The organism is Streptomyces sp. NPDC088923, from assembly GCF_044749745.1.
Taxonomy (GTDB): domain Bacteria; phylum Actinomycetota; class Actinomycetes; order Streptomycetales; family Streptomycetaceae; genus Streptomyces.
The window spans coordinates 1,420,429-1,478,099 of the sequence record NZ_JBIVIO010000001.1; the positions used below are offsets into that span (position 1 = coordinate 1,420,429).

40 protein-coding genes and 1 pseudogene (2 of these 41 only partly in view) are annotated in these 57,671 nt (G+C 72.3%); 19 read left to right on the top strand and 22 right to left on the bottom strand.

Going from position 1 to position 57,671, the window contains the following annotated elements; genetic code table 11:
• Nucleotides 1-382 carry the 3' end of a response regulator transcription factor gene (locus ACIP4O_RS06630; RefSeq protein WP_401572281.1) on the top strand. 458 nt of this gene lie to the left of the window's left edge, so the window shows 382 of its 840 coding nt (coding positions 459-840); its start codon lies off the left edge, out of view; it ends in the stop codon at nucleotides 380-382.
• Nucleotides 375-1,487, top strand: a complete 1,113-nt coding sequence (locus ACIP4O_RS06635; RefSeq protein WP_401572283.1) for a sensor histidine kinase — start codon at nucleotides 375-377, stop codon at nucleotides 1,485-1,487. Before ACIP4O_RS06630 ends, ACIP4O_RS06635 begins: the two co-directional genes overlap by 8 nt.
• Nucleotides 1,488-1,493: 6 nt before the next feature.
• On the opposite strand, the gene ACIP4O_RS06640 is transcribed toward ACIP4O_RS06635, so the two are convergent.
• Nucleotides 1,494-2,498 (bottom strand): NAD-dependent epimerase/dehydratase family protein, encoded by a 1,005-nt coding sequence (locus tag ACIP4O_RS06640; protein WP_401572286.1) that lies wholly within the window; start codon nucleotides 2,496-2,498, stop codon nucleotides 1,494-1,496.
• A gap of 249 nt (nucleotides 2,499-2,747) precedes the next feature.
• On the opposite strand from ACIP4O_RS06640, the gene ACIP4O_RS06645 reads away from it, so the two are divergent.
• A complete protein-coding gene (locus tag ACIP4O_RS06645) occupies nucleotides 2,748-4,169 on the top strand; it encodes a S8 family serine peptidase (RefSeq protein ID WP_401572289.1) in 1,422 nt (473 codons plus the stop codon).
• A 115-nt stretch (nucleotides 4,170-4,284) separates the two neighbouring features.
• Entirely contained in the window at nucleotides 4,285-8,157 is a 3,873-nt protein-coding gene (locus ACIP4O_RS06650) for an ABC transporter ATP-binding protein (RefSeq protein WP_401572292.1), read from the top strand.
• Nucleotides 8,158-8,264: 107 nt separating this feature from the next.
• On the opposite strand, the gene ACIP4O_RS06655 is transcribed toward ACIP4O_RS06650, so the two are convergent.
• Entirely contained in the window at nucleotides 8,265-8,972 is a 708-nt protein-coding gene (locus tag ACIP4O_RS06655; RefSeq protein ID WP_401572295.1) for an MBL fold metallo-hydrolase, read from the bottom strand.
• A gap of 113 nt (nucleotides 8,973-9,085) precedes the next feature.
• Here ACIP4O_RS06655 and ACIP4O_RS06660 point away from each other — a divergent pair, with 113 nt between their 5' ends.
• Nucleotides 9,086-9,613: a TetR/AcrR family transcriptional regulator gene (locus tag ACIP4O_RS06660; RefSeq protein WP_401572298.1), complete on the top strand. Its 528-nt coding sequence runs from the start codon at nucleotides 9,086-9,088 to the stop codon at nucleotides 9,611-9,613.
• 162 nt (nucleotides 9,614-9,775) lie between these two features.
• Here ACIP4O_RS06660 and ACIP4O_RS06665 read toward each other — a convergent pair.
• From ACIP4O_RS06665 to ACIP4O_RS06690, 6 genes and pseudogenes are all read right to left on the bottom strand, one after another.
• A pseudogene (locus tag ACIP4O_RS06665) lies at nucleotides 9,776-10,092 on the bottom strand (transposase); the annotation flags it as partial.
• Nucleotides 10,093-10,589: 497 nt separating this feature from the next.
• The gene (locus ACIP4O_RS06670; protein WP_401572301.1) at nucleotides 10,590-10,901 is read right to left on the bottom strand and encodes an RHS repeat-associated core domain-containing protein; all 312 of its coding nucleotides are present in this window, start codon (nucleotides 10,899-10,901) and stop codon (nucleotides 10,590-10,592) included.
• A 1,385-nt stretch (nucleotides 10,902-12,286) separates the two neighbouring features.
• Nucleotides 12,287-12,544: a hypothetical protein gene (locus tag ACIP4O_RS06675; RefSeq protein WP_401572304.1), complete on the bottom strand. Its 258-nt coding sequence runs from the start codon at nucleotides 12,542-12,544 to the stop codon at nucleotides 12,287-12,289.
• Between the two features lie 930 nt (nucleotides 12,545-13,474).
• A complete protein-coding gene (locus ACIP4O_RS06680) occupies nucleotides 13,475-14,596 on the bottom strand; it encodes an RHS repeat-associated core domain-containing protein (protein WP_401572307.1) in 1,122 nt (373 codons plus the stop codon).
• A 418-nt stretch (nucleotides 14,597-15,014) separates the two neighbouring features.
• Complete coding sequence (locus tag ACIP4O_RS06685) at nucleotides 15,015-18,467, bottom strand: RHS repeat-associated core domain-containing protein (RefSeq protein ID WP_401572310.1); 3,453 nt, start codon at nucleotides 18,465-18,467, stop codon at nucleotides 15,015-15,017.
• Nucleotides 18,468-19,630: 1,163 nt separating this feature from the next.
• Nucleotides 19,631-21,235, bottom strand: coding sequence for a hypothetical protein (locus ACIP4O_RS06690; protein ID WP_401572313.1), 1,605 nt, complete (start codon nucleotides 21,233-21,235; stop codon nucleotides 19,631-19,633).
• A 221-nt stretch (nucleotides 21,236-21,456) separates the two neighbouring features.
• Here ACIP4O_RS06690 and ACIP4O_RS06695 point away from each other — a divergent pair, with 221 nt between their 5' ends.
• Nucleotides 21,457-22,911, top strand: coding sequence for an aminopeptidase (locus tag ACIP4O_RS06695; protein WP_401573859.1), 1,455 nt, complete (start codon nucleotides 21,457-21,459; stop codon nucleotides 22,909-22,911).
• A 108-nt stretch (nucleotides 22,912-23,019) separates the two neighbouring features.
• Here the strand turns inward: ACIP4O_RS06695 and ACIP4O_RS06700 are convergent, their stop codons facing one another.
• From ACIP4O_RS06700 to ACIP4O_RS06710, 3 genes are all read right to left on the bottom strand, one after another.
• Entirely contained in the window at nucleotides 23,020-24,900 is a 1,881-nt protein-coding gene (locus tag ACIP4O_RS06700; RefSeq protein WP_401572316.1) for a glycoside hydrolase family 3 protein, read from the bottom strand.
• A gap of 257 nt (nucleotides 24,901-25,157) precedes the next feature.
• Nucleotides 25,158-25,958: a sugar phosphate isomerase/epimerase family protein gene (locus tag ACIP4O_RS06705; protein WP_401572319.1), complete on the bottom strand. Its 801-nt coding sequence runs from the start codon at nucleotides 25,956-25,958 to the stop codon at nucleotides 25,158-25,160.
• Nucleotides 25,959-26,131: 173 nt separating this feature from the next.
• Entirely contained in the window at nucleotides 26,132-27,181 is a 1,050-nt protein-coding gene (locus ACIP4O_RS06710) for a LacI family DNA-binding transcriptional regulator (protein WP_401572322.1), read from the bottom strand.
• A gap of 176 nt (nucleotides 27,182-27,357) precedes the next feature.
• Between ACIP4O_RS06710 and ACIP4O_RS06715 the strand changes: the two genes are divergently transcribed.
• Genes ACIP4O_RS06715 through ACIP4O_RS06725 form a run of 3 tightly spaced genes read left to right on the top strand, consistent with a single transcriptional unit; the run spans nucleotide 27,358 to nucleotide 30,484 of the window.
• Nucleotides 27,358-28,509 (top strand): Gfo/Idh/MocA family protein, encoded by a 1,152-nt coding sequence (locus ACIP4O_RS06715; protein ID WP_401572324.1) that lies wholly within the window; start codon nucleotides 27,358-27,360, stop codon nucleotides 28,507-28,509.
• Nucleotides 28,506-29,660 carry a dihydrodipicolinate synthase family protein gene (locus tag ACIP4O_RS06720; RefSeq protein WP_401572327.1) on the top strand — a complete coding sequence of 385 codons (1,155 nt, stop codon included), beginning with the start codon at nucleotides 28,506-28,508 and terminating at the stop codon, nucleotides 29,658-29,660. The genes ACIP4O_RS06715 and ACIP4O_RS06720 overlap by 4 nt, the downstream gene beginning before the upstream one ends.
• Nucleotides 29,657-30,484 (top strand): sugar phosphate isomerase/epimerase family protein, encoded by an 828-nt coding sequence (locus ACIP4O_RS06725; protein ID WP_401572330.1) that lies wholly within the window; start codon nucleotides 29,657-29,659, stop codon nucleotides 30,482-30,484. The genes ACIP4O_RS06720 and ACIP4O_RS06725 overlap by 4 nt, the downstream gene beginning before the upstream one ends.
• A 263-nt stretch (nucleotides 30,485-30,747) precedes the next feature.
• Here the strand turns inward: ACIP4O_RS06725 and ACIP4O_RS06730 are convergent, their stop codons facing one another.
• The 3 genes from ACIP4O_RS06730 to ACIP4O_RS06740 form a co-directional block, all read right to left on the bottom strand.
• Nucleotides 30,748-31,992 (bottom strand): serine hydrolase domain-containing protein, encoded by a 1,245-nt coding sequence (locus tag ACIP4O_RS06730; RefSeq protein WP_401572332.1) that lies wholly within the window; start codon nucleotides 31,990-31,992, stop codon nucleotides 30,748-30,750.
• A 129-nt stretch (nucleotides 31,993-32,121) separates the two neighbouring features.
• Nucleotides 32,122-32,583 (bottom strand): hypothetical protein, encoded by a 462-nt coding sequence (locus tag ACIP4O_RS06735; protein WP_401572335.1) that lies wholly within the window; start codon nucleotides 32,581-32,583, stop codon nucleotides 32,122-32,124.
• Between the two features lie 189 nt (nucleotides 32,584-32,772).
• Nucleotides 32,773-33,246, bottom strand: a complete 474-nt coding sequence (locus ACIP4O_RS06740) for a GNAT family N-acetyltransferase (RefSeq protein ID WP_401572338.1) — start codon at nucleotides 33,244-33,246, stop codon at nucleotides 32,773-32,775.
• Nucleotides 33,247-33,364: 118 nt separating this feature from the next.
• Here ACIP4O_RS06740 and ACIP4O_RS06745 point away from each other — a divergent pair, with 118 nt between their 5' ends.
• Both ACIP4O_RS06745 and ACIP4O_RS06750 read left to right on the top strand, forming a co-directional pair.
• Nucleotides 33,365-35,680, top strand: coding sequence for an ATP-dependent RecD-like DNA helicase (locus ACIP4O_RS06745; protein WP_401572341.1), 2,316 nt, complete (start codon nucleotides 33,365-33,367; stop codon nucleotides 35,678-35,680).
• A 340-nt stretch (nucleotides 35,681-36,020) separates the two neighbouring features.
• A complete protein-coding gene (locus ACIP4O_RS06750) occupies nucleotides 36,021-37,319 on the top strand; it encodes a citrate synthase (RefSeq protein ID WP_401572344.1) in 1,299 nt (432 codons plus the stop codon).
• A gap of 574 nt (nucleotides 37,320-37,893) precedes the next feature.
• Here the strand turns inward: ACIP4O_RS06750 and ACIP4O_RS06755 are convergent.
• From ACIP4O_RS06755 to ACIP4O_RS06775, 5 genes are all read right to left on the bottom strand, one after another.
• Complete coding sequence (locus tag ACIP4O_RS06755; RefSeq protein WP_401572347.1) at nucleotides 37,894-40,212, bottom strand: heavy metal translocating P-type ATPase; 2,319 nt, start codon at nucleotides 40,210-40,212, stop codon at nucleotides 37,894-37,896.
• A gap of 110 nt (nucleotides 40,213-40,322) precedes the next feature.
• The gene (locus tag ACIP4O_RS06760; protein WP_401572350.1) at nucleotides 40,323-40,550 is read right to left on the bottom strand and encodes a heavy-metal-associated domain-containing protein; all 228 of its coding nucleotides are present in this window, start codon (nucleotides 40,548-40,550) and stop codon (nucleotides 40,323-40,325) included.
• A 138-nt stretch (nucleotides 40,551-40,688) separates the two neighbouring features.
• A complete protein-coding gene (locus ACIP4O_RS06765) occupies nucleotides 40,689-41,633 on the bottom strand; it encodes a PrsW family intramembrane metalloprotease (protein WP_401572353.1) in 945 nt (314 codons plus the stop codon).
• Between the two features lie 407 nt (nucleotides 41,634-42,040).
• Complete coding sequence (locus tag ACIP4O_RS06770; RefSeq protein WP_401572356.1) at nucleotides 42,041-42,895, bottom strand: helix-turn-helix domain-containing protein; 855 nt, start codon at nucleotides 42,893-42,895, stop codon at nucleotides 42,041-42,043.
• A 3-nt stretch (nucleotides 42,896-42,898) separates the two neighbouring features.
• Complete coding sequence (locus ACIP4O_RS06775) at nucleotides 42,899-43,831, bottom strand: sugar phosphate isomerase/epimerase family protein (protein ID WP_401572359.1); 933 nt, start codon at nucleotides 43,829-43,831, stop codon at nucleotides 42,899-42,901.
• Nucleotides 43,832-43,959: 128 nt separating this feature from the next.
• On the opposite strand from ACIP4O_RS06775, the gene iolC reads away from it, so the two are divergent.
• From iolC to mmsA, 4 genes are all read left to right on the top strand, one after another.
• Entirely contained in the window at nucleotides 43,960-44,973 is a 1,014-nt protein-coding gene (gene iolC / locus ACIP4O_RS06780; RefSeq protein WP_401572362.1) for a 5-dehydro-2-deoxygluconokinase, read from the top strand.
• Between the two features lie 149 nt (nucleotides 44,974-45,122).
• Entirely contained in the window at nucleotides 45,123-46,097 is a 975-nt protein-coding gene (iolB, locus tag ACIP4O_RS06785) for a 5-deoxy-glucuronate isomerase (RefSeq protein ID WP_401572365.1), read from the top strand.
• Nucleotides 46,094-48,064 carry a 3D-(3,5/4)-trihydroxycyclohexane-1,2-dione acylhydrolase (decyclizing) gene (gene iolD, locus ACIP4O_RS06790; protein ID WP_401572368.1) on the top strand — a complete coding sequence of 657 codons (1,971 nt, stop codon included), beginning with the start codon at nucleotides 46,094-46,096 and terminating at the stop codon, nucleotides 48,062-48,064. Before iolB ends, iolD begins: the two co-directional genes overlap by 4 nt.
• 93 nt (nucleotides 48,065-48,157) lie before the next feature.
• Nucleotides 48,158-49,657: a CoA-acylating methylmalonate-semialdehyde dehydrogenase gene (gene mmsA, locus ACIP4O_RS06795; protein ID WP_401572371.1), complete on the top strand. Its 1,500-nt coding sequence runs from the start codon at nucleotides 48,158-48,160 to the stop codon at nucleotides 49,655-49,657.
• A gap of 267 nt (nucleotides 49,658-49,924) precedes the next feature.
• Here mmsA and ACIP4O_RS06800 read toward each other — a convergent pair whose 3' ends face one another.
• The gene (locus ACIP4O_RS06800; RefSeq protein WP_361320862.1) at nucleotides 49,925-50,320 is read right to left on the bottom strand and encodes a serine/threonine protein kinase; all 396 of its coding nucleotides are present in this window, start codon (nucleotides 50,318-50,320) and stop codon (nucleotides 49,925-49,927) included.
• 340 nt (nucleotides 50,321-50,660) lie between these two features.
• On the opposite strand from ACIP4O_RS06800, the gene ACIP4O_RS06805 reads away from it, so the two are divergent.
• The 3 genes from ACIP4O_RS06805 (at nucleotide 50,661) to ACIP4O_RS06815 (ending at nucleotide 55,286) form a co-directional block, all read left to right on the top strand.
• Nucleotides 50,661-53,534 (top strand): alpha/beta fold hydrolase, encoded by a 2,874-nt coding sequence (locus ACIP4O_RS06805; RefSeq protein WP_401572375.1) that lies wholly within the window; start codon nucleotides 50,661-50,663, stop codon nucleotides 53,532-53,534.
• A gap of 117 nt (nucleotides 53,535-53,651) precedes the next feature.
• A complete protein-coding gene (locus ACIP4O_RS06810) occupies nucleotides 53,652-54,569 on the top strand; it encodes an ABC transporter permease (protein ID WP_401572378.1) in 918 nt (305 codons plus the stop codon).
• A 126-nt stretch (nucleotides 54,570-54,695) separates the two neighbouring features.
• On the top strand, nucleotides 54,696-55,286 hold the full coding sequence (locus tag ACIP4O_RS06815) for a histidine phosphatase family protein (RefSeq protein ID WP_401572381.1): 591 nt from the start codon (nucleotides 54,696-54,698) through the stop codon (nucleotides 55,284-55,286).
• A 302-nt stretch (nucleotides 55,287-55,588) separates the two neighbouring features.
• Here ACIP4O_RS06815 and ACIP4O_RS06820 read toward each other — a convergent pair whose 3' ends face one another.
• Entirely contained in the window at nucleotides 55,589-56,005 is a 417-nt protein-coding gene (locus ACIP4O_RS06820) for an NUDIX domain-containing protein (protein ID WP_401573861.1), read from the bottom strand.
• A 227-nt stretch (nucleotides 56,006-56,232) separates the two neighbouring features.
• On the opposite strand from ACIP4O_RS06820, the gene ACIP4O_RS06825 reads away from it, so the two are divergent.
• On the top strand, nucleotides 56,233-56,469 hold the full coding sequence (locus tag ACIP4O_RS06825) for a hypothetical protein (RefSeq protein ID WP_007826832.1): 237 nt from the start codon (nucleotides 56,233-56,235) through the stop codon (nucleotides 56,467-56,469).
• Nucleotides 56,470-56,666: 197 nt separating this feature from the next.
• Here ACIP4O_RS06825 and ACIP4O_RS06830 read toward each other — a convergent pair whose 3' ends face one another.
• Nucleotides 56,667-57,671 carry the 3' portion of an FAD-dependent oxidoreductase gene (locus ACIP4O_RS06830; RefSeq protein ID WP_401572385.1) on the bottom strand. 492 nt of this gene lie beyond the right edge of the window, so 1,005 of the gene's 1,497 nt are visible here — the last part of the coding sequence; its start codon lies off the right edge, out of view; the stop codon is at nucleotides 56,667-56,669.

Genomic DNA, 57,671 nt, shown 5'->3' on the forward strand with positions numbered 1-57,671 from the left:
CGCCGCCCGCCTCGCGACCCGCGACGGCGTCCCGCTGTCGCTGACGCTGCGCGAGTTCGACCTGCTGGCCTTCTTCCTGCGCCACCCGGGACGCGCGTACGGCCGCGAGGAGTTGATGAGCGAGGTCTGGGGCTGGGAGTTCGGGGACCTGTCCACCGTGACCGTGCACATCCGCCGGCTCCGCGCGAAGATCGAGGACGACCCGGCCGCGCCGAGGGCGATCCGGACGGTGTGGGGCGTCGGTTACCGCTTCGAGGCGGACGCGAACGGACCGGGCGAGGGGGACGCGAACCTACCGGGCACGAGGGACGCGAACGGACCGGGCGCGGTGGGGGCCGACGGACCGGGCGAGGGCGACAGGGGGGCGGGCCGTCGTGCGTGACACGCTTCTCATCGCCCTCTACGCGCTCATGGGCGCCGCCGGTGCGGGACTGGCCGGGGCGTGCGTGCTGCGGCTGCTGCGCCGCCGCTCGCTGATCACCTCGCTCGCCGTCGTCTCCGGCGTGAGCGTCGTCGCGATGCTCGCGGGAACCCTCACCGTCGCCTGGGCGATGTTCCTCTCCCCGCACGACCTGAGCGTCGTGACCACGGTCGTGGCGATGGCGGCCGTCGTCTCGCTCGCCACCGCGCTCCTCCTCGGCCGCTGGGTCGTCGCGAGCAGCAACGCGCTCGCCCGCGCGACGCGCTCCTTCGGCGACGGCGACGGCTTCCACGCGCCGGACGTGCCCGCCACCGCCGAACTGGAGGCCCTGAGCAGGGAACTCGCCGTCACCGGCGAGAAGCTCGCCGCCTCGGCGGCGCGGGAACGCGGCCTGGAGGCGTCACGGCGGGAACTGGTCGCCTGGATCTCGCACGACCTGCGCACCCCGCTCGCCGGGCTGCGCGCCATGGCGGAGGCGCTGGAGGACGGGGTGGCCGCGGAGCCCGACCGCTACCTGACCCGGATCAGGACGGAGGTGGAGCGGCTCGACGGCATGGTCGGGGACCTCTTCGAACTCTCCCGCATCCACGCCGGTTCGCTGCCCCTGCACCCCGCGCGCATGTCCCTGTACGACCTCGTCGGCGACGCCCTCGCGGGCGTGGACCCGCTCGCCCGCGAGCACGGCGTCCGGCTGGTGGGCGAAGGGGTGGAGGCGGTGCCGGTGGTGGTGGACGGCAAGGAGATGAGCCGGGTGCTCGCCAACCTCCTCGTCAACGCCATCCGCCGTACTCCCTCCGACGGGACCGTCGCCGTCGCCACGGCGCGGCACGAGGACGGCGTGGTGCTCTCCGTCTCGGACGGCTGCGGCGGCATCCCCGACCAGGACATCGGGCGGGTCTTCGACACGGGCTGGCGCGGCGAGCACGCGCGGACCCCGCCCGGCGGGGCGGGACTCGGCCTCGCCATCGTGCGCGGGATCGTGGAGGCGCACCAGGGAAGCGCCACCGTGCGCAACATCCCCGGCGGCTGCCGCTTCGAGGTCACGCTGCCGGCCGCCCCGGCGTAGGACCTCTCAGCGCGTCACCGCCGGCGCCTCGTCCGCGAACTCCCGCATCCCCTCGGCGAAGCCGGTCTCCGGCTTCCAGCCGAGGTCGGCGCGCAGCCGCGAGGAGTCGGCGGTGATGTGCCGGACGTCCCCGAGGCGGTACTCGCCCGTGACGACCGGTTCCGGGCCCCCGCACGCCCCGGCGAGCGCCCGCGCCAGCTCGCCCACCGTGTGCGGGGTCCCGCTGCCCGTGTTGTACGCGGTGAGCGCCCCCGCCTCCGTACCGGCCTCCAGCGCCGCCACGTTGGCCGCCGCCACGTCCCGTACGTGCACGAAGTCGCGCCGCTGGCGCCCGTCCTCGAAGACGCGGGGCGCCCGGCCCGCCGCGAGGGCCGAGCGGAAGAAGGAGGCGACGCCCGCGTACGGGGTGTCGCGGGGCATCCGGGGGCCGTACACGTTGTGGTAGCGCAGCGAGACCGCCGTGCCGCCCGTCGCGCGGGCCCAGGCCGCCGCCAGGTGCTCCTGGGCGAGCTTCGTCGCCGCGTAGACGTTGCGCGGGTCCGCCGGGGCGTCCTCGGCGACGAGCCCCGGCTCCAGCGGGGCCCCGCACGCGGGGCAACACGGCTCGAAGCGGCCCGCGTCGAGAGCGGCGACCGCGCGCGGCCCCGGCCGTACCGTCCCGTGGCGCGGGCACGCGTACGCGCCCTCGCCGTAGACCACCATCGACCCGGCGAGCACGAGCCGGCGGACGCCCCGCCCGGCCATCGCGGCCACGAGCACGGCGGTGCCCAGGTCGTTGCGCCCGACGTACTCGGCCGCGTCCCGCACCCCGTCGCCGAGCCCCACCATGGCCGCCTGGTGGCACACCGCGTCGATCCCCGCGAGCGCCGCCGCGAGGGCGTCCGCGTCGCGCACGTCGTGCGCCGGGTCCTCTCGTACGTCGAAGACGACGGGCTCGTGCCCGCGTGCCGCGAGCGCTTCGACGACGTGGGACCCGATGAACCCGGCACCGCCGGTGACCAGTACACGCATGCGCCCACGCTAGGCGGGCCGCCCCCGCGCGAGGGCGGCCCCGGCCAAGACGTCAGCACCTCGTAAGAACCCCGGCGGCCGCCCCCGCCCTCACCCCGCCGGAGTCCCCCGGGTGGCGCAACGCCCGCCGCCGGGGGAGTGTGATTCCGCGCCCCGACGCCGCCCGGTGCCGTCCCCTTCCGGGCGGGGCCACGGGCGCGCCCCCGTGACGGGGATCGCCGGTTGCCGTACGCCTGGGAGGACCGCCCCGTGCCCCGTACGACTCGCAGCGCCGCCACCCCCGCGCACGGCGATCCCGCCCCCGGGCGCGCCCGCCCCGCCCCCCTGCGTCTCGCCGCCCTCGCCCTCGCGTCCCTCCTCGCCCTCACCGGCTGCCAGACCGTCGCCGGGAGCGAGGCCGCCAAGCGGGCCCGCGCCGCGATGGCCACCACGCCCGAACCAGGGGCCACCGCCACCGCCGAGGCCCGCACGGCGTGCGTGCGCGCGACGGGCACCGGCTGCTACACCTTCACGCAGCTACGGGGGCTGTACGGGACGAGGACGCTCAACGACGGCGGCAACGACGGGGCCGGGACGACCGTCGCCGCGCTCGGCGTCGTCGGCTCCCCGCACCTGGCGGCCGACCTGCGGCACTTCAGCCACGCGCTGGGACTCTCCGCGCCACACCTGAAGGTCGTACGGCACAAGCCCCCGCGCGGCGCGAAGACCGCCCCGTTCGACGAGGACAACGCAGGAATGCTCGCGACCGCGCGCGAGGCCACGCTCGACATGGAGGCCCTGCACGCCATGGCCCCGCGCGCCGCCCTCGTCTTCCACCAGGTGGACCTCCCGGACGTCGACGCGGACGGCGTGCTCGACGCGCGTGCCGCCGAAGCCCTCGCCGCCGCGATGCGCACCGTACTCACCGAGCAGCGCCCCGACGTCCTCTCGCTCAGCTTCGTCATGTCCGAGCGCGGCGACAGCGCGGACCAGGTCGCGAGCATCGCCCGCGAGCTGCGCCCCGTGCTCGCCGAGGCGGCGCGCGCCGGTACCACCGTCGTCGCCGCGAGCGGCGACGACGGCGCCTCGCCCGGTTCGGCGCAGGCCGCCCACCTCGGCGCGAAGCCCGTCCGCGGCGTCGCCTGGCCCGCCTCCGATCCCTCCGTGACCGCCGTCGGCGGCACCCGCGTCACGCTCGACGAGGCGGGGCACCGCCGGGCCGCCGACACCGTGTGGAACGACAGGGGCGGCGCCCCCGGGGGCGGCACCTCGGTGCTCATGCGCAGGCCGCGCTACCAGGACGGGGTACGGGACGTGACCGGCGCCCGGCGCGGCGTCCCCGACGTCTCGCTCAGCGCCTCCGCCGCCGGGTCCACCATGGTCTGGTTCACGCACGCCGGGCGCGGCGCCTGGGTGCCCATGCTCGGCACGAGCCTCGCCGCGCCCCTCTTCGGCGGCATCGTCGCGCTCGCCGCGCAGCGCGCGGGCCACGGCCTCGGCGCGGTCAACCCCGCCCTCTACCGGCTGGGCCGGGACGGCGGCGTACGGGACGTCACGACGGGCGACAACGCCACGGAGGGCACGAGCGGCTACCGGGCGCGGCGCGGCTACGACCTCGCGAGCGGCCTCGGGACGGTGGACGCGGGCAAGCTCGTGCCCGCCCTCGTGCCCGCCCTCGCCAAGCCCGAATGAGCCCCGTACGCCCCCCGCGCGCTCCCTCCGCCGCATTGCGCCGCGTAACGGCGGGATGAAATCCGCAGCTCCGGGTGTTGGCGCCTGCGGCGAGACGGATCACCAGGAGGCATGCGTGGCGGCAGGAGCACAGGCCCGGAACCCGGAGCGGGAACCGGACAGGGAACGGGACCGCGAGCGGGACACCCGTACCGGGGACGGCGCGAGGACACCTGCCCCCGACCCCGCCGCCGGGGGCCCCGGCTGGGCCGGACGCCTCGCCCGGTACGCCTGGCGCTATCGCAAGGACGTGATCCTCTCCCTCGGCGCCTCGCTCGCCGGGATGGCCGTCATGGCGCTCATCCCGCTGCTCACCAAGATCATCATCGACGACGTGATCGGCGGCTCCCGCTCGATGGCCACGTGGGGCGGGCTGCTGCTCGGCGCCGCGGTGGCCGTCTACGTCACCGCGTACCTGCGCCGCTTCTACGGCGGCCGGCTCGCGCTCGACGTGCAGTTCGACCTGCGCCGCGACATGTACCGCACGCTGACCCGCCTCGACGGGCGCCGTCAGGACGAGCTGTCCACCGGTCAGGTCGTCGGGCGCGCCACGAGCGACCTCCAGCTGATCCAGGGCCTGCTGTTCATGCTGCCCATGACGATCGGCAACGTCCTCCTCTTCGTCATGTCGCTCATCATCATGGCGACGCTGTCGATCCCGCTCACGCTCGTCGCCCTCGCCGTCGCCCCCGCCATCTACTTCATCGCCCGCCGCTCCCGCAGCCGCCTCCACCCCGCGACCTGGTACGCGCAGGCGCAGGCCGCCGCCGTCGCGGGCGTCGTGGACGGCGCCGTCTCCGGGGTCCGCGTCGTCAAGGGCTTCGGGCAGGAGGAGCAGGAGACCGGCAAGCTGCGCGAGGTCGGCCGCCGCCTCTTCGCCGGGCGGCTGCGCACCATCCGCCTCAACGCCAAGTACACGCCCGCGCTCCAGGCCGTACCCGCCCTCGGGCAGGTCGCGATGCTCGCGCTCGGCGGCTGGCTCGCGGTGCGCGGCCACATCACGCTCGGCACGTTCGTCGCCTTCTCCTCCTACCTCGCCCAGCTCGTCGGCCCCGTCCGCATGCTCGCCGTCGTCCTCACCGTCGGCCAGCAGGCCCGCGCGGGCGTCGAGCGCGTCCTCCAGCTCATCGACACCGAGCCGACGCTCCAGGACGGCACCCGCGAGCTGGCGGCGGACGCGCCCGCGACCGTCGAGTTCGACGACGTGCGCTTCGGCTACGACGACGAGCGGCCCGTCCTCGACGGCCTCTCGCTCACCGTCGCGCCCGGCGAGACCGTCGCCCTCGTCGGCTCCTCCGGCTCCGGCAAGTCCACGGTCTCCCTCCTCCTCCCGCGCTTCTACGACGTGAGCCACGGCGCCGTCCTCGTCGGCGGCCACGACGTGCGCGAACTGCGCATGTCCTCGCTGCGCGCCGCGATCGGCCTCGTCCCCGAGGACTCCTTCCTCTTCTCCGACACGATCGCCGCGAACATCGCGTACGGGCACCCCGAGGCGAGCCGCGAGCAGATCGAGGCCGCCGCGCGCGCCGCGCGGGCGCACGGCTTCGTCACGGACCTCCCGGACGGCTACGAGACCGTCGTCGGCGAACAGGGACTCACTCTCTCGGGCGGCCAGCGGCAGCGCGTCGCGCTCGCCCGCGCGATCCTCGCCGACCCCCGCCTCCTCGTCCTCGACGACGCCACCTCGGCGATCGACGCGCGCGTCGAGCACGAGATCTTCGAGGCCCTGCGCGGCGTCATGGCCGGCCGTACGACCCTCCTCATCGCCCACCGCCGCTCCACGCTCGCCCTCGCCGACCGCATCGCGGTCCTGGACGGCGGGCGGATAGCCGCCGTCGGCACGTACGAGGAACTGGAGCGCGAATCGGCGCTCTTCCGCCGCCTCCTCACCGACCCCGAGGAACTCGGCGGGGTCTCGCCCGGCCACGTCCTGCCGCACGACCGGCCCGAGGACGAGTCCGTCCGCGCCGAACTCGACGCCGAGTACGACGCCGAGCGCGGCATCACCCCCCAGCTGTGGACCGGCGACCGCACCCCGCGCGACACCGCCCTCGACGGCATGCCCGCGACGCCCGAACTCCTCGCGCAGGTCGACGCGCTGCCCGCCGCGAAGGACATCCCCGACATCGACGAGGCACGCGCCATCGCACCCGAGGACGCCTACGGGCTGCGCCGCCTGCTGCGCGGCTTCGGCCGCCCCCTGACGCTCAGCCTCCTGCTGGTCGCGGTCGACGCGGGCCTCGGCCTCGCGCTGCCCGTGCTCATCCGGCACGGCATCGACGACGGCGTCAACCGCATGGCGCTCGGCGCCGTGTGGCTCTCCGCCCTCCTCGGTCTCGGCGCGGTCCTCCTCCAGTGGGGCGCGCAGTTCGGCGAGAACCGCCTGACGGGCCGCACCGGGGAGCGGATGCTCTACTCGCTGCGCCTGAAGATCTTCGCGCACCTCCAGCGGCTCGGGCTCGACTACTACGAGCGCGAGCTGACCGGCCGCATCATGACCCGCATGACGACGGACGTCGACGCCCTGTCGTCCTTCCTCCAGACAGGGCTCGTCACCGCCTTCGTCTCCGTCGTCACCTTCTTCGGGATCATGGCGGCACTCCTCGTCATCGACGTCGAACTCGCCCTGCTCGTCTTCGCGACGCTGCCCGTCCTGATCGTCTCGACGTACTTCTTCCGCAAGCGCAGCGTGCGCGCCTACAAGCTCGCCCGCGAGCGGATCTCGACGGTCAACTCCGAGCTCCAGGAGATGGTCGCGGGGCTGCGCATCGTGCAGGCCTTCCGGCGCGAGGAGTCGGGCTACGAGAAGTTCTCGCGCGACGCGCGGGCGTACCGGCAGGCGCGGGTACGGGGCCAGTGGCTCATCTCCGTCTACTTCCCCTTCGTCCAGCTCCTCTCCACCGCCGCGACCGTCCTCGTCCTCTCCGTCGGCGCGCACCGCGTCGACGCGGGCACCCTCACGACCGGCGCGCTCGTCGCCTACCTCCTCTACATCGATCTGTTCTTCTCACCGATCCAGCAGCTCTCGCAGGTCTTCGACGGCTACCAGCAGGCGAGCGTCTCGCTCGGCCGCGTGCAGGAACTCCTCGTCGAGCCCACCTCGACGGGGCAGGCCGCCCGCCCGCTCCCGGTCGGCGAGCGGCTGCGGGGCGAGATCTCCTTCCGGAACGTCGACTTCGCGTACGGGGACGAGACGGCGCTCCACGACGTGGACCTCACCCTGCCCGCGGGCCAGACCGTGGCCTTCGTGGGGGAGACGGGGGCGGGCAAGTCGACGCTCGTCAAGCTCGTCGCCCGCTTCTACGACCCGACCTCGGGGCGCGTCACGGTCGACGGCACCGACCTGCGGGAGCTGGACCTCGCCCAGTACCGGCACCGGCTCGGTGTCGTGCCGCAGGAGGCGTACCTCTTCGCGGGCTCGATCCGCGACGCGATCGCCTACGGGCGGCCCGAGGCGAGCGACGCGGAAGTCGAGGCGGCGGCCCGCGCGGTCGGCGCCCACGACATGATCGCCTCGCTCGACGGCGGCTACCTCCACGAGGTCGCGGAGCGGGGCCGCAACCTCTCGGCGGGCCAGCGGCAGCTGATCGCGCTGGCGAGGGCGGAACTGGTGGACCCGGACATCCTGCTCCTGGACGAGGCCACGGCGGCCCTCGACCTCGCGAGCGAGGCCCAGGTGACCCGCGCCACGGAACGCCTCGCGGGCCGCCGCACGACGCTCGTGGTCGCCCACCGCCTGACGACGGCCGCCCGCGCGGACCGCGTCGTGGTCATGGACCAGGGCCGCGTCGCCGAGGACGGCACCCACGCCGATCTGCTGGCACTGAACGGCAAGTACGCGAGGCTGTGGCGGACGTTCCTGGGCGAGACGGTCTCCCCGGAGGGGGAGGCTTCGCGGGACGGGTTCCGGGACGGCGGGCCGGAGGCGGTGGGGGCGCGGGTGGTGTGAGAGGGGCGGGGGTGGTGTGAGGGGGGCGGGGGTGGCGTGAGGGGGCGCGGGCGGGGTGGCGGGACGGCGCTCGCTCCGGCCCCGGGTGCCGCGTACCGCCCGGGGCCTCACGCCTTCTCGATCCGCTCCACCAGCTCCGCCGGGCTCGCGTGCCAGGGGGTGCCGTGGCCCGGGAGGACCCAGGAGGCGGCGAGGGGGGCGAGGCGGGAGAGGGAGGCGTGGGCCTCGGCGGGGTCGTCCGTGAAGGGGGCCGGCTGGGGGCCCGTGCGGCCGGTGAGGACGTGGCGGGTGGTGAGGGCGTCGCCGACGAACACCGCGTCCGCGAGGGGGACGTGGACGGCGACGCTGCCGGGGGAGTGGCCCGGCATGCCGACGATCACGGGGCCGCCCGGGAGGTCGAGGACATCGCCGTCGTGGACCTCGGTGACCTCGGAGACGTACTTCGGTCGCAGGCCGTTCTTGCGGAGCGAGTAGCCGAGGAAACCGAGCATGGCGCCGGGCCGCATCGGGCCCGCCGGGGTCTTCGGCTTCTCACCGGTACGGGTGCGGTGGGCGTCCGCCTCGTGCACGTACACCGGGACGCCGTGCTCGGCGCGCAGCCGTTCGGCGAAACCGATGTGGTCCGAGTCGCCGTGGGTCAGGACGAGGCCCCGGATGTCGTCGGCGGTCTTGCCGATCGCGCGCAGCTCACGCTGGAGGTCGTTCCAGTGCCCGGGGAGCCCGGCGTCCACGAGCGTGATGCCTTCGGGGGTGTCGATGAGGTACGAGGCGACGATGTCGTTGCCGAGGCGGTGGAGGTGCGGGGCGAGCTGCATGGCGTACTCCCGGGGACCGGTCGATGGCTAATTGGTTTAGCTTTCACGGCTAAGGTACATAGCTATGATGGCTACAGTCAATAGCCTTCGCTGTCGCTCCCGAAAGGTGGATCATGCCGAGCCCCGAGAAGACCTCCTTCGCCGTCATCGTCGCGGCAGGCCGTGAACTCCTGGAATCCGAGGGCCCCGAGGGCCTCACGATGCAGAAGGTCGCGACCCGCGTCGGTGTCCGCGCCCCGTCCCTCTACAAGCACGTGGCCAACCGCGCGGCACTCCTGGACGCCGTGGCGGAGGCCACGGTCGAGGACCTGGCCGACCGCATCGCCCGCACCGACGGCACCCTCCCCGCCATCGCCCGCTGCTACCGCGCCTTCTCCACCGCCCACCCGGAAGCGTTCCGCCTCGTGATGCACTCCACCCACGCCCCCCGCCCCGCCCTCGCCCGCGCCGCCCAGCCCCTCATCGACGCGACCGCCGTCCTCACGGGCCCCGAGGAATCCCTGGACGCGGCCCGCTTCGTCACGGCCTGGCTCACGGGCTTCATCGGCATGGAACTGAGCGGCTCCTTCCGCCTGGGAGGCGACGTGGACAGGGCCTTCGCGTACGGGCTGGAGGCGTTGTACGAGGGGCTGGCGCGGTGAGGGGGAGGGACGCGCTCTTGGACGGGCTCTGATGCCGTCGACGATGCAGTACGCCTCGTACCCGTTCGTCGTGCGCAGGGAGAGGGGCTGGCCGGTGGTGGGGTCGTGGTCGATGCAGGCCGTCCCGTCCTTCAGCGTGACCTCGGGCGGGGCTTCGGGGCTCACTTCGCCCCCCGAGCGCCATAGGCGGCTGCCCGGCGCAGGGTCTCCCGCTCCGTCTGCCACTTCCTCTCCGCCTTCAGCAGCCGATGGTTCTCGGCCCGCAGCCGGGCCAGCTCCTCGGCCGGGCTGAGCGCGGTGCCATCCGGCGGCCCGGGCGCAGGCCGGCCGGCGTCCTTGCGGACCCACGCGCGCAGCGTCTCCCCGGTGATCCCGAGATCCGCGGCCACCGCCGCGTATGTCCGCTTACCGCCTGACGCGCGATACAGCGCGACAGCATCCTTCCGGAACTCCTCCGGATACGGAGACTTCCTTCCCACCTGGGCATCCCTCCCTGGACCATCAAGATCCAACGTCAGGGTGTCCACTCCAAAGGTCAGCCAGATCGCAACCCACAAGAGGACGGAAGGTGTTCCTGTGGCCGCCTCGGATCACAGCTCATCGTCGTGGCGCGAGCGCCACCGCAGGAAATGCTCGATGCCGAGAGCCACTATCCCGCACCCCCCTGCCCACAGGACAAGAAGGAGCGCGTCATGAGGCGTGTCCCACTTCACTGAATCCGGAGCGAATGGATACGACACCAGGAATACCAGTAATCCGAGAAATGGCCCTCGGATACTCACCGATCCTTTCGGATCACCCTGACGCCTCGTCATTAAGTGCACCTCCCGCGCCCGCCAATGCTCCACCGAAACCGCCAACGGCTGTCCCTGCTATGCACCCGGCCTCAAGGTTACGCTGTCCGCGATCGCACCTGTGACCGCGAAGCTCATTAAATTATGGACAACCTTCTTGAGGCCGCTCCATAAACTCATGCCTAGCTGGTCCACGTTGCTAATGGGGTCGCCACCCGCGTATGCGTAGAGTTTCCGCGGGCGGGGTCGGCGAGGAAGCTGAGTTTGCCCTGGGTGGTGAAGCGGCCGGTGGTGGGGTCGTACCAGCGCTGGCCGAACTTCACGTAGCCCGTCGTCTTGTCGTAGGTGCCACCCACGAAGCGGTAGGGGTTCTGAACGCCCGCCGTGCCGGTTTCCTTCGTTGTCTGGACGGTGCCGTAGGGGTCGTAGTCGTAGATCGTGGACTGCACGGTGGACTGGTTGATGAACTGGACCGGGTTCCCGATGCCGTCCACGATCTAGTACGCCTCGTACCCGTTGGTCGTCCGGAGCGAGAGGGGCTGGCCGGTGGTGGGGTCGTGGTCGATGTACGCCGTCCCCTCCTTCAACTGCACTTGCTCGATGACGGGCATGCCGTACTGGTCGGGGGCACCGTGGACGTAACCGGTCTTCTCGCCCTCGTCGCTGGTCTGGGAGACGAGCTCTCGTTGGCGTCTGTGCCGGCGTAACTACCTGGCGGGCGAGCGCACCAGCCGTCCCACTGCGGCCGAGCGGTGCGAGGAGGCGGAGGTCTGGCCCGACCGCTTGACGACCCAGACGAGGCCGCGCACCGCTCTGCTGGGCCCCGTGCCATGCACCTGCCGCCGCAAATGCCGGATTTCGCAGGAGGCCCTCGGGCCGACCCCTCGTTGTTAGGAGTCGGGCCGAGGCTGCGGAGTGGTGCATGCCCGCGCTACTGCGTTTTCGGGCGAGAAATCCATCGGCTCATCGATTTGTCTTATTCTTTCCTATTTTTTGAATCGCTTCACAAGGTAAGCTGCGGCGGCCACCACGATGAGCACCAGGATTATGCCGATTACCCACCCGGGGGTATTCGAACTGTTTGAGTTCACTGCCGCTAGACCGTACACTTCTTCGTTCACCACGTATGCTCCACATTCGCGCTGCATTCAGGAGGGTAAAGTTGACCTCACTGGAAAAACAGAAAAACAGCCCCGACGCACATTAGTATGGCGATTCCCCGATAAGACCAGGACAGGAAAGTAAAGGGTACTTCACTCTGCTTGCGCCCGGTCATAGATTCAAAGATTCGGGAATTTATCTTCGCGAATTTTTTAGCGCCGCGCGCGGCGATAAATCCAATAGCGAAGATGACTATCCCGCCGATCATATTGCTGGACAAGTTGATCCATCTTTCATATTATTTTTCTGACGTTTGAGGTCACGCTGCGGGAGGCCAGCGAATGGCCTCCCGCAGCGACTTTCAGGCAGGGCGTGCGTGCTGGCGACTAGAAAAGCCAGCGGTGCCCGAATTCGAGACCTGGGGAGCTCAGTCCAGCGCCCCCGCCCCATGAAAAGCCCCCTGTATCCGACAAATCCAGCTCCGCGTCACCCAAGACTGCATTGACATTCCCATACCACCCTGAATCGACGCTACCGCTGTTGAGGTCCACGCTGAATCCTCCGCCGAATCCACAGCACCCCGCCTGGAAGTACCCTCCGCCATCACTCTCATCGTGGTTCTGCGCATAACCGCCCCCGATGCAGCCGAGAAAACAAACCTCTGCGCCAATCGACCATGAATAGTCCTGACCGGCGGGGATCGATGTTGTTAACAGGGTTGTCGCCTGCGTATGCGTAACGGTTTCCGCGGGCGGCGTTGGCGAGGAAGCTGTACCGGTCAGGGGCCGACGATCAGCCACAGAACGAGGATCGCGTCGAGCTGGGGGTCGTGGCGGTAGACGAGGGTGATGCCCCGCCGGCCAGTCTGCTCGGGGAGCAGGTCGACGCCGTAGGACTGGCTGCGCGGGTCCGCGTCCGGCAGGCGGCGCGCGCGACCCGGGACCGGGTCCTCCTCCAGAGCGGCCCGGATCGACTCCACGGCCGCGCGCTCCCTCGTCGTCAGGTCGCCGAGCACTTTGTCGGCGCTGTACGTCACCTCCGGTCTCCCTTGCCTATCTTCCCGCCCAGCTCGAAGGCGACATCGCGAGTGGAGCGGGTAGCGTCCGAACAGCCCAACTCACTCGGAGATCTTCCTCACCAAACTCTTCGCATCATTTAGCCGAAGAGGTGACGCCAGCAATCTCTGGCCATTCATGAAACCTCGCCCAGGTCTGGTGATCCTGACCGCCCCCTGTTCGTAAGAGGCTTCGCACCCACTCCTATCAGCCTCCCAGGCGACACCATCAATAAAGCCAAATGTTCGAGAATATTCGAACACTATAACTCGTCGATCCGTTAGGAGTATGCCATATCCGGCCAGCAGAAAATGGAAGGGAATCCGATGATGTGGAATTCGAGTGTGCAGTGTTAACTCTACCGATTCTTCTTTGCAGAGAAAGCGATCCACGCCACGGAAACGCCAGTTCATTCGGTCCTCGTTTCCAGGCCAGGGGCGTCGGACCGGCCGCTCACCACTGCCCACAGGAAGTCTGCAGAGATGGTGGAGGGGGCTCTTGACCCCCGCCATGACCGCAAGCACGATGCTCGCACGAATCACAGTCGCATCATGAGCTCTTGTCGCGCTGGATGACCCTGAATATGAGATACAGCAATGGGCCAACGATGACAGCGAAGACGATCAGTGCTGTTACGTGCGAAATCCCTGCCAGGTCGACAAGGATTCCGGCTGCACTGAAGAGAACCGCTACAACGATCAGGGTTAGGAGTAGATTTCTGTTCATTTTCCCCTCTGGTGTAATTTGGCTTCGGGGCGGCATTTAATGCCGCCCCGAAGTCGACCGATCAAATCGCGAACGCTCGGATGAGCCCTAGCTTCCTAGCGCTTCTCCTACGAGAAGTCCTACATCGAATGCAATCCCCGCAACGCCACCTGCGACGGTCCCCACACCAGTTCCGACTACCGGGACTACAGAATCTGCAAAACCACCAGCAATTCCGCCGAACGTTGCAGTCGAGCCAACGAACCCGACATCAGATTTGAAGTCATCGAGCGAATACTGGCCGTGGGATCGCTGTTGTTGATGGGGTCGCCGCCCGCATAGGCGTAGCGATTTCCGCGCGCCGGGTCACCGAGGAAGCTGAGTTTGTCCTGGGTGGTGAAGCGGCCGGTGGTGGGGCCGTACCAGCGTTGGCCGAACTTCACGTAGCCGGTGGTTTTGTCGTAGGTGCCGACGACGAAGCGGTAGGGGTTCTGGGTGCCAGCGGTGCCGGTTTCCTTTGTCGTCTGGACGGTGCCGTAGGGGTCGTAGTCGTAGATCGTGGACTGGACCGTGGACTGGTTGATGAACTGGACCGGGTTTCCGATGCCGTCGACGATGTAGTACGCCTCGTACCCGTTCGTCGTGCGCAGGGCGAGGGGCTGGCCGGTGGTGGGGTCGTGGTCGATGTGCGCCGTCCCCTCCTTCAACTGCACTTGCTCGATGACGGGCATGCCGTACTGGTCGGGGGCACCGTAGACGTAGCTGGTCTTCTCGCCCTCGTCGCTGGTCTGGGAGACCAGTTCGTTGGCGTCCTCGCCGGCGTAGGTGTATCTGCTGGTGCCCGTGCTGGTCTTGGCGCTGACCATGCGGTTGGTGCCGTCGTAGGTGACGATGGAGAGCTTGGCGGCCTTGGTCTGGTTGCCCTGGGCGTCGTACGTGTAGCCGTCGCTGGTGATCTGGTTAGCGGTGTCGAAGGCCAGGGACTGATCCGCGCTGCCGTCGGAAGAAGTCTTGCGGTTGCCGCGGGCGTCGTACGTGTAGGTGTACGTCTTGCCACCCCCGTCCGTCGCGACCTTCGTCAGCCGGTTCGCCTTGTCGTACGTGTACTTGGTGGTCTTGCCGCTCAGGTTGTCCTTACTCCACTGGATCAGGTCGGTGTTGTCGGCCTTGTCGGTCGAGCAGGATGAGGTGGAGCCGAGGCTGCGGCAGTAGGTGGCGTCGAACTGGCGGGTGGTGTCGGTGGCGGGTCGAATAGCAGCGCCCAGGGACCATCCCGAAAGGGAAAGGGCACCCTCTCCTTTACGGAGCAGGGTGCCCTTCTCTCGCAACTCGAGTGCTTCCAGGAGTTAGCGCCTGCGCTTTTCCATCCAGCGCTCTGCGGAATGATCAATTCCAAGAGCCAACACGCCACACGCCATCGCCCACAGAACCAGCAGAAGGATAGGCGCCCCCCAATCGAATCCCACCCTATTGGGCGCAAACGGATACGTGAGGAAGAAGAGTGCGAGCGCCATGAGGAGCGCGCGGATAGAAGTCACCGGCATCTCTCCTTAGCAAACGAAGGCTATTTCTCCCGTCTCTCCGGCTTACTCCTGTAGAGGCGCACGAGTTCACCACCTATCAGTGCCGACATCAGGCCGCTCACCACTGCCCACAAGACGTCTGCGGAGATGAGCGAGAAAATCAACACCGCGAGGAAAATAATACCTGCGAGAGCGAGGAGAGCTATCCGTGCTTTCGCGTCCATCAGAGTAGATCCCAAATCGGTGTCGCCATCTTCTTCCAGAAACTGGAACTCGCACCCACGCCCCGCATTGGTTTCGGGCATTCATCCCAGACGTTCCAAGTCGAGACGGATGAAGCCACTCCACCCCCGGCAGCTGCAAGGCCGCTGCTGGAGGCCAGAGCCAAGCCGCCGGCCACCGCAATAGCTGATGCTTTTACGCAACTTTTAGTGCTAAGACCCGTGGGGTCCGACGCGTTCACCGGGTTGCTACCCGCGTAAGCGTACCGATTTCCTTCGCCGGGATTGGCGAGGAAGCTGAGTTTGTCTTGTGTGGTGAAGCGGCCAGTGGTGGGGTCGTACCAGCGTTGGCCGTATTTCACGTAGCCGGTGGTTTTGTCGTAGGTGCCGCCGACGAAGCGGTAGGGGTTCTGGACTCCTGCGGTGCCGGTTTCCTTTGTCGTCTGGACGGTGCCGTAGGGGTCGTAGTCGTAGATCGTGGACTGGACCGTGGACTGGTTGATGAACTGCACCGGGTTTCCGATGCCGTCGACGATGTAGTACGCCTCGTACCCGTTGGTTGTCCGGAGGGAGAGGGGCTGGCCGGTGGTGGGGTCGTGGTCGATGTACGCCGTTCCCTCCTTCAGCTTGACCTGTTCGATGACGGGCATGCCGTACTGGTCGGGGGCGCCGTAGACGTAAGTGGTCTTCTCGCCCTCGTCGCTGGTCTGGGAGACGAGTTCGGTGGCGTCCTGCCCGGCGTAGGTGTAGCTGCTGGTGCCCTTGGTGGTCTTGGCGCCGGTCATGCGGTTGGCGGCGTCGTAGGTGACCGTGGACAGCTTGGCGGTCTTGGTCTGGTTGCCCTGGGCGTCGTAGGTGTAGCCGTCGCTGGTGATCTGGTTGGCAGCGTCGAAGGCCAGGGACAGGTCGGTGCTGCCGTCGGAGGAGGATTTGCGGTTGCCGCGGGCGTCGTACGTGTAGGTGTACGTCGTGCCACCCCCGTCCGTCGCGACCTTCGTCAGGCGATTCGCCTTGTCGTACGTGTACTTGGTGGTCTTGCCGCTCAGGTTGTCCTTACTCCACTGGATGAGGCCGGTGTTGTCGGCCTTGTCGGTGGAGCAGGATGAGGTGGAGCCGAGGCTGCGGCAGTAGGTGGCGTCGAACTGGCGGGTGGTGTCGGTCGCGGGGCCCTGGTCGGCCCAGACGCGGCTGATGCGGCCGGACTTGTCGTAGTCCTGGTGCACGTGCGCCTTGAAGATCGTCTTCGCGTCGTTGGTGCCGTAGTACGTGTCCGTGCGACGACCGCGATCGTCGTAGCTGAACCCGATCTTCGTCTTCGTCGACGGGGCGTCCGTGATCGCCTGGGTGAGCTTGTCCGCCTGGTCGTACGTGTATTGGGTGGTGCCGCGCGCGTCGGTGGTGGTGAGGCGGTTGCCGTTCTTGTCGTACGTGTACGACAGCGTGCCCCCGCCCGAGGTCGCGGTCCGCGAGGTCATCGCGCCGAGGTCGTCGTACCCGTAGGTGACCGTCCCGGTCCCATCGGTGCGCGTCTTGGTCCGCCCGAAGGCGTCGTAGGTGTAGGTGACGTCCGGAGTCGAGTCGCTGTAGTCGACCTTCGCCACGCGGTCGGCGTCGTCGTACGTGGTCGTGGTCGTGATGCCCCGGCCGTCCGTCGCGGTGGCCAGGCGCCCCCATGCGTCGTAGGTGTACGACTGCGACTTGAGCGAGCCGCCGGCCGGGTCGACCTTCGTCAGTTGCTTGTCGCTGTTGTACGTGTACGAGGTATCGGTGTTGTTGCCGGGGTCGGTGCTGGTCTTGACGGTGCCGTCGTCGTTGTAGTCGACCTTCGCCTCGGCCGCCTCCGCGTTCGACGAGGAGGCCAGGTTCCCGGCGCCGTTGTAGGAGTAGGCGGACTTGTTCGACTGGCCGTCCGTCGACTCCGAGGGCGAGTACTTCGAGCCCGCTGCCGTGTTCCCGTACGCGGCGGAGAACGTGGAGCCGTCCGCCCCCTCGGACTTGGTGAGCGATTCGCCGTCGTTGGCGCCGAAAGTGTTCGTCGTCGTGCCCGCGCTCGCGCCCGAACCGTCCGTCGAGGAGGCGGTGTCGAAGTTCGCCGTGTACGTCTTCGAGCGCTCCCGGCCCTCCGCGTCCGTCGCCTTCGCCACCCGCGCCGAGTGGTTGTCGGTCAGCTCGTAGGTCGTGTGCGGGACAGCCGTGATGTCCTTGGACTGGTCCGTGTTCGGGGAGGCCATCAGCGTCTTGTCCGGGTCCCCGTACGACAGGCGGGTCACCGAATCTCCGGGCGAGCCGGGGGCCTTGTTCTCCTGGGTGATCTTCGTGGTGCCGATCGCGCCGACCTCGAAGCGCGTCACCCCGCCCCCCGGGTTGGTGACCGAGGTCAACTTGTGGCCGCTGTACGTGAAACTCGTCGTACGCCCCAGGGTGTCCTTGATCGAGACGAGGTCGCCGGTGCCGTCGACGGTGTAGGTGACGGAGCGCTTCTTGCCGCCGGAGGCGGTCTGCGCCAGCGTCGTGACCCGCCCGTTGGCCGAGGCGTACACGGCTGTGCGCTGCGTCTTCGAGCCGCGGGTGGTGACGATCGTGTCGGGCAGGTCGCCGTTCCACGAGAGCGTGGTGGCGTTGTCGTTGCGGTCGGTGATCTTCGTCAGCTTGCCCGTGCTGGTGAAGGTCTGCTTCGACTGGGAGCCGTGGTCGGTGAGGGTGTAGGTGCCGTCGTCGTTCTTCTTCAGGTCGGCCTTGAAGCCGCCCGGCGTCGTGAACCCGCTGCCGGACTTCACGAACAGGCCGGTGATCCCGCCCTGCCCGTAGTAGGTGACCGAGCCGTCCCCACGGACCTTTAGCTCGACCTCGTACGGAGTCAGCCGCCACCCGTAGCCCAGCGGTGACTTCGCCGACGTCGCGTCCGTGCCGATCGCCGCACTGTTGTACGCCGCGCCCAGGCCCACGTCACCGCTGATACCGGGCAGGCTCAGCCCGGAAGCGTTGACCAGGAGATTGCCGGAGCCGACATCGACCTGCGCGGCCGTCGAGTCCCCGGTCGAGAACTGCAAGCGCGTCGCACCGGGGCGCTCCCCCGCGCCCGCCATCGGGCTCACCCGGGCGGACTGGAGCGGGGAGAGGTCCGAGCAGTCGTCGTCGACGCACGCCTTGACCTGCCACTGGAACTGCGTCCCGATCCGCATGTCCGGCAGCTTCAGCCGCGCCACCTCACCCGAACCGACCGTCACCTCCTTCCCGTCCGCGAGGTCGTTGTCACCATTGGCCGCGTAGGTGCCGGCGTAGAACTTCGCCGTCACCTTCCCGCTCCCCGACGGCGCCACCACCTTCGCCGTCACATACGGCGTCACACTCTCCGTCAGCGCCACCAACTGCGACGGCATGTCAGGAGCCGCCGCGTACGCCGCCGGCATCCCCCACACCGCCACCGCCGACACCACAGCCGTCGCGATCCCCACCTGAACCGAGCGTCTACGGACGCCGGATGAAGACATGCGTGTCCCCCACATGAACGAAGCGCACCGCGCTGGTGCGCTCACGCATCGTCAGCCCGAGAGCTTCACGAAAGGAACACCTTTCCGATAATTCCCACACACGGTGACCCTGCGCACGCAGCGTGTTCCCATGAATTACGAAGGTTGTCGGGCGGCAAATAAAGGGCCTAGCGGGTCATCCGCCTTGCATTGCAAGGCAGATGCGGCCTGCGGGAAGGATGGGAAGGTGCGGCTGCATCGGGAGACATGAGTCACAGGAATATTCACCGGGATAAAGGCAAGAAGTGCCCACCTTTGTCGCCCGCGCGCCCGTACGCCGTCGCCCCCGGGGCTTCGCCGACGCGGCGGCTTGATGCCCTGGCGAGCGCGGTATCCCGGTGCCTGGACGGTCTGGCCGTTCGCGGCGACGGCTGGGGGCATACGAGGCCGCGTGCCCGAACCCTTCGGGGGCGCGTTCGCTGATCGCCCGAACGCGAGATGTTCCGTGGCGTGTACGCGGCTGCCGGGGACAGGCCCGGAGTCGCCGCTTCTGGGCACGCGCACCGCGTAGATCTCGACGTCGATGGCCTCGTCGGCGAGGCGCTCCAGTGCTCCCGTACGGGAGCATGCGCGGCGGTGGCGAGCACGGCGCCGACGCCCCGCCAGCGCCCGCTCGTGTGTAGGGTCACCGACGGTTTGGGAGCGTCCTTTTTGCAGGTCAGCGGCCCCGGCCAGAGGTTACGACAGAGCATGGGGCCCAGCGTGGGGTGGAGCGGGGCACTTCGACATAGCCGTCGACGACGTCGGTCCCTCGCTCGGGTACGACCCGCCCGTAGTCGGTGCCGTCGATCGTGAGGTGCAGGCGAGGCGAACCCGGAGGCCCGGGGGGAGCCGGTATCCGGTCGCGGCGTGCTTGTCCCCGTCGAGGCGCAGCGACCAGACGCGCAGTCCGTTCGAGGCGCCGTCAGCATCTTCTCGTGCGTCTCCTGCACGGCTCCCGCCGGGTACGGGAGGGCATCGCGCACGGTGCCGTTCCCGCAGTGCGCCACCGTGGAGGCTGACGAGCAGGCCGACCGTGGCGGCCACCGAGACGAGGAGCGCTTCTGCCCCAGGCTCCTTCCAGTGCCGATGTGTCTCCGCCGTGATGCTCAGCTCCTCGGCGCCACCCACGCCCGCAAACCCGTCCCCGGCAGTGGCAGCGGGTGCCAGGTGCGGGCGTAGGGCGGGGGGGTGGCGTGTGCGGCGGTGATGGCCGCGACCGGGATCTGGGTGGTGCGGGTGTGGAGGGCGGCGTGGGTGAGGTTCTTGTTGTTGCCTGCCAGGTTGCCCGAGGCGCAGCCGGCCGCGTAGGAGATCGGCGGGGTCTGGGCGCCGGTGATCAGGCACGGGGGACGGATGCCGGCCCGGTGCAGGTGGGCCGCCACCGTTTCGTAGCGGTGGGTCGTGTGGCGGGCGCCCATGAGGTTGCGCCAGAAGCCGGTGGTCTGCGAGGCCCCGTACAGCGCGAGCCCCGCGCACAGCGCCACGAGGTACGGGCGGCGGCCCCGTGCCGCGTCGAGGGCGGTCGTCGCGAGGGGCGGCGCGAGGAGCGCGTAGGCGGGGAGGAAGAAGCGGGGGGCCGAGTAGCCGAGGGTCAGGAGGTACGGGAGGCTCAGCGCGAGCGCGCAGGCGAGCGGGAGCCATACCGTGATCCGTCGCGCCGTCCGCCCCGTGCCGTACCGCCCCCGTACCGCGCACACCAGTGCCAGTGCCGGCAGGAGCAGCCACCACCAGGTGAGCCACGGCTGGTACGGGGCGATGTCGCACGGGCGGCACAGCAGCGGCCCGTTGACGCTGAGCCAGGCGTCGCCGCCCGCCCAGCGCAGCCCCATCTCGCCCTGCACGTCGCTGGAGACCCGTAGGCGTTCCCCGATCCCGCCCCAGCGCCCGTACGCCTCCACGACCCACGGCACCGCGCCCGCCACGACACCGCCGGCCACCGCCGCCATGGGCGCGGCCCGCCGCAACGGCCGGTGCAGCAGACACGCGAGCCCGAGCGGCAACGCGAGCCAGCACCCGTCCGGCAGGCGGAGCAGAGTCACCCCGGCGACCGCGAGAGCGACCCCGCACCAGGCCCGGACGGAGGGCGCCGCGCCGGGCCCGCGCCCCTCAAGGGCCCCCTCGGGCGCCCCGGTCCGAGCCCCATCCGAAGCCCCGCCCGCCACCTCCGCCCCCGCACCGACCACCCCCGCACCGACCACCCCCGCACCGACCACCCCCGCACCGGCCGCCTTCGCCCCCCGCAGCAGCCACCCCGTCGCCGCCACCGCTCCCAGCGCCACCCACAGGTTCGGCATCGCCTGGGGCCCGTACAGCAGCGCCGTCCACAGGGAGGCGAACAAACCCGCCGCCAGTGCGCAGCGCCCCGCGCCCAGCAGGGGGCGCCACGCCGCGAAGGCGCCGTACAGGCAGGCCGTCGACAGCAGTGCCAGCCAGAGGTGGACCGCGTGCGGGTTGTTCGTCAGCCAGGTCAGGGGGGCCGTCAGGTAGGTCACGCCGCGCGAGCGCGGGGCCGAGAAGTAGGCGGCGGGGTGGTGGGGGTCGGTCTGGGACACGTAGACGGACTCGTCCCAGCCGAGGCCCAGCCAGGGGACCACGGCGGCCAGTTGGACGAGTCCGTAGGCCAGTGCCACGAGCGCCAGCGCCGAGGGGGAACGGCGCGCGGCGGCACGAGGTGACGAGGCGACGGTGGCGAGGGCGGTGGGGGTGCTCATCGCCGACACCTTCACCTACGGCGGGAAGCGTACGAAACGTGACGCGCCGGTCATATCATCTCGCCCCCGCCCGGCCGCGACCATCTGGCCGCCCGTCACCTCATCCGCTACGTTCCAGCACACGAGCCGACAACCCGTCACCCGGTCACCCGGGGCCCCGGTCACCCACCGGCGGCCCCCGGCCCCCACCCGGACAAAGGAGCCCCGTGCGCGCACAGACGCTGAGAGCCCTCCTCGCGACCCTCGTCGCAGGCACCCTCACCGCCGGCATAGCAGGTACGGCCACGGCGGCACCCCGGCCCGCCGCCCTCGCGAGCCCCGGGAGCGCGAGCGCCGCCCCCGCGACCTCGCCGGGCGGGGGCCCCGCCGCCCCCGACACCCGCGACATCAAGGAACGCCTCCTCTCGATCCCCGGCATGAGCCTGATCGAGGAGAAGCCCGTCAGCGGCTACCGCTACTTCGTGCTCGCCTACCGCCAGCCGGTCGACCACCGCCACCCCTCGCGCGGCAGCTTCACGCAGCGCCTCACCGTCCTGCACAAGGACACGAGCCGCCCCACCGTCATGTACACGAGCGGCTACGACGTCTCCACCAGCGCGAGCCGCTCCGAGCCGACCCGGCTCGTCGACGGCAACCAGGTCTCCGTCGAGTACCGGTACTTCACGCCCTCGCGCCCCCAGCCCGCCGACTGGTCCAAGCTCGACATCTGGCAGGCCGCGAGCGACCAGCACCGCGTCTACCGGGCCCTCAAGAAGGTCTACGGGCGGAACTGGCTCGCCACCGGCGGCTCCAAGGGCGGCATGACCGCCACGTACTACGAGCGCTACTACCCGCGCGACATGGACGGCGTCGTCGCCTACGTCGCGCCCAACGACGTGAACAACGCCGAGGACTCCGCCTACGACCGCTTCTTCGAGCAGGTCGGCACGGCCGAGTGCCGCGACGCGCTCGACGCCGTGCAGCGCGAGGCCCTGATCCGCCGCAAGCCGCTGGAGAAGAAGTACGCGGAGCAGGCGAAGAGCGAGGGCTGGTCCTTCGACACGGTCGGCACGCTCGACAAGGCGTACGAGGCCGTCGTCCTCGACCTCGTGTGGGGCTTCTGGCAGTACTCGGGGGAGGCGGACTGCGCCGACGTGCCCGACGCGAGGACCGTGAGCGACGAGGACCTGTACGCCTACGTCGACGCGATCTCCGGCTGGTCCTTCTACACCGACCAGGGGCTCGCCCCGTACACGCCGTACTACTACCAGGCCGGTACGCAGCTCGGCGCCCCCACCATCTCCCTCCCGCACCTCAAGGGCCTGACCCGCTACGGCTACCAGCCGCCGCGCAACTTCGTGCCCCGCGAGATCCCGATGCGCTTCGACCGGCGCGCGATCCCGGACGTCGACCACTGGGTGCGCCACCACGCGCGGCACATGCTCTTCGTCTACGGCGAGAACGACCCCTGGGGCGCGGAGCGCTTCCGGGTCGGCGAGGGCTCGCGGGACGCGTACGTCATGACCGCGCCCGGCGCCAACCACGGCGCGAACATCGCGGGCCTCGTACCCGGCGCACGCGAACTCGCCACGGCGCGCGTGCTCGACTGGGCGGGCGTGGACCCGGCCACGCAGGCGGCGGCTCCGCTCGCGCGGCTCGACAAGGCCCCGGCCGAGGAGCCCAGGCTGCGGCCGTAGGACCCTGGGCACGCTACGAGTAGGGGGCGGGGCGTCACGCGCCCCGCCCCTACCGGCCCGCACCCGGCCCCGCCCCCGGCCCGACCGCAGTCAGCCGCCCGCCGGACCTCACTCGTACGAGAGCCCCCGTCCCACCGCGTACAGCGTCCGCTCCGGCGCGTCGGCGCGCGTCACCGGCACCGGGAGCCGTCCGTGCGGCCGCGCACGCCCCGTCAGGACCCGTGCCGCCGCGCCCACCTCCACGTCGCTCCACCCGTACGCCGCGAGCAGCGCGCGCACGCCGTCCGGCAGGTGCGCCGCGTCGTACGGGTTGCGCAGCGCGACCGCGACGACGGGCACGCCCGTCGCGACGAGCGCGGCGAGCAGGGAGCGCTGTTCGGGGTCCGTGTCCAGGCCGTACGTCGCGACGACGACGGTGTGCGCGCGGCGCGCGGCGGCGACGGCCGCGTCACGCGTCGCGGCCTCGGGCGCGGGGCCCGTCGCGCGGCGCGTGACGCGGAAGCCCTCCGCTTCCAGGGCGCGCGCGAGGACGCGCGTCGCGGGCCCGTCGCTGCCCGAGGCCGAGGCCGGATCGACGCCGAGGACGAGCAGGCGGCCCGCGTCGGCGCGCAGCGGCAGCGTCCCGTCGTTGACGACGAGGGTCGTGCCCCGCTCCGCGAGCCGGTCGGCGAGCGCGCGGTGCGCGGGGGTGCCGACGCGCCGCTCGACGGCCGCCTCGTCCACGTACGGCCGCGCGAGCAGCCCGCGCCGCCGCTTCAGCGCGAGGACGCGCAGTACCGAGGCGTCGACACGGTCCTCGGTCAGCTCGCCCGAGCGCAGTGCGGCGAGCACGGCGCGGTGCGCGAGGCCGAGGTCGGGCGGGTCGAGGAGGAGATCGACGCCCGCGCGGAGCGCGAGGACGGGCACGCGGTCGTCGCCGTACTTCGTCCGCACGCCCTCCATGCGCAGCGAGTCGGTCGTGACGACCCCCTCGTAACCGAGTTCGCCGCGCAGGACGCCCGTGACGACGGCGTGCGAGAGCGTGGCCGGGTCGCCGCTCGGGTCGAGCGCGGGGAAGGCGAGGTGACCCGTCATCACGACATCCGCCCCGGCGGCGATCGCGGCGCGGAACGGGGGCGCGTCCAGCGTGTCCCACTGTGCGCGCGTGTGGGAGATCGTGGGGAAGCCGACGTGCGAGTCGGTCGCGGTGTCGCCGTGCCCGGGGAAGTGCTTGACGGCGGCGGAGATCCCGGCGTCCTCCTGGTAGCCGCGCACCTGCGCCGCGACGAGGCGTGCGACGGCCCGCGGGTCGGAGCCGAAGGAGCGCACGCCGATGACGGGGTTCGCGGGATTGACGTTGACGTCCGCGTCGGGCGCCCAGTCCTGCCGCACCCCGAGCGCCGCCAGCTCCAGGCCCGCGAGCGCGGCGGCCTCGCGCGCGCCCACGCTCGTACCGCCCGCGCCCAGCGCGGCGGCGCCGAGCCCCATCGCGCCGGGCAGTTGCGTGGCCGGAGGGCCGATCCGCTGGACGGCCCCGTGCTCCTGGTCGATCGAGACGAGCAGCGGTACGGGGACCCGCAGCCCGAGCCCGGCGCGCTGCACCTCGTTCGAGAGCGCGGCGACCTGCCGGGGCGAGCGGATGTTGCCCGCCCAGCCGAAGTAGAGGACGCCGCCGAGGTGGTAGCGGGCGATCATCTCGGCGGCCGTCGCGACCCCGATGTCCTCGCGGTTCGCCTGCGCGTCGGCGGCCGAGGGCGCGGTCGCCGAGTCCCCGTGGAAGCGCATGACGAAGAGCTGGCCGACCTTCTCCTCGGGCGTCATACGGGAGAGGAGCCGCTGGTCGGCGAGGGGATCGACCGGGTAGGCGGTGGCCGGGGCGGTACGGCTGCGACCGGCGTGCGCCGCCCACGCCGCGGGACCCCCGAGCGCCCCCGCCGCCGTCCCGAACACCCCGGCCGCGATCACGGCCCGCCGCCCGGGCAGCCCCCCGCCCGTCGTCTCCTGCGCCATACCGCCACTCCCGTCCTCGGGACCGGTCCGGGTCGGAGCGGCCCACGGGGCGCCCGTCCGATGATCCGAAGAGCGCCATGCTCACTCGGGCATAGCGAGCACCGGGCGAGGGGGCAAGGCGCCGGGCGGGGGTGGGGCCGGACGGGGGAGGGGACGCACCCTGAGCGGGGGCAGGGAGCGCGGGGGCGGGAGAGCGTACGGGGCGACGACGCGGGCCCGGGGCCGCAGGGGGGCGCGGGCGTCCGCAGGGCCCCCGCTCACGCCGCCTCGTTCAGCAGCCTCCGCAGGTACTCCGCGCCCGGGCCGAGCAGCGGCGCGAGCTCGGCGGCGTCCGCGTACCAGCGCTTCTCGTACTCCCAGCACAGCCACCCGTCCCAGCCCTCGCGCGTGAGCACCTCCACGACCTCGGCGAGCGGCAGCACCCCGGCGCCGAGCAGCAGCGGCGTCGTGTCCTCGCGCGAGGCGATGTCCTTGACCTGCACGTATCCGAGGTACGGGGCGAGCGCGAGGTAGGACTCCTCGGGCTGCTCGCCGCCGAGCCACGTGTGCATGGTGTCCCACAGGGCGCCCGTCGACTTGTGGCCGACCGTGCCGAGGACGCGGGTGGCCGCCGCGCCCGTGCGGTGCGAGTCGTGGGTCTCCAGGAGGATGCGGACGCCGAGCGCCGCCGCGTGCTCGGCGGCGAGCCCGAGCCGCCGCTCGGCGATCGCGTCGGCCTCCGCCTCGCTCTGCTCCGTACCCCCGCCGGGGAAGACCCGGACGAAGCCCGCGCCGAGGTCGTGGGCGAGTTCGAGGAGCGCGCGCGTCTCGGTGAGGTACGGCTCGTCGTCGCCGGGCCCGGCGATCTTCACGTAACCGGCGACGCCGAGCACCTCGATCCCGGCCTCGGCGAACCGCTGCCGAGCGGCGGCGCGTTCGGGGGCCGTGCTGCTGAGGTTGAGCGGCTCCTCGGGGTGGGCGCGCAGCTCCACGCCGTGGTAGCCGTGCGTGGCGGCGAGGCGTACGACCTCGGGGAGGGGCAGCCCGGGGACACCGAGGGTGGAGAACGCCAGTTTCATGCCTTGAGCTCCTTCGTCGCTTCTGCCGTGGCCCCGGCGGGCCGTCCTGTCGCACAGCCTGACCGCAGGCGGCGCGCGTATTCCTGCTGGCGCGCCGAAGCTCTCACGGGTGCGGGTGCGGGTGCGGGTGCGCGGGCGGGAACGGGGGTACGTGCTCCCGCCGCCTCCCGCCGCTACTTCGCCCGCCCCGTCGACCCCCGTACCACCAGTTCCCCCGCCACCAGCTCCTCGCCACCCGCCGGTACCGCGTCCCGCCCCGTCGCGATCCGCCCCGCCCGCGCCCCCGTTCCCTGGAGCGGCAACCGCACCGTCGTGAGCGCCGGGAGCGCGTCCGCGCTGAAGGGGAGGTCGTCGAAGCCCGTCACGGACACGTCCTCGGGGACCCGCAGTCCCCGCTCCCGCAGGGCCGCGCAGGCGCCGAGCGCCACGGTGTCGTTGGCCGCGACGATCGCGGTCAGGTCCGGTACGCGAGTGAGGAGTTCCCCCACCGCGCGGTGCCCCGAGGCCCTGTCGTACGCCCCGTGCGCGGTCGCGCCCGGCAGCTCCTCGACCCCCGCCTCGGCGAGCGCCGCCCGGTGGCCTTCGAGCCGGTGCCGGGTCGTCGTGCGCTCGGGCGGTCCCGCCACGCAGCCGATGCGACGGTGGCCCAGCGCGATCAGATGGGCGGTCAACTCGCGTGCCCCGGACCGGTTGTCGAAGGTCAGCGCGGTGACGCCGGGGCCCGCGTCGGGCAGCGGGGGCCGCCCCAGCAGGATCACCCGCGTCCCCGCCGCGCCGAGCTTGCGCAGCTTGTCGGCGACGGCCGCGCTGTGCCCGGGGTCCTCGGTCGCGCCCCCGGTGAGCACGACGGCGGCGGCGCGCTGCCGCTGGAGCAGCGTCAGGTACGTGAGTTCGCGCTCCGGCGCGCCCCCGGTCCCGCACACCACCGCGAGCCGCTCCCCGCCCGCACGCCCCCCGGGCCCCCCGATCTGCGACTGCACCGCGCTCGCGATGATGCCGAAGAAGGGGTCGGCGATGTCGTTGACGAGCACCCCGACGAGGTCCGAGGTCGCGGCGGCGAGCGAACTCGCGGGCCCGTTCAGTACGTAGTCCAGTTCGTCCACGGCCCGCAGCACCCGTTCCCGGGTGCCCTCGGCGACCGGGTAGTTGCCGTTGAGCACCCGGGAGACGGTGGCGGGAGACACCCCCGCACGGGAAGCCACATCCGAGAGCGTCACGGTCATCTCGTCCTCCGGGACCGGTCGGGCCGGCGAGGAAGCCGGCGGGCGGGGGTCTTGTCGTCCCCGTTGCGCAGAGGCTAGCGTCTCCCTCCGTAGAAAGCGCTTACCAAAGCGCGTCCGGCGACCGCCGCGCGCGCTGACTCAGGCGCGTCCGGCGACCGCCGCGAGAAGGGACCCCCGTGGAACGCAAGACGGTGCACATCGCCATGAACGGTGTGACGGGGCGGATGGGCCACCGCCAGCACCTCGTCCGCTCGATCCTCGCGCTGCGCGAGGAGGGCGGGCTCGACCTCGGCGACGGGAGGGTCCTGTGGCCCGAACCCGTCCTCGTGGGCCGCCGCGAGCACGCCCTGCGCGCCCTCGCCGAGCGGTACGGCCTGAGCCGCTGGTCGACCGACCTCGACGCGGTGCTCGCCGATCCGGCGATCGACATCTACTTCGACGCGCAGCTCACCTCGGCACGCGAGGAGGCCCTGAAGAAGGCCATCGCGGCGGGCAAGCACATCTACACCGAGAAGCCCACGGCGACCGGGCTCGAAGAGGCGCTCGACCTCGCCCGCCGCGCCGAGGCGGCCGGCATCAGGCACGGCGTCGTGCAGGACAAGCTCTTCCTCCCGGGCCTGCTCAAGCTCAAGCGCCTCATCGACGGCGGCTTCTTCGGCCGCGTCCTGTCGGTGCGCGGCGAGTTCGGCTACTGGGTCTTCGAGGGCGACTGGCAGGAGGCGCAGCGCCCCAGCTGGAACTACCGCACGGAGGACGGCGGCGGCATCGTCACGGACATGTTCCCCCACTGGGAGTACGTGCTCCACGAGCTGTTCGGCCGCGTCCGCAGCGTCCAGGCGCTCACCGCGACGCACTTGCCCGAGCGCTGGGACGAGCGCGGCAAGCCGTACGAGGCCACGGCCGACGACGCCGCGTACGGGATCTTCCAGCTCGAAGGCGGCGCGGTCGCGCAGATCAACTCCTCGTGGGCGGTACGGGTCAACCGCGACGAACTCGTCGAGTTCCAGGTCGACGGGACCGAGGGCTCGGCGGTCGCGGGGCTGCGCGGGTGCCGTGTCCAGCACCGCTCCTCGACCCCGAAGCCGGTGTGGAACCCGGACCTGCCCGCCACGGAGGTCTTCCGCGAGCAGTGGCAGGAGGTCCCGGACAACGGCGAGTTCGGCAACGGCTTCAAGGCGCAGTGGGAGCTCTTCCTCCGCCACGTCTACGCGGACGCCCCCTACCACTGGGACCTCCTCGCGGGCGCGCGCGGCGTCCAGCTCGCCGAGCTGGGGCTCAAGTCCTCGGCCGAGGGCCGCCGCGTCGACGTACCGGAGATCGCGCTGTGAGGCTCCGACTCCCCGCCGGGGACGGCTCGTCGTACGCGTACGAGCCCACGTGCGCCGCCCCGCCTGCCGTGGACGCGGGCGGGCCGCTCACGTCCCGTACGGTCTTCTCCGCCGCCCACGTCGTCGCGGACCCGTACGCGGACATCAGCGCCGACGACCCGGCGGCCGTGGACTGGGACGCGACCCTCGCCTTCCGCCGCCACCTGTGGCGGCAAGGGCTCGGGGTCGCCGAGGCGATGGACACGGCGCAGCGCGGCATGGGCCTGGACTGGCCGGGCGCGGCCGAGCTGATCCGCCGCTCGGCCGCCGAGGCGCGGGCGGTCGGCGGCCGGATCGCCGCCGGGGCGGGCACCGACCAGCTCACGGCGGGCACGCTCGGTGAGATCCGCGCGGCGTACGAGGAGCAGCTCGCGCTCGTCGAGGACGCGGGCGCGCAGGCGATCCTCATGGCCTCGCGCGCCCTCGCGGCGACCGCGCGCGGGCCCGAGGACTACCTCACGCTCTACGGACACCTGCTGCGCCAGGCCCGCGAGCCGGTGATCCTGCACTGGCTCGGCCCCATGTTCGACCCGGCGCTCACGGGCTACTGGGGCTCGGCGGACCTGGACGCGGCGACGGAGACCTTCCTCCAGGTCGTCGCGGCGCACCCGGACAAGGTCGACGGCATCAAGATCTCGCTGCTCGACGCGGACCGCGAGATCGCCGTGCGCCGCCGCCTCCCGGCGGGCGTCCGCTGCTACACGGGTGACGACTTCCACTACCCGGAACTCATCGCGGGCGATGAACAGGGCTTCAGCCACGCCCTTCTGGGCATCTTCGACCCCCTCGCCCCGCTCGCCGCGCGCGCGGTCCGCGCCCTGGACACGGGCGACGTGCGCGGCTTCCGCGAAGTACTCGACCCGACGGTGGAGTTGTCCCGCCACCTCTTCCAGCGGCCGACCCGCTTCTACAAGACGGGCGTCGTGTTCCTCGCCTGGCTCGCGGGCCACCAGGAGCACTTCGCGATGGTCGGGGGACACCAGTCCTCGCGCTCCCTGCCGCACCTCGCCCGCGCCTACGAACTCGCCGACTCCATCGGCCTGTTCCCGGACCCGGAGCGCGCCGCCCGGCGGATGCGCGCGCTCCTCGACGTGTACGGAGTGCCCCAGTGACAGCGCACGCGCGTTTCAGCATCAACCAGCAGACGGTGAAGCAGCTTCCGCTTCCCGAACTCGTCTCCGCCTGCGCGGACTTGGGAGTACGGAACGTCGGGCTGTGGCGGGAGCCGGTGCGGGCGTACGGGCTTGAGGCGAGCGCGGCGCTCGTGCGCGACGCGGGCCTCACGGTTACGACGCTGTGCCGGGGCGGCTTCCTCACGGCGAGCGAACAGGGCGCGCGACGGGCCGCGTTGGCCGACAACCGCCGGGCGATCGACGAGGCGGCGGCCCTCGGCACGCGGGTCCTGGTCCTCGTCTGCGGCGGACTCCCGGAGGGCGAGCGCGATCTGCGGGCGGCCCGGGAGCGCGTGGCCGACGCGCTCGCCGAACTGGCCCCGTACGCCGGTGCCTCGGGGATCAGGCTCGCGATCGAGCCACTGCACCCGATGTTCGCCTCGGACCGCTGCGTCGTCTCGACGCTCACGCAGGCACTCGACCTCGCCGAACGCTTTCCGGCCGAGCAGGTCGGCGTGTGCGTCGACACGTACCACATCTGGTGGGACGACCGGGCCCCCGCGGCCCTGGACCGCGCGGGCGCGGGAGGCCGCGTCGCGGCCTTCCAGCTCGCCGACTGGATCACCCCGCTCCCCGCCGGGGTCCTCAACGGGCGGGGCCAGCTCGGGGACGGCGCCATCGACCTGGCGTGGTGGCGCGAGCGCGCCGACGCGAACGGCTACGAGGGCCCGATCGAGGTCGAACTCTTCAACGAAGAGCTGTGGGCCGGGGACGGCAGGAAGCTCCTCGCGACGACGGCGGAACGGTTCGCGCGGTACGTGTGAGCGGGGCGCGACCCGCCCCCCGGGGCCGCCGCCAGAAAAACCTTCAGAGGTCGTACAACCCTCCGCCCCAGTGCCAGGTCATACGTGGTGTCGCCAGGGATGGGGGGGAAACCCGGGGGGGATTCCCGAGGGGGGAAGCCCTGGGCGACGGGGGGAAACCGGAAGGGCCCGGCCGCTGCGGCGGACGGGCCCTTCCGGTTTCGGGCGGGCGGTTCCACGGGGGCAGTGGCGGCCTGACGGGGCTCTGATCCCCCGAGGCCGGGTCAGCGCCTGCCGTCCTCCTCGCCCGGAAGCCGCCCGAAGGCCGCGCCCCCGAGCCCGAGCACGCGCTTGTTGACGCCCTGCGCCTTCGCGTCCGTGCTGTTGACGCTGTAGACGAGGGTGCGGGAGAGGTCCTGCGTGGCCATGAACCCGGCGGAGTACCCGTAGCGGGCCCCCGTCTTGCCCCACACGTCGATCCCGTCGACGACGGCGTGGCTCAGGCCGGCGCTGTAGGCGGCGGGTTCGCCGGACCCGGGCTTCGCGGGGTCCACCGTCCCGTACATGCGGACCTCGTCGCCCGGCAGCGCGAACATCTCCGCCAGCGCGGGCCCCGTGACGACCTGGCCCCGGAAGAGCGCGGAGACGAAGCGCTCCAGGTCGGCGGTGGTGGACACGAGGTCGCCGGCCGCCCACGAGTGCGTCTGGTCCCAGTCGCTCACGTCCCGCAACTCGGTGCCCCCGCCCGGCAGCGCGTAGAGCTGGTAGCCGTGGTTGTGGGGGCCCTTGATCGTGGCACCGGTGCCGGGGAAGTACGTGTCGCGCAGGCCGAGGGGGCGCAGGACGCGGCGGGTGGCCTCGTCCTCGAAGCGGTGGCCCGTGACGCGTTCGACGAGGAGGCCGAGGACCGTGTAGTTGATGTTGAGGTAGTGCTGCGCGGTGCCGGGCGCGAACTCGGGCGGCTCGGCCGTCGCGGCGCGGACCATGGCCTCGGGCGTGGTGCGGTCGAAGCGGTGCGCGTAGACCTCCTCGGGGGTCCGGGGCTCGCCGGGCGCCGCCGGTATGCCGCTGGTGTGGTTGAGCAACTGCCGTACGGTGACGTCCTGGTAGGCGGGTGGGACGAGGCCGGGCAGGTAGGAGCGGGCGGAGCGGTCGAGCAAGATCCGCTTCTCGTCGACGAGTTGCAGGACGACGGCGGCGGTGAACGTCTTCGTCGTCGACCCGGCCCGGAACCGCGCCCCCGCGTCGGCGTTCCGCCCGCTCGCGACATCGTGCACCCCCGTCGTCCCGCGCCACCTTCCGTCCCCGCCGACGCGCACGAGTGCGGCGGTGGCATCACCGGCGGGCAGCCCCGCGACGGCGTCCCGCAACGCGGCGGCCCGCACATTGGAGATCCCGTCCCCGGCGCGCGCGGTCACCCCCGTACCCCCGTGGGCGGCGAAGGCGGGAGCGGCGGCGACGGCGCCACCGAGCGACAGCGACAGCACCAGGGCACCGGAGACGACGAGACGACGCGAGAACCTGGACACGAGAGCAACCCCCTGCTGGGAAAACGGTGTTGAGGGAGATCCTGCCGCCCTCACCCAGCCCGGGAATCGTCCTCGCGCCCCACCGCGCCCCGGAGATCCCTCAGGGTTCCCGTCAGGGTTTACCCCTAGTCACCCGCTGCTGGAGGACGCGGCCACGGCGGTCCGCTGGCGTCGCTGGAGCGTGAGCACGACCAGGCCCACGAAGACCTGGAGCGGCACCGGCACCTCGCCCAGGTCGGCGGTCACGCCGCCACGCAAGCCCCTGCTCTGAAACTCGCCCAGGACGCGCTCGCCCGCGACGAGTTGACGCTTCCCGCGCAGGAACGACGGCCGCCCCAGCTCGTACGCGCCGCCCTCGCCGGTGACGAGCCAGCGCACGCCGGAGCGGTGCGCCTCGGCGCGTACCGTGCCGCCCGCGAGCATCTCGAAGGAGCGCCCCCAGCCCCCGGACCTGAACTCGAAGGTCTCGCCCGCCAGTTCGACCTGCCCACCGGACCTCCAGAGGCGGGAGGACCAGTGGGCGACGGTCACTCCGTCCACCAGCACCTCGTAGCCCCGCCCGAAGGCGCTCTCCGGCTTGATCTCCAGCATGTGCGCTCCTCGGCCGACTCGTGGACGGATCATCCGCGGCCCGGGACCGGGGCGTCGCGAACAGCTCTATCCTGCCCAGGAAAGGCCGCTGAATACGGGAGGCGGCCACGGCCTGACCGCGAAGACGACGGCCGACGCCGAGCCGTGCCAGGCCGGCATCTCCGCTAAGCCCTCAAGGTCTCAAGGCCCTCAAGGCGCCAAGTACCGTGCCCCCGCCGCCCGTTCCCCGGCCCCGAACTCGTGCACGAGCTCCCCGCCGCGCCGCCACCCCAGCCGCTCGTACAGGCGCATCGCCGCCCGGTCCTTCCCCAGGACCTCCAGTTCAAGCCCGCGACCGCGCTCCCGCGCGAACCTCTCCGCCGCCCGGACGAGCGCCTCCCCGGCCCCGCCACGCCGCACCTCCCGCACGACGAAGAGGCGTACGAGCACGAGCGCCCCGCCGGCCTCGACCACGGCGACGTGCCCGGCGACCTCCCCGTCCACGACGGCGACCCACGCCGCCGCCAGCCCCTCCGGCAGCAACCACCCCACCGGGTCGGCGACCCCCTCCACGGGATACCCGTCGCTCGCGTGGACGCGTACGAGAGCGGTCCCCGCCGACGGCAGGTCCTCGGGCAGACGGGGGCGGACGGTCACAGGGCGCGCGGCGGGTCGTTCGTTCACGTACGTATGGTGCCGCCCGCCCCCGGAACCTCCCGCCCCGCCCCCGGAACCTCCCGCCCCGCCCCCGGAACCTCCCGCCCCGCCCCCTCGCGTCAGCCCGCAGCGATACCGTCCCCCCATGGCCCCCCGCACTCCCGGCGACCAGGCCCGCGCCGCCGCATCGCCGCTCGCCGTTCTCGAAGCCACCCTCGAACGCGTCACCTTCGCCAGCGAGGAGAACGGCTTCACCGTCGCCCGCGTGGACACCGGGCGGGGCGGCGGCGAACTGCTCACCGTGGTCGGGGCGCTGCTCGGCGCGCAGCCGGGGGAGGCGCTGCGGATGCGGGGGCGGTGGGGCTCGCACCCGAGGCACGGGAAGCAGTTCGTCGTCGAGAACTACACGACGGTCCTGCCCGCCACGATCCAGGGCATCAGGCGGTACCTCGGGTCCGGGCTCGTCAAGGGCATCGGGCCCGTCTTCGCCGACCGGATCACCCGCCACTTCGGGACGGACACGCTCGACGTCATCGAGAGCGCGCCGAAGCGGCTCATCGAGGTGCGGGGGCTCGGGCCCAAGCGCGTCGCGAAGATCATCGCCGCGTGGGAGGAGCAGAAGGCGATCAAGGAGGTCATGGTCTTCCTCCAGAGCGTCGAGGTGTCCACGTCGATCGCGGTGCGCATCTACAAGAAGTACGGGGACGACTCGATCGAGGTCGTGAAGGCGGAGCCGTACCGGCTCGCCGCCGACGTGTGGGGCATCGGCTTCCTCACGGCCGACCGCATCGCCCGCGCGGTCGGCATCCCCGAGGACAGCCCGGAGCGCGTCAAGGCGGGGCTCCAGTACGCCCTTTCGCAGGCGACGGACCAGGGCCACTGCTACCTGCCCGAGGAGCGGCTCATCAGCGACGCGGTGAAGCTGCTCGGCGTGGACACGGGGCTCGTGATCGAGTGCCTGGGGGAGCTGGCCGAGGACCCGGAAGGGGTCGTGCGGGAGCGGCTCACGGACCCGGACGGGCAGCCGGTGACGGGCGTGTACCTCGTCCCCTTCCACCGCGCCGAACTCTCCCTCGCCGGTCAGGTCCGCCGTCTGCTCGGCGCCCCGGACGACCGGCTCGCGGGCTTCCAGGACGTGGACTGGGGCGCGGCACTCGGGTGGCTCGCGAAGAAGACCGGCACCACGCTGGCCCCCGAGCAGGAGGCCGCCGTGCGGCTCGCGCTGACCCGCAAGGTCGCCGTCCTCACCGGCGGACCGGGCTGCGGGAAGTCGTTCACGGTGCGGTCCGTGGTCGAACTGGCCCGCGCGCGGCGCGCGAAGGTCGTGCTCGCGGCGCCGACGGGCCGCGCGGCGAAGCGGCTCGCGGAGCTGACGGGGGCCGAGGCGTCGACGGTGCACCGGCTGCTCGAACTGAAGCCGGGCGGGGACGCGGCGTACGACAGGGACCGGCCGCTCGACGCGGACCTCGTCGTCGTGGACGAGGCGTCGATGCTGGACCTGCTGCTCGCGAACAAGCTGGTCAAGGCGGTCGCACCGGGCGCGCACCTGCTGCTCGTGGGCGACGTGGACCAGTTGCCCTCGGTGGGCGCGGGGGAGGTGCTGCGGGACCTGCTGAGCGAGGGCGGCCCCGTCCCCGCAGTCCGCCTGACGCGGATCTTCCGGCAGGCGCGGGAGTCCGGCGTCGTGACGAACGCGCACCGGATCAACGAGGGTCAGCACCCGCTCACGCAGGGCCTGAAGGACTTCTTCCTGTTCGCGGAGGAGGACACGGAGGCGGCGGGGCGCCTGACGGTGGACGTCGTGGCGCGTCGCATCCCCGCGCGCTTCGGCCTCGATCCCCGTACCGACGTGCAGGTCCTCGCACCGATGCACCGGGGCCCGGCGGGCGCGGGCACGCTCAACGCGCTGCTCCAGCAGGCGCTGACACCGCCGGGCCCGCGCACCGAGGAGAAGCGCTTCGGCGGGCGGGTCTTCCGGGTGGGTGACAAGGTCACGCAGATCCGCAACAACTACGAGAAGGGCGAGAACGGCGTCTTCAACGGCACGGTCGGCGTCGTGACCGGGCTCGACACGGTGGAGCAGCGGCTGACGGTCCGCACGGACGAGGACGAGGACGTGGTGTACGAGTTCGACGAGCTGGACGAACTCGCGCACGCCTACGCGATGACGATCCACCGCTCGCAGGGCAGCGAGTACCCGGCCGTCGTCGTGCCCCTCACGACGAGCGCGTGGACGATGCTGCAACGCAACCTGCTGTATACGGCCGTCACGCGCGCGAAACGCCTCGTCGTCCTCGTCGGCTCCCGCCGCGCCCTCGGCCAGGCGGTCCGTACGGTCTCGGCGGGCCGCCGCCACACGGGCCTCGCAGGCCGCCTCCGGGCCCCCGGGGTCCCCGGGCAGCGGGAGGGGACGGCCGGGGGAGCGGCCGCCGAATCTCCCGCGTCTCACTCGTCCCGGTGAATTTCTTACGGATCGGGCCACCGCCCACCGCACGTACCCCGCGAGTCGGCCGGGTCCTCACCCGATGGCGTCCTCCGGACACGTCTCGTACTCGCCGGTACCCCCGGTGTGTCACCTGCGGGTGACGTAGGGAAAAATGATCGATCAAAACGGTGGGAAACGTCACCCTGCCCTTCCGCAACCGGTGGGGAGGCGGCAGGATGGCAAGGCTGTCGACGGCACTCAGTGCCGCCAATAGGGCCAATGGTCGGCCCCGAGTGCACTTTCCTCGTCCAAATGGGGGAAGGTAGACACAGTCAGGGCACCTCGAAGAAGAGGCACTACGTCGGTGAGGGATGACGTGAGCGAGAAACGCGACAACGCGGTAGTACTCAAGTACGGCGATGACGAGTACACCTACCCGGTGGTCGAGAGCACCGTCGGTGACAACGGCTTCGACATCGGGAAGCTGCGCGCCCAGACCGGTCTGGTGACCCTGGACAGCGGGTACGGGAACACCGCCGCGTACAAGTCCGCCGTCACCTACCTCGACGGTGAGCAGGGGATCCTCCGCTATCGCGGGTACCCCATCGAGCAGCTGGCCGAGAGCAGCAGCTTCCTGGAGGTCGCGTACCTCCTCATCAACGGTGAGCTGCCCAAGGTCGACGAGCTCTCGACCTTCAAGAACGACGTCACGCAGCACACCCTGCTGCACGAGGACGTCAAGCGGTTCTTCGACGGCTTCCCGCGCGACGCCCACCCGATGGCCATGCTGTCCTCGGTCGTCAGCGCGCTGTCCACGTTCTACCAGGACAGCCACAACCCGTTCGACGAGGAGCAGCGGAACCTCTCCACGATCCGCCTCCTCGCCAAGCTTCCGACGATCGCCGCCTACGCGTACAAGAAGTCCGTGGGCCAGCCGTTCGTCTACCCGCGCAACGACCTCGGCTACGTCGAGAACTTCCTGCGCATGACCTTCTCGGTCCCCGCGCAGGACTACGAGCTCGACCCGGTCGTCGTCTCGGCGCTCGACAAGCTGCTCATCCTGCACGCCGACCACGAGCAGAACTGCTCGACCTCGACGGTCCGCCTCGTCGGCTCCTCGCAGGCCAACATGTTCGCCTCGATCTCGGCGGGCATCAACGCGCTGTGGGGCCCGCTGCACGGCGGAGCCAACCAGAGCGTCCTGGAGATGCTGGAAGGCATCCAGGCCAACGGCTCCGACGTCGACACCTTCATCCGCAAGGTGAAGAACAAGGAAGACGGCGTGAAGCTCATGGGCTTCGGGCACCGCGTCTACAAGAACTTCGACCCCCGGGCGAAGATCATCAAGGCGGCGGCGCACGACGTCCTCTCGGCGCTCGGCAAGAGCGACGAGCTGCTGGACATCGCGCTGAAGCTCGAAGAGCACGCGCTCGCCGACGACTACTTCGTCGAGCGGAAGCTCTACCCGAACGTGGACTTCTACACCGGTCTGATCTACCGGGCGATGGGCTTCCCCACCGAGATGTTCACGGTCCTCTTCGCGCTCGGCCGCCTCCCCGGCTGGATCGCCCAGTGGACCGAGATGATCAAGGAGCCCGGCTCCCGCATCGGCCGCCCCCGCCAGATCTACACGGGCTACGTCAACCGCGACTTCGTCCCGGTCGAGGGCCGCTGACCCGCCCGCAGCCATGCCAGAGGGCCCCGTCCGCACGGACGGGGCCCTCTGGTCGCAGAACGTCCAGCCAAAAATCCAGCCCGTCCGGCGTTTGAGGACACCGCGCGAAGCGCGAAAAGCCCGCGCGGCCAGGCGCACCCCCTCCAGCCGCCCGCGCCAAGCGACCCGCGCCAAGCGACCCGCGCCAAGCGAAAGGCGCCCCCCCGCCAGTCCCCCCACGGGCTGACGGTCGGGGCGCCTTCCTGTGCCCCGGGATCGGATTCCCCCCACGGGATCCGGCCGGGCGTTCAGGTGGTGCCGCGGTTCGCCGGGACGCGTACGCGCGGGAGGGCCGCTCAAGCTCCCCGGCCGCACGTCGTCCCGGCCTTCGCTGCGGGGAACATCCCCCAAGACGTTCCCTGCCGCCGGCCGACGCCCCCCAAGACGTCTCCCGGCATGGTGTGAGACCTCCGAACCAGGCACATGGTTACCCATGGAACGATGTGATCTGCGTCACGGCGCCCTGGCCTGCGCGTCCTGAACCGCGCTGAGCCCGGACGGAGTGTCCGGGCTCAGCGTAAGGGGCTTGCGGGGGCTATGTGAAGGTCCTGAGGCGAAGACTGTTCGAGACGACGAAGACCGACGAGAAGGCCATCGCCGCCCCCGCGATCATCGGGTTGAGCAGTCCGGCCGCCGCGAGCGGAATCGCCGCCACGTTGTAGCCGAACGCCCAGAAGAGATTGCCCCTGATGATCCCGAGCGTGCGCCGCGAGAGCCGGATCGCGTCGCCGGCCACCCGCAGGTCGCCCCGCACGAGCGTGAGGTCCCCCGCCTCGATGGCCGCGTCCGTCCCCGTACCCATCGCGAGTCCCAGATCGGCGGTCGCGAGCGCCGCCGCGTCGTTGACCCCGTCACCGACCATCGCGACCGTGCGCCCGCTCTCCTGGAGCCTGCGCACCTCGGCCGCCTTGTCCTGCGGCAGGACCTCCGCGACGACCTCGTCGATGCCGACCTCGCGGGCCACGGCCTCGGCGACCGCCCGGTTGTCCCCGGTGAGCAGGACGGGGCGCAGGCCCAGGTCCCGCAGCTCCCGTACCGCCTGCGCGCTCGACTCCTTCACCGCGTCCGCGGCGGCGAGCAGCCCCCGTACCCGCCCGTCCCACGCGACGAGCACCGCCGTCGCGCCGTCCGCCTCGGCCGCCGCCTTCGCGCGCGTCAGCTCCTCGGGCACGGGGAGCCCGTCGAGCAGCGCGCCGCGGCCGACCCGTACCTCCAGGCCCTCGACCGTTCCCCGCACCCCGAGCCCCGCCTCGTTCGCGAAGGCGCTCACCGCGGGGAGCGTGCCGAGGCGCCCCTCGGCGCCCTCCGCGAGCGCGCGGGCCACCGGGTGCTCCGAGGCGTGCTCGACCGCGCCCGCGAGGCGCAGGAGGTCCTTCTCGTCCGTGTCCTCGGCCGCGACGACCGTGCGCAGTTTCATGCGGCCCGTCGTCACCGTGCCGGTCTTGTCGAGCACGACCGTGTCCACGCGCCGCGTCGACTCCAGGACCTCTGGTCCCTTGATGAGGATGCCGAGCTGGGCGCCGCGGCCCGTGCCGACCAGCAGGGCCGTCGGGGTCGCGAGGCCGAGCGCGCAGGGGCACGCGATGATCAGGACCGCCACGGCCGCCGTGAACGCGGCCGTCACGTCGTCCGTCGCGAGCAGCCAGCCGACCAGCGTGCCGAGCGCGATGACGAGCACGACGGGCACGAAGATCCCCGAGACACGGTCCGCGAGCCGCTGGACCCGGGCCTTCCCGTTCTGCGCGTCCTCCACGAGCCGAGCCATGCGCGCGAGCTGGGTGTCCGCGCCGACGCGCGTCGCCTCGACGACGAGCCGGCCCGAGACGTTGACCGTCGCCCCGGTGACCGCGTCACCCGGGCCGACGTCCACGGGCAGCGACTCGCCCGTCAGCATCGAGGCGTCCAGCGCCGAGGCCCCCTCGGTCACCGTGCCGTCCGTCGCGACCTTCTCGCCGGGCCGTACGACGAAGCGGTCCCCGACGCGCAGCGAGCCCACCGGCACCCGCACCTCACGACCGCCCCGCAGGACGCCCACGTCCTTCGCGCCCAGTTCGAGCAGCGCCCGCAGGGCCGCGCCCGCGCTCCGCTTCGAGCGCGCCTCCAGGTAGCGCCCGAGCAGCAGGAAGCCGATGACGCCCGCGGCCACTTCCAGGTAGATCGTCGACGTGCCCCGGTCCGGGTCCACCGTCAGGTCGAAGCCGTGCCGCATGTGCGGCATCCCCGCGTCGCCGAGGAAGAGCGCCCACAGCGACCAGCCGAAGGCGGCGAGCGTGCCGATCGAGACGAGCGTGTCCATCGTCGCCGCGCCGTGCCGCAGATTCGTCCATGTGGCGCGGTGGAAGGGCCAGCCGCCCCACACCACGACCGGCGCGGCGAGGGTGAGCGAGAGCCACTGCCAGTTGTCGAACTGGAGCGGCGGGACCATCGCGAGCAGGACGACGGGGAGCGCGAGGACGACGGAGACGAGGAGGCGGTGGCGGAGGTCGGCGAGGCGGGAATCGGCGGGGGACCGCTCCTGCGGGGCCGCGTCCGCTTCCGGTCCGGGTTCTGGCTCGGGCTCGGGCTCGGGGGGCAGGATGGGCTCCGCCGTGTACCCCGTCCGCACGACCGTCGCGATGAGGTCGTCGACGCCCGTTCCCTCGGGGTAGCTGACCTTCGCCTTCTCGGTCGCGTAGTTGACGGAGGCGGACACGCCCTCCATGCGGTTGAGCTTCTTCTCGATCCTGGCCGCGCAGGCGGCGCACGTCATCCCGCCCACGGCCAGCTCGACCTGGGTGGGCTCGGCGGCGGACGCGGCATCGGTCCCGGTCCTCGCTATGCCCGCCTCCTGCTTGTCCTGGAGCGGCGTGCTCACGTCGGGGACCTCCCTGGGGTAGTACGGGTACGGGGTAGGGGTATGTGGGGCGCCCGGCGTGGCGCGGGGTCGCCCCCGCGCCAGGCGGGCCGGCGCTCCCGGCGGGGGGCTCAGACGGTGCCGGTCAGCTCGTACCCCGCCTCGTCCACGGCGGCCCGGACCGCGGCCTCGTCGAGCGGGGCCGTCGAGACGACGGTGACCTCGCCGTTCGCCGCCGAGGCGCGCACCTCGGCGACCCCGGGAAGCTCGGTCAGCTCGGCGCTCACCGCGCCCTCGCAGTGGCCGCAGGACATGCCGCTGACCTTGTACGTGGTGGTGACGGCTGTGTCGGTCGTCATGGCGTTCTCCTCTTCGTGGGCCGCGTTCCGGGGGACATGCCTGGGGGTGCGCGGGGACGGCTGGGGTGCGTGGTACGCCGGGCGTACCGTGACGGGAGGGTCCTGAGGGATTCCCGGCAGGATGACCACTGTATACCCCTAGGGGGTATGATTCCAAGTGGGGTCGCGGCGGGTCATCGCCCGCCCCCAGGCCAGTGCGAGGGCTGTGATCAGGGCGAGTCCCACGACCGTGAAGAGCGTGTAGTAGTGGCGCTGCTCGCTCGTCGCGTCCACCAGGAAGTCACGCGTCGACGCCGAGCCCCGTACCGGCTCCCCCGTCACCTTCTCGGTCAGCCACAGCGCGATCCCGTGCACCGAGTCCCACAGCGCGTGCAGCGCCGAGACGCCGAGGTACGCGACGGGGACGGCGAGGCTGAGCCGGTAGCGGCCGTCCGGGCCGCGGTGCGCGAGCAGGACGGCGCCCGCCAGCGCCGTCCACAGGCCGTGCCCGAAGGGGGCGAGCACCGCGCGCAGGATCTCCGTCTGGAGCAGCGCCCGCAGATCGATGCCGTCGAAGGACAGCGCGGCGTTGAACGCGTACCCCGAGGTTTCGAACGCCGCGAAACCGAAGCCGACGGCGCCGCCGAGCACCGCGCCCGCGCGCGCCCCGTACAGCCAGTGCGACTTCCGTACGAGCCAGGCCAGCAGGAGCAGCTTCACGGCCTCCTCGATGAGCCCGACCGCCGCGTACACCCGCACGGAGGGATGGAGCAGGAAGTACTCCGCGAGCGAGGAGCCGAGCACGCCGAGCACCCCGCCGGAGACGAAACAGCTCAGCAGCGGGTGCAGACCGAGCCCCTCGCCGTGCCGCTCGTACGCCCACAGCGCGAAGGTCACCGGGATGAGGAAACTGCCGAGCAGGATCAGCGTCGGCAACAGCGTCGTGTTCCCCGTCACGTACGTGACCCCGGCCGTCAGCCCCCACAGCACGGCCCCGATCCACAGCCAGTGCCGCCACAGCCCCGGCCGGATGCCCGTCTCGGGTCCCTCCGCGGGAGCGGGCACGGGGCGCGGCGGGGGCGGCGGGGCGGACGGGGTGGACACGGTGGGGGGCTCCGGGCGGGATACGGGAGTGATGCGGCCGTTCACCTTAAAACCGCCCCGACGCCGCCGAAGCGGACGCCGCGCCGAGGCCCCCCGGGACGTGGTCCGGCCCGCGCCCGCTCCATGTGGCACCGCCCGGACCCACGAGTCGCTGCCCGGCCCAGCACCCCCGACATGGCAGGGCCCGGACCGCCCCCCAGCGGTCCGGGCCCCGCGTGATCCTCCCCGGCGTTCCCCCGGGCGGGGAGCGGATCGCTCGCGGGGCACGACGCTGTCATGCCAGGCCGGGGGCGGTCTTGGAAAAACCCGCAGCGCGCTCCCGACGCGCCGCGGGCACCCCCTGCCCGCCCCCGGAGGCGCCCCCTGCCCGCACCCGGAGGCGTCCCCCGCCCCGCGCCCCGGGCGCCTCAGAGCAGCAGACTCGTCACCGCCCCGCCCAACCGGTCCGCCTCTCCGTCCTCGCCCGCCGCGCCTCCCGCGGCCGCCACCGCCGCCCGCGCCGCCGTGAAGGCCCCGGGGGTCCGGCCCGTCATCGCGCGGAACTCGCCGCTCAGGTGCGCCTGGTCGTAGAAGCCGCACAGCGCCGCCGTCTCCGCCTGGCTCAGCCCCGAGGTCAGCAGCCGCACCGTGCGCTGGAGCCGTACGATCCGCGCCGCCTCCTTCGGCGTGAGGCCGATCTGCTCGCGGAAGCGGCTCTGCACCTGCCGCTCGCTCCACCCCACCTCCCGCGCGAGCCGCCGCACCGGCACCCGGCCCCCGCTGCGCTCCAGGAGCCGCCACGCGTACTCGACGCGCGGCGACCACGCGGGACCCGCTTCCAGCCACGCCGTGAGGGCCCGGTCGAGCAGCGCGAACCGCGCCCGCCAGCCGGGCAGTTCCTCCAGCGCCTCGGCGAGCCGCGGCCACCGCTCCCCGCCGGGCAACGCCCCCGGGTCCGTGCAGCGCCGCGCCAGCGTGTGCTGCTCGACGCCGAGCAGCCGGAACGCCGCCCACGGCGTCAGCAGGACCTCGATCCCCGCGCCCGCGCCCAGGTGCTCGCCCACGGCGGGCAGCGTCGTGAGGCCCCCGATCAGCGAGACGAGCGTCGTCGTCTCCTGCCCCGGCCCGCTGACCCGCACCGGCGCACCGAAACCGAGCACCAGCGTCACCGCGCCCACCGGCACCTCAAGGCGCGGGCGCGGAACAGCCAGCCGATAACCGTGGTAGCGCAGCACACCCGGGCGCAGGCGGGGATGGGGGAGCGCCGCCGCACCGGCCCGCACGGCTCAGGCCCCGCAGGAGCGCAGGAAGGACCGCGTGCGCGCGGCGACCGGGAGCGGGCGCTCCGGCGGGCAGGGGTACATGTCCTGCTCGACGATCGCGAAGAGGTCCACGCCGAGGCGCTGCGCGGCCGCGAGCACCGGTTCGAGCGCCGGAACGCCGGTCGGCGGCTCGCACATGACCCCGCGTGCGACGGCGGGCCCGAAGGGCAGGTCCTCCGCCCGCACCCGCGCGAGCACCGCCGGGTCGACCTGCTTGAGGTGCAGGTAGCCGACGCGGTCGCCGTACGTCTCGATGAGCTTGACGCTGTCGCCGCCGCAGTACGCGTAGTGCCCCGTGTCCAGGCACAGCGAGACGAGGTCGGGATCGGTCGCGTCGAGGAGCCGCGCGACATCGGCCTCGCCCGCGACGTGGGTGTCCGCGTGCGGGTGGACGACGACGCGGAGCCCGTACCGCTCCCGCACCTCGTGCGCGAGCCGCTCCGTCTGCCGCGCGAGGTCGTGCCACTGCGCCGCCGTCAGCTCGCGGTCCTCCAGGACCTCGCCCGTCTTGTCGTCGCGCCAGAACGCCGGGATCACGACGAGGTGCCCCGCGCCGCTCGCCCGCGCGAGCGAGGCGACCCGCGCGACCTGCCGCCACGTGTCCTCCCACACGGCCGGACCACGGTGCAGCCCGGTGAAGACGGTGCCGGCCGAGACCTTCAGCCCGCGCCGCGCGGTCTCCTCGGCGAGCCGGCGCGGATCGGTCGGCAGGTACCCGTACGGCCCCAGCTCGATCCACTCGTACCCGGCCCGCGCCACCTCGTCGAGGAAGCGCCGCCAGGGCACCTGGAGCGGGTCCTCGGGGAACCAGACGCCCCAGGAATCGGGCGCCGAACCGACGCGGATACGGGAGAGCGGGGACGCCGGGGACTGCGGAGGCTGCGGGACCGGGGGCATCACTCCACGATCAGGAAGGCGGGAGTGGGTGTCAACCAGCGGTGACCGGCCAGGAGAGGGGCGAAGGCCCGGTTGACACAGGTCGGACGGGCTTTCAGGCTGATATCCCGTACCGCCCGGAGGCGCGCATGGCCGCAGGACAGCACCCGTACGAGGACCGCACGGGTACGCGCCCGGACGCGCCGCCCCCGCCCCTCGACGTCCTCACCATCGGCCGCACCGGCGTCGATCTCTACCCGCTCGAATCGGGTGTGCCGCTCGCGCGCGTCGAGCGGTTCGGGAAGTTCCTCGGCGGTTCGGCGACCAACGTCGCCGTCGCGGCGGCCAGGCTCGGGCTGCGGGCCGCCGTCATCACCCGTACCGGCGCCGACCCCTTCGGGACCTTCGTCCGGGACGAACTGCGCGCCCTCGGCGTCGGGACCTCGTACGTCTCCGAGGTCCCGGGACTCCTTACGCCCGTCACCTTCTGCGAACTGCACCCGCCCGACGACTTCCCGCTGCTCTTCTACCGCCTCCCCAAGGCCCCCGACCTGGAGATCCGCGCCGAGGAACTGGATCACGAGGCGGTCCGGGGCGCGCGGGTCTTCTGGACGACGGGGACGGGGCTGTGCGCCGAACCGAGCCGTGCGGCGACGCTCGGGGCGCTCGCCGAGCGGCACAGGGCGGCGCCCGGCGCGCTCACCGTCTTCGACCTCGACTGGCGGCCCATGTTCTGGGAGAGCCGCGCCGAGGCCCGCCCCGCCTACGCGCGGGCACTGCGGCACGCGAGCGTCGCGGTCGGGAACCTGACGGAGTGCGAGGTGGCGACGGGCGCGACGACGCCGCGCGCCTGCGCGGAGGCGCTGCTCGAAGCGGGCGTCACCCTCGCGGTCGTGAAGCAGGGCCCAGCCGGGGTGCTCGCCGCGCACCGGGACGGCACGGTCGTCGAGGTCGCGCCGCTCCCGGTGCAGGTCGTCAACGGGCTCGGCGCGGGCGACGCCTTCGGCGGGGCGCTGTGCGAAGGGCTCCTCGCGGGCCGCCCCCTCGCCGAGACGATCCGCTTCGCGAACGCGGCGGGGGCGATCGTGGCGGGCCGCCTGGAGTGCTCGACCGCGATGCCGTACCCGCACGAGGTGCGGGAGGCGCTCGCGGCGGCGGGGTGAGGCGGGGGCGGGTCGGGGGTCGCGTACGGGGTGATGCTTCGCACGGGGTGACGCCCCGTCCGTACCGCTCACCGATGCGCGCCGCCGGGTAGGAGAGCAGAGTGGGAGCGGCGGGACGGCCGACGAAGCGGTGAGAGGGAGCGAGCGCGATGGATGGCAGTGAGAGCCGTACGGGGGCACCCCGGCGTTCCGGCGAGGACGCACGCGTACCCGCGCCGCCGCCCCCGCCGCGCCCCCTCCTGACCTCCCCCCACATCCGCGCGGGCACGGCCGTGACCATCCCCTTCGCCCTCGACGTCTCGCCCGCCCGGACCCCTCTCCTGCGGCACACGGCGCTCCGCGTGATCGAGTTGCCGCCCGGGGCGCGGCACGTGCTGGTCACGGGGGAGTACGAATGGCTCGTCGTGCCGCTCGCGGGCGGCGGTACGGTGCGCGTGGACGGGGAGGAGTTCGCGCTGCGCGGGCGATCCTCCGTCTTCGGCGCGGTGAGTGACTTCGCGTACCTCCCGAGGGACGCGCGCGCCGAGATCTCCTCCGGCGCGGGAGGCCGTTTCGCTTTGGCAGGAGCGACCTGCGGGCGCAGACTCCCCGCCCGCTACGGCCCCGCGCCGGAGGTCCCCGTCGAGCTGCGCGGGGCCGGGCGGGCCGGGCGGCAGGTCAACAACCTCGCGCAGGCCGGGGGCTTCGCGTGCGACCGGCTCATGGTCGTCGAGGTCCTCACCCCGGCGGGGAACTGGTCCTCGTACCCGCCGCACAAGCACGACGAGGCGGTCCCCGGGCGGGAGAGCGAGCTGGAGGAGATCTACTACTTCGAACTCTCGGACCCGCACGGCCCGGGCGACGCCTACGGCCTCCAGCGCGTCAGCGCCTCGCGCGCGGGCGGCACCGAGGTCCTCGCCGAGGTGCGCCCGGGGGACGTCGTGCTCATCCCCGACGGCTGGCACGGCCCCTCGGTCGCGCCCCCGGAGCGCCACCTGTACTACCTCAACGTCATGGCGGGTCCCGGCCCGTCCCGCGAGTGGCTGATCACGGACCACCCTGCGCACGAGGGCGTACGGGACACGTGGGCGGGCATCGCGCAGGACCCCCGCCTGCCCCTGACCTCCGCCGAGGAGCGCGCATGAGCGACGAGCAGGGACCCGCGCCCGCCTCCCCGTTGCCCCCGCAACCGCCCCAGAAGACGCGTCGCCTCACGGTCGCGCAGGCCCTCCTCGTCTTCCTCAGCCGCCAGTACAGCGAGCGCGACGGCGAGCGGCAGCGCTTCGTGCAGGGCCTGTGGGGCATCTTCGGGCACGGCAACGTGGCCGGATTCGGGCAGGCGGTCGTCGAGTACGGCGCCGTGGACGGCCCGTACGCGATGCCGTTCCACCAGGGCCGCAACGAGCAGGCGATGGTGCACGCCGCGAGCGGCTTCGCGCGCCACCGCAGGCGCCTCGCCACGCACGCCGTCACGACGTCGATCGGCCCCGGCGCGACCAACCTCGTCACGGGCGCCGCGCTCGCGACCGTCAACCGGCTGCCCGTCCTCCTCCTTCCGGGCGACTACTTCGCGACCCACCCCGCCGACCCGGTGCTCCAGCAGCTCGAACACCCGGTCTCGGCCGACATCACTGTCAACGACGCGCTCCGGCCCGTCTCGCGGTTCTTCGCCCGCATCCACCGCCCCGAGGCCCTGATCCCGGCCGCGCTGGAGGCGCTGCGCGTCCTCACCGACCCCGCCGAGACCGGCGCGGTGACGCTCGCGCTGCCGCAGGACGTCCAGGCGGAGGCGTACGACTGGCCCGAGGAGTTCCTCGCCGAGCGCACGTGGCACATCCGCAGGCCCCCGCCCGACCCCGCCGCGCTCGACGAGGCGGTCACGGCGATCCGCGCCGCGCGCCGCCCCCTGCTCGTCGCGGGCGGCGGCGTCCGCTACAGCGCGGCCGAGGACGCGCTGCGCGCGCTCGCCGACGCGACCGGCATCCCCGTCGCCTCCACCCAGGCGGGCAAGGGCGCGCTGCGCCACGACCACCCCGCCGACGTCGGCGGCATCGGCCACACGGGCACCGCGACGGCCGACGAACTCGCCCGCGCCGCCGACCTCGTCCTCGGCGTCGGCACCCGGTGGAGCGACTTCACGACCGCGTCCGCGACGCTCTTCGAGGGCGGCGCGCGCACGGGCGGTGACGGGGTGCGCTTCGTCAACCTGAACATCACCTCCTTCGACGGCCACAAACAGGGCGCGATCCCGCTCGTCGCCGACGCGCGCGCGGGACTCGAAGCGCTCACGGAGCGGCTGGCGGGCTGGCGGGTCGACGAGGCCGAGATCGCGCAGTACACGCTCGACAAGGCGCTGTGGGAGGAACGCGTCGAGGGCTACACGCAGCCGGAGGACGGCATCGCCGACCTCGTACGCCCCAACCAGGCGCACGTCGTCGGCGCGCTGCAAGCCGTGGTCGGCGACGAGGACGTGGTCATCAACGCGGCCGGTTCGCTCCCCGGCGACCTGCACAAACTCTGGCGCACGCGCGGCCCGCTCCAGTACCACGTCGAGTACGGGTACTCCTGCATGGGCTACGAGATCCCCGCCGCGCTCGGCGTGTGCCTCGCGCAGCCGGGGGTCCCCGTGTGGGCGCTTGTCGGGGACGGCACGTACCTCATGCTCCCCGGCGAACTCGTCACGGCGGTGCAGGAGAACCTGCCGCTCACCCTCGTGATCCTCCAGAACCACGGCTACGCGTCGATCGGCGGCCTCTCGCGCGCGGTCGGCGCCGACGGCTTCGCGACCGCGTACCGCTACCGCACCGCCGACGGCGCCTACAACGGCGCCCCGCTCCCCGTCGACCTCGCCGCGAACGCCGCGAGCCTCGGGCTGCGCGTGCTGCGCGCCCGGACCGTCCGCGAGGTGCGCGAGGCGCTCGCCGAGGCGCGCGAGACGGACCGTCCCACATGTGTCTACGTCGAGACCGAAACGACCGACACAGTGTCCGGCGCGCCCCCCGCGCAGGCGTGGTGGGATGTGCCCGTGGCCGAGACGACGACCCACCCGTCGACGGTGCGGGCCCGCAAGGAGTACGAGCGGCACAGCGCGGAGCGGCGCAGGCACTTGTAGCGATGCGTACGGGAGGTCCGGGCCGGGAAGTCCCCGCGGGCACGGCCACGGAGCGACCACCGACCGATCGCGTACGCGCAGAAGGGTGACCTCATGAAGACCGTCCACCACTGGATCGACGGGAAGACCGTCGAGGGCACATCGGGCGAGAGCGGGCCCGTCACCGACCCCGCGACGGGGGCCGTCACCACGCGCGTCGACTTCGCCTCGGTCGCCGAGGTGGACGCGGCCGTCGCCGCCGCGCGCACCGCCTGGGCGACGTGGGGCACCTCCTCGCTCGCGCGGCGCACCGGCATCCTCTTCCGCTACCGCGCCCTGCTCGACGCGCACCGCGAGGAGATCGCGCGCCTCGTCACGGCCGAGCACGGCAAGGTCCACGACGACGCGCTCGGCGAGGTCGCGCGCGGCCTGGAGATCGTCGACCTCGCCTGCGGCATCACGACCCAGCTCAAGGGCGAACTGTCCACGCAGGTCTCGCACCGCGTGGACGTCGCGGCGATCCGGCAGCCGCTCGGCGTCGTCGCGGGCATCACGCCGTTCAACTTCCCCGCGATGGTGCCGATGTGGATGTTCCCCGTCGCGATCGCGTGCGGCAACACCTTCGTGCTGAAGCCCTCCGAGAAGGACCCGTCCGCCGCCGTGCGCCTCGCGGAACTCTTCGCCGAGGCCGGGCTCCCCGAGGGCGTACTGAACGTCGTGCACGGCGACAAGGTCGCGGTCGACCGGCTCCTCGAACACCCCGACGTCGCGGCCGTCTCGTTCGTCGGCTCGACGCCGATCGCGCGGTACATCCACGCGACGGCGAGCGCCAACGGCAAGCGCGTGCAGGCCCTCGGCGGCGCGAAGAACCACATGCTGGTCCTGCCCGACGCGGACCTCGACGCGGCGGCCGACGCGGCCGTCTCGGCCGCGTACGGCTCGGCGGGGGAGCGCTGCATGGCGGTCTCGGCGGTCGTCGCGGTCGGCGCGACGGGCGACGCGCTCGTGGAGCGGATCAAGGAGCGCGCGGCGAAGATCGTCATCGGCCCCGGCGAGGACCCTGCCTCCGAGATGGGCCCGCTCATCACGAAGGCGCACCGCGACAAGGTCGCCTCCTACGTGCGGGGCGCGGGGGCGCAGGGCTGCGAAGTCGTCCTCGACGGGACGGACTTCACGGTGAAGGGCTACGAGGAGGGCCACTGGATCGGCCTCTCCCTCCTGGACCGCGTCCCCGTCGAGGCCGACGCCTACCGCGAGGAGATCTTCGGCCCCGTCCTGTGCGTCCTGCGCGCCGAGACCTACGAGGAGGGCCTCGCCCTCATCAACGCCTCGCCCTTCGGCAACGGCACCGCGATCTTCACCCGCGACGGCGGCGCGGCCCGCCGCTTCCAGCTGGAGGTCCAGGCCGGCATGGTCGGCGTCAACGTCCCGATCCCGGTCCCGGTCGGCTACCACTCCTTCGGCGGCTGGAAGGACTCCCTCTTCGGCGACCACCACATGTACGGCAACGACGGGGTGCACTTCTACACGAGGGGCAAGGTCGTGACGACGAGGTGGCCGGACCCGTCGGAGGCGGCGGCGGGGGTGGATCTGGGCTTTCCGAGCAATGGCTGAGGAGGGCGGGCGGGGATTTCCGGCGGGGAGTTTCCCGTGCGTCGAGCGGCCACGGCGAAGGGGTGGCATGCCGCGAAACAGTGGTATGCCGCGAAGCGGTGGCATGCCGCATTTCTCGGAGAGAAACGGTCGCGCCGTATCGCGCTACCTCGGTGAGCGAGATCTCCCGGTCTGCGCGGGCAAAGCCTTCGAATAGGTATTTCTCGCGGGTCCCGGGGAAGGACACCGACCCCCTTGTCGCGTCGGAGGGGGCCGGTGCCTTTGCCGTCAGCAAGGCGTCTTGTCGTACCAACTGGTCGAGCCGTAGTTGCCGCCCCAGTACACACAGCTCGAATTCAGCTTGATCGGGCCCGCATAGGTGCCGTATTTGCCCACGTCGGCGTTGCTGTAGCCGCTCGCGTCGCCGATCCAGGCACCGATCTCGACCGAATTGCCGACAGCCGACCCCGTCTTCAGGGTGACGATGCAGGCAGTCGTGCCATTGCGGAGTATGTACACCGTCGCCTTGCCGAGATTGTGTGAACCCCGCACGCTGTATCCACTTCCGCACGCTCCTTCCGGGGTGGCGGCGCTTGCCGTTCCGGCGAGGCCGATAGTGGCCCCCAGCGCCAGAACCGTGCTCGCGACGCCGATGGCGGTGGCCCTCTTCTTCAGCACGTTCATCCTCTTCTTCCTCGTCCTATGAGAAACGAAGGGGCGATGGTATCAGCCCGATGATCAAGCAATGCGCTTACCAAAAGCGGGAGTTGACAGGCCATCACCCTTTTTGCGGTGCTATTGCCGGACGGGAAAGCCGGAAGACCGCCGAGGTCCGGCAACGGCCGCCCGAAATGGGGTGGTGCCGCGTGCCGCCGACCTGCCGTGTGAACCTTTGACCGACCGGGTACGGGAGGGCGTGCAGAAACGATCCTCCAATGGCGCGCCGCGCAGCTCGTACGACAATCGCCCGCCCCTGTGGATAACTTTCGGGGCCCGCCTCGCGGAAGCCCGTACGGTGTGGGACATGGATCTCCGCACGTCATCGCGACGCACGTCACGGCGGTCCGGCGGCCTTCCGCGAGGACCTGGCGCCGGGCCGGCCGCGGCGCGCTCCCCGTACCGCCTCGCGGCCGTCCTCGCGACGGTCCTGCTGCTCCTCGCGAGCACCCTGCTGCCGGGCATCGCGCCCCCGGCGGCCGCCGCGTCGGGCGGTGGCGTCCCTCGTGCGGTGAGCGGCGGCGTCCCTCGTGCGGAGAGCGGTGGCGTCCACCGTGCGGACGCCTTCCGCCGCATGCCGGACGGCACCCGTATCGACACGAGCTACTTCACGGCGGGCGACCCGAAGCGGAAGCGCCCCGCCGTCCTCCTCGCCCACGGCTTCGGCGGCAGCAAGACCGAACTGCGCTCCCAGGCCGAGTCCTACGCCCGCCAGGGCTACGCCGTGCTCACCTGGTCCGCTCGCGGCTTCGGCCGCTCCGGCGGCGAGATCGGCCTCAACGACCCGGAGCACGAGGTCAAGGACGTCTCCCACCTGGTCGACTGGCTCGCACGCCGCCCGGAGGTCCTCCTCGACAAGAAGGGCGATCCCCGCGTCGGCGCGACAGGCGCCTCGTACGGCGGCGCGATCTCGCTGCTCGCGGCAGGCCACGACCCCCGTATCGACGCGATCGCCCCGGAGATCACGTACTGGGACCTGTCGCAGGCGCTGTTCCCCGACGGCGTGTTCAAGAAGCTGTGGGCCGGGATCTTCTTCACCTCGGGCAGCGCGGACATCGGGTCGCGCGTCGCGGGCGTGGGCGTCGGCTGCGGTCGCTTCACCCCCGAGCTGTGCGCGATGTACCGCAGGGTCGCCGAGCGCGGAGCGCCGGACGCGGCGGCGACGAAGCTCCTCCACGTCCGCAGCCCCGCCGCCGTGGGCGACAGGATCAAGGTCCCCGCCCTCGTCGTGCAGGGCCAGTCCGACTCGCTCTTCCCGCTCTCGCAGGCCGACGAGACGGCCCGGCACATCCGCGCCAACGGAGCCCCGGTCTCCGTCGACTGGATCGCCGGCGGCCACGACGGCGGCGACATGGAGATCCCCCGCCTGACGCGCCGCATCACGAAGTGGTTCGACCGCTACCTGAAGAAGGACCGCTCGGTGGACACCGGCCCGGCCTTCCGCATCTCGCGCAGCGGCTCCGTGGGCGCCACCGACGACACCGCCCGCCTGACCGGCGCGGACCTCTCCGCGTACCCGGGGCTCACCGGCGGCGTCCCAGGACGTACGGCGGACTCGGCCCCCGACCCCGCCCCGGCCGGCCGCGACGCGTCCCGCGTCCGCTACACGGAGCACCGCTACGCCCTGCCCCGCGACCGCCAGGTCTTCGCCAACCCGCCCGGCGGCTCACCGCCCTCGCTCTCGGCCGTCCCGGGCCTCGGCGACGGCCTCGCCCAGCTCGCGGAACGCACGGGACAGGGCTTCGCGGTCGACTTCCCCGGCCAGTTCGCCCGCTTCGACACGAAGCCGCTCACCCGTCCGGTCCGCGTCACGGGCAGCCCGACCGTCCGCGTCGACGTACGCGCGTCGACCGGCACGGCGGTCCTCTTCGCGAAGGTCTACGACGTGAGCGCGGACGGCAAGAAGCAGGTGCTGCCCGCCCAACTCGTCAGCCCGGTGCGGGTGACGGGCGCGCGCGAGGGCCGTACGGTCTCCGTGACGCTCCCCGCCATCGACCACCAGGTCCCGAAGGGGCACCGGCTGCGCCTCGTCCTCTCCGCGACCGACCTCGGCTACGCGTCCCCGGCGGCCCCCGCCACGTACTCCGTCACCCCGGCCGGCGCGCTGACCGTGCCGAGCCTCCCGCAGGCCGCGAGCAGCCCGGCGCCGCTGCCGGTCTGGGTATGGGCGCTCCCGGCGGCGGGCGCGGTCCTGGCCCTGCTGCTCCTCCTGATCCGCCGCCGCACCGACGCGCCACCCCCGCCCGACGCCGGCCTCGCGGACGTGCCGCTGAGCATCACGGGCCTGGGCAAGGAGTACGCGCGCTCCACGGATCGCTGGGCGGTGCGGGACCTGTCGTTCACCGTGGGACGCGGTCAGGTCCTCGGCCTGCTCGGCCCCAACGGGGCGGGCAAGACGACGACATTGCGGATGCTGCTCGGCCTCGTGACCCCGGACGAGGGGGAGATCCGTGTCTTCGGCCACGCGATCCGCCCCGGCGCGCAGGTCCTGTCGCGGGTGGGCGCCTTCGTGGAGGGTCCGGGTTTCCTTCCCCACCTCAGCGGTCGCCGCAACCTCGACCTGTACTGGAAGGCGACGGGCCGCCCGGCCGAGGACGCGCACGTCGAAGAGGCCCTGGAGATCGCCGGCCTGGGCGAAGCGCTCGACCGCCCGGTCCGCACCTACTCGCAAGGGATGCGCCAGCGCCTCGCGCTCGCGCAGGCGATGCTCGGCCTCCCCGACCTCCTCCTGCTCGACGAACCGACCAACGGCCTCGACCCGCCGCAGATCCGCGAGATGCGCGAGGTGATGATCGCGTACGCGGCCTCGGGCCGCACGGTCGTCGTCTCCAGCCACCTCCTGTCGGAGGTCGAACAGTCCTGCACCCACCTCGTCGTGATGGACCGGGGCCGCCTGGTCGCCGCGGGCCCGGTCGAGGAGATCACCGGAGGTACGGGCGCGGTGACGATCGGCCTGGCCCACCCGGTCTCCGACGCCGTTCTCGGCAAGGCGGCGGAGCTCCCGGGAGTGGCGGACCTGACCCGCGACGACGACCACACCCTGCTCCTGCACCTGGAGGAAGGAACGACGACGACGGCCCTCCTCGGCCCCCTGCTCTCCCTGGACCTGCCGATCACGACCCTGATCCCCCGACGCCGCCTGGAGGACGCCTTCCTCCACCTGATCGGAGGCCCGTCATGACGACGCCTCGGCACCCGTGTACACGCGCGGGGTGGGCCGGTCCGTGCCCCTCGCGTGCACACGCCCGGCGCCACTCGCGAGGGTCCACCCCGATCCCTGCCCCACCGGAGGTTCCGCATGACGCACCTCGGTAACAGCTGGCCGCCGCCGCTGCCCGGGAACGGTGCCGAAGCCGCTCCCGCCTCGCCGCGCGCGGAAGGGTATCGGCCCGGGCGGACCTTGCCCGTAAGGGTGGAGTTGCGGCGGCAGTTGACGCGGCGGCGGACGGCGGTGATGGGGGCGGTGCTGTTCCTGCTGCCGTTCGTGCTCGCCGTGGCATTCGCCGTGGGCGGGACGCCCGGCGGCGAGGGGACGAACGCGCGGCGGGGCACGCTCATGGACTCGGCCACGCGGTCGGGGGCCGACTTCGCGGCGGTGTGCCTCTTCGTCTCGGCGGGCTTCCTGCTCGTCGTCCCGGTCGCCCTCTTCTGCGGGGACACGGTGGCCTCCGAGGCGAACTGGTCGACGCTCCGCTACCTCCTCGCCGCGCCCGTCGCCCGCTATCGCCTCCTCGCGAGCAAACTCGTCGTCGCCCTGGCCTGCTCCCTCGCGGCGATGATCCTGCTGCCGCTCGTCGGACTCCTCCTCGGCACGGCGCTCTACGGCTGGGGCCCGCTCGAACTCCCCACCGGCGACTCCGTCTCCGCCGGGGCGGCCGTCCCGCGTCTCGCGCTCGCCGTCGCCTACCTCTTCGTCTCCCAACTCGTCACGGCAGCCCTCGCCTTCTGGCTCTCGACCCGCACGGACGCCCCGCTCGGCGCGGTCGGCGGCGCGGTCGGCCTCACGATCGTCGGCAACGTCCTCGACGCCGTCACCGCCCTCGGCCACTGGCGCGACTTCCTCCCCGCCCACTGGCAGTTCGCCTGGACGGACCTCCTCACCCCCGACCTCGCCTGGCACGGCGCGGCGAAGGGCGCGGCGATCTCGGTGACATACGCGGCCGTCCTCCTCGCCCTCGCCTTCCGGGGCTTCGCGCGGAAGGACGTGGTGTCGTGAGCGCGATACGGCACCCCGGCCGCCCTCTCCCGCCTGCCCCGGCCCCTCGCCCCTGGATCACCCCGACGCGAGCAGCCACCCGCCTCTGACGCCCGCCCTACGCGTCACCGGCTACCTTCTCCCCGCATGGGGGAACTGATAGTGGTCCGGCACGGGCAGACCGAGTGGAGCCTCTCCGGACGGCATGCGGGGCGTACGGACGTGCCGTTGACGGAGGCCGGGGAGGCGGCGGCGCGGGCTCTCGGGGCCAGGCTGGCGGACCGCCCACGACCGGTCGCGGTGTTCAGCAGCCCGCTGGGCCGCGCGATGCGCACGGCCGAGCTCGCGGGGCTGGCCGAAGTCCGGCCCGATCCCGATCTGCTGGAGTGGGACTACGGCGGGTACGAGGGGCTGACGGCCGCGCGGATTCGCGCGGGACGGCCGGGCTGGGAGCTGTGGCGGGACGGGGTCGTCCCCGGCGACGCGCAGCACCCGGGGGAGGGGCTGGAGCAGGTGGCGGCACGGGTCGATGCCGTGCTGGAACGGGTCCGCCCGCTGCTGGAGGCGGGGGACGTCGCCGTGGTGGCGCACGGTCACCTCACCCGCGTGCTGGCTGTCCGCTGGCTCGGCCTCGATGCGTCGGCGAGCCGCTTCCTGGGCCACCCCCACCCCGGCAGTCTCACCTTCCTGGCCGAGGAGGACGGCCAGCGGGTCGTCTCCGCCTGGAACACCCTCTGACGACCGACGCGGCGCGGGCCGGTGTGCCCTGACTGCCACCCCCGCCTGCGGCGAACGGCCCCTTCACCCGCTCTCTTCACCGGCCGCGCACCCGGCTCACCCGTCTCGTTGCTGCCTCGCGGGTCGGGGTCGTGGCGCTGCTGCCTCGCGGGTTCGCGTGCCACCGCTGCTCACCCGCGTGCCTGCCCCCGCGCCGTCGCTCACCCCGCGCGCGCCGCGCCCCGCTGCTCCCACGCCCGCCCGCCCCGCACCGTCGCTCACCCGCGCCCGCCCCCGCTGCTCACACGCGCCCCCGCCCCCGCTCACCCCACCCCCCGTACCGAATCCGCGTCCGTCTCCCCCCGGATCAGCCTTCGGTGGAGATCCGACAGCCCCTCCGGGAGGTCGTCGGGCTCGCACCAGCGGGCCTCCAGGATCTCCAGCGGGTCGAGGCGGAGGGTGCCGCCGGTGAGGCGGGCCTCGTAGGCGACTTCGAGGCGGAGGCGGTAGCCGCTGCGGAGGCGGACGAGGGGGCCGGGGACGACGTCGAGTCCCGTCTCCTCCTTGACCTCGCGGACGACGGTCTGCCCGAACTCCTCGCCCCTGGCGGCGAAGCCGGTCGGCAGGCCCCAGGGCCGGTGCGGGGACCACAGCCGGTGCCGCAGCAGGAGGACACGGCCCTCGTCGTCACGTACGACCCCGGTGACACCGACGTTGTACTTGGCGTGCGCGCACCACAACAGCCGCCACTGGAAAGGCCGAAGCAGCCGCCACACCCGGGCAATCAGCGCGTGGGGACGGATCATGCCCCCATTGTCGCCCGGTCCGCGCGCGGTCGTTCGCCGCGTCGACGGGAGTGATCCGACAGAGGTGGTGTGGGCCGATGATCATCGGGCAGGAGCGGCTCTGACGAACCCATCCAACCGGCACCGGTCCCGGCCGGTGCCGTTCCGGAGGAGGAACATCCATGAAGTCGTGGCGCACACGTACGACTCTCGGCCTTGCCACCGTCGCCGCGGCGGTCGCCATACCGCTGACCGCCGGTACGGCCTCCGCCGCCCAGTGGCATGACGTCGCCGGCGGCCCGGAGATGTACCCGAACCTGGCCTCGTGTCAGGCGGAGATCCCGAAGGCCAAGGAGTACTACCAGGACGCCACCTGCGTCGAGGTCAACGGCCAGGTCAGCCTCTGGGTCCTGTACTGACCGGACCGGCACCGGCACCGGCTGAGTGACACGCGGGCCGACGGGCGGTGAGCCTCTACGGACTCGCCGCCTCGTCGGCCCGTCGCCTCAGCCCCGCGCAGCCTCGTCCCGCCCCCAGGGGCAAGCCGCTCGCGGGCTCCGCAGGCCGCCGTCATCCCCGGCGGACACGCCGCCCCCCGCCCCCCGAGCCGGGCCCCTCAGCCCTCCCCGCCTCGCCACCCCTCCACCACCAACGGCGGCTCCCCCGGTGTCGCCCGTGGTGCGCGGAAGAGGGCCGGGAGGGCCACCCTGGGGTGGAAGAGGCGGGCGGGTGGCGCGGTGAGGGAGAGGACGGAGCGGTAGTGACGGCCCGCGCCCGGGTCGCCGGGGACGATCGCGGCGACGCGGCGCAGGTAGCGGCCGGTGAGGCGGTCGAGGGCGTTCGGGCCGGGACCGGTGGACTCGACGCCGGGAATCGCGCGGTCGGCCCCCGCCGAGATCGCCCACGCGGTCTCCGCCACCCCCGCCAGCACCCGCTGCACATCCCGCGTCCGCCTGCCGCCCCGCCCGAAACGCCGGCCACCGGAAGCCGCGCCCCCGCGCCCCCCGGTCACTGGCCCCCCGGTCACGGACCCCCCGGCCCCGAGCCCCTCAGCCCCCTCGACCCCGGCCGTCCCCAGTACCTTCCGCAGCGCCACCGCCTGCTGCGCCGCCACCGTCATCCCCTGCCCGTAGATCGGGTTGAAGGCGCTCAACGCGTCGCCGATGGCCAGCAGCCCCGCCGGACGGCGCCCCGGACGCTCGTAGTAGCGGCGGACGTTGGCCGTGCTGCGGTTGCTGTGGACGTTGCCCACCGGCTCCATGGTGCTGAGCCATTCGCGCAGGTACGGGTGCGGGAACCGGCGCGCGAAGTCCAGGAAGCCCGCCGGGTCCGTGGGCGCCTCGCTCCCGCGCGGACCGGACAGGCTCGCGATCCACAGGCCGCCCTCCACGCGCAACACCACGCCCGTGAGCGGCTGTTCGGCGTCGGGCAGGAAGTACAGGCAGTGGTAACCGGGGTCCTCGGCGCCCGGCCGCGGCCGGTAGAGCTGGGTGGCGTACCCCTGACCCGTGTCGATCGTCTCCTGGTCGGGTGCCTCGGCGCCGATCTCCTCCAGCCATGTCGGTACCCGCGTGGTCCGCCCCGAGGCGTCCACGACGAGGTCCGCCTCGATCTCGTACGG

Bases quoted from the DNA above. Each gene is read 5' to 3' on its own strand.
- ACIP4O_RS06640 (WP_401572286.1), bottom strand. From the start codon at position 2,498: ATGCGTGTACTGGTCACCGGCGGTGCCGGGTTCATCGGGTCCCACGTC.
- ACIP4O_RS06655 (WP_401572295.1), bottom strand. From the start codon at position 8,972: ATGCAGCTCGCCCCGCACCTCCACCGCCTCGGCAACGACATCGTCGCC.
- ACIP4O_RS06660 (WP_401572298.1), top strand. From the start codon at position 9,086: ATGCCGAGCCCCGAGAAGACCTCCTTCGCCGTCATCGTCGCGGCAGGC.
- ACIP4O_RS06690 (WP_401572313.1), bottom strand. From the start codon at position 21,235: ATGAGCACCCCCACCGCCCTCGCCACCGTCGCCTCGTCACCTCGTGCC.
- ACIP4O_RS06700 (WP_401572316.1), bottom strand. From the start codon at position 24,900: ATGGCGCAGGAGACGACGGGCGGGGGGCTGCCCGGGCGGCGGGCCGTG.
- ACIP4O_RS06705 (WP_401572319.1), bottom strand. From the start codon at position 25,958: ATGAAACTGGCGTTCTCCACCCTCGGTGTCCCCGGGCTGCCCCTCCCC.
- ACIP4O_RS06710 (WP_401572322.1), bottom strand. From the start codon at position 27,181: ATGACCGTGACGCTCTCGGATGTGGCTTCCCGTGCGGGGGTGTCTCCC.
- ACIP4O_RS06735 (WP_401572335.1), bottom strand. From the start codon at position 32,583: ATGCTGGAGATCAAGCCGGAGAGCGCCTTCGGGCGGGGCTACGAGGTG.
- ACIP4O_RS06745 (WP_401572341.1), top strand. From the start codon at position 33,365: ATGGCCCCCCGCACTCCCGGCGACCAGGCCCGCGCCGCCGCATCGCCG.
- ACIP4O_RS06760 (WP_401572350.1), bottom strand. From the start codon at position 40,550: ATGACGACCGACACAGCCGTCACCACCACGTACAAGGTCAGCGGCATG.
- ACIP4O_RS06775 (WP_401572359.1), bottom strand. From the start codon at position 43,831: ATGCCCCCGGTCCCGCAGCCTCCGCAGTCCCCGGCGTCCCCGCTCTCC.
- iolC (WP_401572362.1), top strand. From the start codon at position 43,960: ATGGCCGCAGGACAGCACCCGTACGAGGACCGCACGGGTACGCGCCCG.
- iolB (WP_401572365.1), top strand. From the start codon at position 45,123: ATGGATGGCAGTGAGAGCCGTACGGGGGCACCCCGGCGTTCCGGCGAG.
- iolD (WP_401572368.1), top strand. From the start codon at position 46,094: ATGAGCGACGAGCAGGGACCCGCGCCCGCCTCCCCGTTGCCCCCGCAA.
- mmsA (WP_401572371.1), top strand. From the start codon at position 48,158: ATGAAGACCGTCCACCACTGGATCGACGGGAAGACCGTCGAGGGCACA.
- ACIP4O_RS06800 (WP_361320862.1), bottom strand. From the start codon at position 50,320: ATGAACGTGCTGAAGAAGAGGGCCACCGCCATCGGCGTCGCGAGCACG.
- ACIP4O_RS06805 (WP_401572375.1), top strand. From the start codon at position 50,661: ATGGATCTCCGCACGTCATCGCGACGCACGTCACGGCGGTCCGGCGGC.
- ACIP4O_RS06810 (WP_401572378.1), top strand. From the start codon at position 53,652: ATGACGCACCTCGGTAACAGCTGGCCGCCGCCGCTGCCCGGGAACGGT.
- ACIP4O_RS06815 (WP_401572381.1), top strand. From the start codon at position 54,696: ATGGGGGAACTGATAGTGGTCCGGCACGGGCAGACCGAGTGGAGCCTC.
- ACIP4O_RS06825 (WP_007826832.1), top strand. From the start codon at position 56,233: ATGAAGTCGTGGCGCACACGTACGACTCTCGGCCTTGCCACCGTCGCC.